The organism is Saccharospirillum sp. MSK14-1 (assembly GCF_003054965.1).
GTDB lineage: Bacteria > Pseudomonadota > Gammaproteobacteria > Pseudomonadales > Natronospirillaceae > Saccharospirillum.
In genome coordinates this window covers 1-56,979 of the sequence record NZ_MIES01000038.1, presented here as the reverse complement: position 1 = coordinate 56,979, position 56,979 = coordinate 1, and the positions used below count along the sequence as shown (strand labels likewise).

54 protein-coding genes are annotated in these 56,979 nt (G+C 57.4%); 26 read left to right on the top strand and 28 right to left on the bottom strand.

Translation table 11 applies throughout. The annotated features are described in order from the left end of the window. The first annotated feature begins 226 nt into the window (after window positions 1–226). Both BGP77_RS17495 and BGP77_RS17490 read left to right on the top strand, forming a co-directional pair. Entirely contained in the window at window positions 227–1,228 is a 1,002-nt protein-coding gene (locus BGP77_RS17495) for a hypothetical protein (RefSeq protein WP_146171283.1), read from the top strand. Window positions 1,229–1,315: 87 nt separating this feature from the next. After that, window positions 1,316–2,260, top strand: coding sequence for a response regulator (locus BGP77_RS17490; protein ID WP_108166075.1), 945 nt, complete (start codon window positions 1,316–1,318; stop codon window positions 2,258–2,260). On the opposite strand, the gene phoR is transcribed toward BGP77_RS17490, so the two are convergent. From phoR to ubiA, 3 genes are all read right to left on the bottom strand, one after another. Beyond that, window positions 2,225–3,544 (bottom strand): phosphate regulon sensor histidine kinase PhoR, encoded by a 1,320-nt coding sequence (phoR, locus tag BGP77_RS17485; protein ID WP_108166074.1) that lies wholly within the window; start codon window positions 3,542–3,544, stop codon window positions 2,225–2,227. The two genes, BGP77_RS17490 and phoR, sit on opposite strands and share 36 nt — an antisense overlap. Continuing rightward, complete coding sequence (phoB, locus tag BGP77_RS17480; protein ID WP_108166073.1) at window positions 3,541–4,248, bottom strand: phosphate regulon transcriptional regulator PhoB; 708 nt, start codon at window positions 4,246–4,248, stop codon at window positions 3,541–3,543. Before phoB ends, phoR begins: the two co-directional genes overlap by 4 nt. Window positions 4,249–4,356: 108 nt before the next feature. After that, window positions 4,357–5,220, bottom strand: a complete 864-nt coding sequence (gene ubiA / locus BGP77_RS17475; protein WP_108166072.1) for a 4-hydroxybenzoate octaprenyltransferase — start codon at window positions 5,218–5,220, stop codon at window positions 4,357–4,359. 191 nt (window positions 5,221–5,411) lie between these two features. On the opposite strand from ubiA, the gene BGP77_RS17470 reads away from it, so the two are divergent. The 3 genes from BGP77_RS17470 to BGP77_RS17460 all read left to right on the top strand — a co-directional run bounded on the left by BGP77_RS17470 (window position 5,412) and on the right by BGP77_RS17460 (window position 7,073). Next, complete coding sequence (locus BGP77_RS17470) at window positions 5,412–5,579, top strand: rubredoxin (protein ID WP_108166071.1); 168 nt, start codon at window positions 5,412–5,414, stop codon at window positions 5,577–5,579. Continuing rightward, window positions 5,576–6,739 carry an FAD-dependent oxidoreductase gene (locus BGP77_RS17465; RefSeq protein ID WP_108166070.1) on the top strand — a complete coding sequence of 388 codons (1,164 nt, stop codon included), beginning with the start codon at window positions 5,576–5,578 and terminating at the stop codon, window positions 6,737–6,739. The genes BGP77_RS17470 and BGP77_RS17465 overlap by 4 nt, the downstream gene beginning before the upstream one ends. A gap of 61 nt (window positions 6,740–6,800) precedes the next feature. After that, on the top strand, window positions 6,801–7,073 hold the full coding sequence (locus BGP77_RS17460; protein WP_108126709.1) for an HU family DNA-binding protein: 273 nt from the start codon (window positions 6,801–6,803) through the stop codon (window positions 7,071–7,073). A gap of 91 nt (window positions 7,074–7,164) precedes the next feature. Here the strand turns inward: BGP77_RS17460 and BGP77_RS17455 are convergent, their stop codons facing one another. Further along, complete coding sequence (locus BGP77_RS17455; RefSeq protein WP_108166069.1) at window positions 7,165–7,650, bottom strand: Lrp/AsnC family transcriptional regulator; 486 nt, start codon at window positions 7,648–7,650, stop codon at window positions 7,165–7,167. Window positions 7,651–7,982: 332 nt separating this feature from the next. On the opposite strand from BGP77_RS17455, the gene leuA reads away from it, so the two are divergent. Both leuA and BGP77_RS17445 read left to right on the top strand, forming a co-directional pair. Continuing rightward, window positions 7,983–9,680 carry a 2-isopropylmalate synthase gene (leuA, locus tag BGP77_RS17450; protein ID WP_108166068.1) on the top strand — a complete coding sequence of 566 codons (1,698 nt, stop codon included), beginning with the start codon at window positions 7,983–7,985 and terminating at the stop codon, window positions 9,678–9,680. A 54-nt stretch (window positions 9,681–9,734) separates the two neighbouring features. Further along, window positions 9,735–10,352, top strand: coding sequence for a YqiA/YcfP family alpha/beta fold hydrolase (locus BGP77_RS17445; protein WP_158269423.1), 618 nt, complete (start codon window positions 9,735–9,737; stop codon window positions 10,350–10,352). A gap of 176 nt (window positions 10,353–10,528) precedes the next feature. Here BGP77_RS17445 and speA read toward each other — a convergent pair whose 3' ends face one another. After that, window positions 10,529–12,445 carry a biosynthetic arginine decarboxylase gene (gene speA / locus BGP77_RS17440; protein ID WP_108166066.1) on the bottom strand — a complete coding sequence of 639 codons (1,917 nt, stop codon included), beginning with the start codon at window positions 12,443–12,445 and terminating at the stop codon, window positions 10,529–10,531. A 176-nt stretch (window positions 12,446–12,621) separates the two neighbouring features. Here speA and BGP77_RS17435 point away from each other — a divergent pair, with 176 nt between their 5' ends. Beyond that, a complete protein-coding gene (locus BGP77_RS17435; RefSeq protein WP_108166065.1) occupies window positions 12,622–13,005 on the top strand; it encodes a RidA family protein in 384 nt (127 codons plus the stop codon). 27 nt (window positions 13,006–13,032) lie between these two features. Here BGP77_RS17435 and BGP77_RS18085 read toward each other — a convergent pair whose 3' ends face one another. Continuing rightward, window positions 13,033–13,179 (bottom strand): hypothetical protein, encoded by a 147-nt coding sequence (locus tag BGP77_RS18085; protein ID WP_158269422.1) that lies wholly within the window; start codon window positions 13,177–13,179, stop codon window positions 13,033–13,035. Between the two features lie 81 nt (window positions 13,180–13,260). Between BGP77_RS18085 and BGP77_RS17430 the strand changes: the two genes are divergently transcribed. Both BGP77_RS17430 and folE read left to right on the top strand, forming a co-directional pair. Beyond that, a complete protein-coding gene (locus BGP77_RS17430; RefSeq protein ID WP_108166064.1) occupies window positions 13,261–14,226 on the top strand; it encodes a lipid A biosynthesis acyltransferase in 966 nt (321 codons plus the stop codon). 65 nt (window positions 14,227–14,291) lie between these two features. Beyond that, window positions 14,292–14,933 carry a GTP cyclohydrolase I FolE gene (folE, locus tag BGP77_RS17425; protein ID WP_108166063.1) on the top strand — a complete coding sequence of 214 codons (642 nt, stop codon included), beginning with the start codon at window positions 14,292–14,294 and terminating at the stop codon, window positions 14,931–14,933. Window positions 14,934–15,053: 120 nt separating this feature from the next. Here the strand turns inward: folE and BGP77_RS17420 are convergent, their stop codons facing one another. The 5 genes from BGP77_RS17420 to cobU all read right to left on the bottom strand — a co-directional run bounded on the left by BGP77_RS17420 (window position 15,054) and on the right by cobU (window position 19,296). Then, a complete protein-coding gene (locus tag BGP77_RS17420; protein WP_108166062.1) occupies window positions 15,054–16,364 on the bottom strand; it encodes an NAD(P)/FAD-dependent oxidoreductase in 1,311 nt (436 codons plus the stop codon). 63 nt (window positions 16,365–16,427) lie between these two features. Continuing rightward, window positions 16,428–16,964: a histidine phosphatase family protein gene (locus BGP77_RS17415; RefSeq protein ID WP_158269421.1), complete on the bottom strand. Its 537-nt coding sequence runs from the start codon at window positions 16,962–16,964 to the stop codon at window positions 16,428–16,430. Then, entirely contained in the window at window positions 16,957–17,730 is a 774-nt protein-coding gene (gene cobS / locus BGP77_RS17410; RefSeq protein ID WP_108166060.1) for an adenosylcobinamide-GDP ribazoletransferase, read from the bottom strand. Before cobS ends, BGP77_RS17415 begins: the two co-directional genes overlap by 8 nt. Continuing rightward, a complete protein-coding gene (gene cobT / locus BGP77_RS17405) occupies window positions 17,727–18,779 on the bottom strand; it encodes a nicotinate-nucleotide--dimethylbenzimidazole phosphoribosyltransferase (protein WP_108166059.1) in 1,053 nt (350 codons plus the stop codon). The genes cobS and cobT overlap by 4 nt, the downstream gene beginning before the upstream one ends. A 1-nt stretch (window position 18,780) precedes the next feature. Then, window positions 18,781–19,296 carry a bifunctional adenosylcobinamide kinase/adenosylcobinamide-phosphate guanylyltransferase gene (cobU, locus tag BGP77_RS17400; protein ID WP_108166058.1) on the bottom strand — a complete coding sequence of 172 codons (516 nt, stop codon included), beginning with the start codon at window positions 19,294–19,296 and terminating at the stop codon, window positions 18,781–18,783. A 208-nt stretch (window positions 19,297–19,504) separates the two neighbouring features. Between cobU and BGP77_RS17395 the strand changes: the two genes are divergently transcribed. Beyond that, window positions 19,505–20,263, top strand: a complete 759-nt coding sequence (locus BGP77_RS17395) for a hypothetical protein (protein ID WP_146171282.1) — start codon at window positions 19,505–19,507, stop codon at window positions 20,261–20,263. 85 nt (window positions 20,264–20,348) lie between these two features. On the opposite strand, the gene parE is transcribed toward BGP77_RS17395, so the two are convergent. From parE to BGP77_RS17375, 4 genes are all read right to left on the bottom strand, one after another. After that, window positions 20,349–22,244: a DNA topoisomerase IV subunit B gene (gene parE, locus BGP77_RS17390; RefSeq protein WP_108166056.1), complete on the bottom strand. Its 1,896-nt coding sequence runs from the start codon at window positions 22,242–22,244 to the stop codon at window positions 20,349–20,351. 121 nt (window positions 22,245–22,365) lie between these two features. Beyond that, complete coding sequence (cpdA, locus tag BGP77_RS17385; RefSeq protein WP_233252409.1) at window positions 22,366–23,163, bottom strand: 3',5'-cyclic-AMP phosphodiesterase; 798 nt, start codon at window positions 23,161–23,163, stop codon at window positions 22,366–22,368. A 122-nt stretch (window positions 23,164–23,285) separates the two neighbouring features. Further along, window positions 23,286–23,729 (bottom strand): DUF1249 domain-containing protein, encoded by a 444-nt coding sequence (locus BGP77_RS17380; RefSeq protein ID WP_108166054.1) that lies wholly within the window; start codon window positions 23,727–23,729, stop codon window positions 23,286–23,288. Between the two features lie 7 nt (window positions 23,730–23,736). Beyond that, window positions 23,737–24,345 carry an NUDIX domain-containing protein gene (locus BGP77_RS17375; protein WP_108166053.1) on the bottom strand — a complete coding sequence of 203 codons (609 nt, stop codon included), beginning with the start codon at window positions 24,343–24,345 and terminating at the stop codon, window positions 23,737–23,739. Window positions 24,346–24,628: 283 nt separating this feature from the next. Between BGP77_RS17375 and BGP77_RS17370 the strand changes: the two genes are divergently transcribed. Together BGP77_RS17370 and BGP77_RS17365 are read left to right on the top strand one after the other, a co-directional pair. Beyond that, window positions 24,629–25,966: a TolC family outer membrane protein gene (locus BGP77_RS17370; protein WP_108166052.1), complete on the top strand. Its 1,338-nt coding sequence runs from the start codon at window positions 24,629–24,631 to the stop codon at window positions 25,964–25,966. After that, entirely contained in the window at window positions 25,953–26,630 is a 678-nt protein-coding gene (locus BGP77_RS17365; protein ID WP_108166051.1) for a glutathione S-transferase, read from the top strand. The genes BGP77_RS17370 and BGP77_RS17365 overlap by 14 nt, the downstream gene beginning before the upstream one ends. Window positions 26,631–26,685: 55 nt before the next feature. Here the strand turns inward: BGP77_RS17365 and amt are convergent, their stop codons facing one another. Then, the gene (gene amt / locus BGP77_RS17360) at window positions 26,686–28,971 is read right to left on the bottom strand and encodes an ammonium transporter (protein WP_108166050.1); all 2,286 of its coding nucleotides are present in this window, start codon (window positions 28,969–28,971) and stop codon (window positions 26,686–26,688) included. Between the two features lie 223 nt (window positions 28,972–29,194). On the opposite strand from amt, the gene BGP77_RS17355 reads away from it, so the two are divergent. From BGP77_RS17355 to xylA, 3 genes are all read left to right on the top strand, one after another. After that, window positions 29,195–29,797, top strand: a complete 603-nt coding sequence (locus tag BGP77_RS17355) for an RNA polymerase sigma factor (RefSeq protein WP_108166049.1) — start codon at window positions 29,195–29,197, stop codon at window positions 29,795–29,797. 29 nt (window positions 29,798–29,826) lie between these two features. Further along, a complete protein-coding gene (locus tag BGP77_RS17350) occupies window positions 29,827–30,213 on the top strand; it encodes a VOC family protein (protein WP_108166048.1) in 387 nt (128 codons plus the stop codon). Between the two features lie 153 nt (window positions 30,214–30,366). After that, a complete protein-coding gene (gene xylA, locus BGP77_RS17345; protein WP_108166047.1) occupies window positions 30,367–31,686 on the top strand; it encodes a xylose isomerase in 1,320 nt (439 codons plus the stop codon). A 53-nt stretch (window positions 31,687–31,739) separates the two neighbouring features. On the opposite strand, the gene BGP77_RS17340 is transcribed toward xylA, so the two are convergent. Beyond that, entirely contained in the window at window positions 31,740–32,924 is a 1,185-nt protein-coding gene (locus BGP77_RS17340) for an ROK family protein (RefSeq protein ID WP_108166046.1), read from the bottom strand. Between the two features lie 209 nt (window positions 32,925–33,133). Here BGP77_RS17340 and BGP77_RS17335 point away from each other — a divergent pair, with 209 nt between their 5' ends. The 7 genes from BGP77_RS17335 (at window position 33,134) to BGP77_RS17305 (ending at window position 41,406) form a co-directional block, all read left to right on the top strand. Continuing rightward, window positions 33,134–34,399: an extracellular solute-binding protein gene (locus tag BGP77_RS17335; RefSeq protein ID WP_108166045.1), complete on the top strand. Its 1,266-nt coding sequence runs from the start codon at window positions 33,134–33,136 to the stop codon at window positions 34,397–34,399. A 136-nt stretch (window positions 34,400–34,535) separates the two neighbouring features. After that, the gene (locus BGP77_RS17330; RefSeq protein WP_108166044.1) at window positions 34,536–35,486 is read left to right on the top strand and encodes a carbohydrate ABC transporter permease; all 951 of its coding nucleotides are present in this window, start codon (window positions 34,536–34,538) and stop codon (window positions 35,484–35,486) included. 9 nt (window positions 35,487–35,495) lie between these two features. Further along, window positions 35,496–36,341: a carbohydrate ABC transporter permease gene (locus BGP77_RS17325; protein WP_108166043.1), complete on the top strand. Its 846-nt coding sequence runs from the start codon at window positions 35,496–35,498 to the stop codon at window positions 36,339–36,341. A 10-nt stretch (window positions 36,342–36,351) separates the two neighbouring features. Beyond that, entirely contained in the window at window positions 36,352–37,962 is a 1,611-nt protein-coding gene (locus BGP77_RS17320) for a glycoside hydrolase family 43 protein (protein WP_108166042.1), read from the top strand. 268 nt (window positions 37,963–38,230) lie between these two features. After that, window positions 38,231–39,259, top strand: coding sequence for a D-xylose ABC transporter substrate-binding protein (gene xylF, locus BGP77_RS17315; protein WP_108166041.1), 1,029 nt, complete (start codon window positions 38,231–38,233; stop codon window positions 39,257–39,259). A gap of 75 nt (window positions 39,260–39,334) precedes the next feature. Then, on the top strand, window positions 39,335–40,615 hold the full coding sequence (locus tag BGP77_RS17310) for a sugar ABC transporter permease (RefSeq protein WP_108166040.1): 1,281 nt from the start codon (window positions 39,335–39,337) through the stop codon (window positions 40,613–40,615). Further along, a complete protein-coding gene (locus BGP77_RS17305; RefSeq protein WP_108166039.1) occupies window positions 40,612–41,406 on the top strand; it encodes an ATP-binding cassette domain-containing protein in 795 nt (264 codons plus the stop codon). The genes BGP77_RS17310 and BGP77_RS17305 overlap by 4 nt, the downstream gene beginning before the upstream one ends. Before the next feature lie 4 nt (window positions 41,407–41,410). Here the strand turns inward: BGP77_RS17305 and BGP77_RS17300 are convergent, their stop codons facing one another. Further along, a complete protein-coding gene (locus BGP77_RS17300; RefSeq protein WP_108166038.1) occupies window positions 41,411–42,346 on the bottom strand; it encodes a hypothetical protein in 936 nt (311 codons plus the stop codon). A gap of 183 nt (window positions 42,347–42,529) precedes the next feature. On the opposite strand from BGP77_RS17300, the gene BGP77_RS17295 reads away from it, so the two are divergent. Both BGP77_RS17295 and araD1 read left to right on the top strand, forming a co-directional pair. Beyond that, entirely contained in the window at window positions 42,530–43,255 is a 726-nt protein-coding gene (locus BGP77_RS17295) for a FadR/GntR family transcriptional regulator (protein ID WP_108166037.1), read from the top strand. A gap of 167 nt (window positions 43,256–43,422) precedes the next feature. After that, on the top strand, window positions 43,423–44,421 hold the full coding sequence (gene araD1 / locus BGP77_RS17290; protein ID WP_108166036.1) for an AraD1 family protein: 999 nt from the start codon (window positions 43,423–43,425) through the stop codon (window positions 44,419–44,421). A 161-nt stretch (window positions 44,422–44,582) separates the two neighbouring features. On the opposite strand, the gene BGP77_RS17285 is transcribed toward araD1, so the two are convergent. The 10 genes from BGP77_RS17285 to modA form a co-directional block, all read right to left on the bottom strand. After that, complete coding sequence (locus BGP77_RS17285) at window positions 44,583–45,503, bottom strand: SMP-30/gluconolactonase/LRE family protein (protein ID WP_108166035.1); 921 nt, start codon at window positions 45,501–45,503, stop codon at window positions 44,583–44,585. A 20-nt stretch (window positions 45,504–45,523) separates the two neighbouring features. Continuing rightward, on the bottom strand, window positions 45,524–47,110 hold the full coding sequence (locus BGP77_RS17280) for an aldehyde dehydrogenase (NADP(+)) (RefSeq protein WP_108166034.1): 1,587 nt from the start codon (window positions 47,108–47,110) through the stop codon (window positions 45,524–45,526). A gap of 216 nt (window positions 47,111–47,326) precedes the next feature. Further along, window positions 47,327–48,097: an SDR family NAD(P)-dependent oxidoreductase gene (locus BGP77_RS17275; protein WP_108166033.1), complete on the bottom strand. Its 771-nt coding sequence runs from the start codon at window positions 48,095–48,097 to the stop codon at window positions 47,327–47,329. Window positions 48,098–48,108: 11 nt separating this feature from the next. Beyond that, entirely contained in the window at window positions 48,109–49,878 is a 1,770-nt protein-coding gene (locus BGP77_RS17270; RefSeq protein ID WP_108166032.1) for an IlvD/Edd family dehydratase, read from the bottom strand. A 100-nt stretch (window positions 49,879–49,978) separates the two neighbouring features. Beyond that, window positions 49,979–51,181, bottom strand: a complete 1,203-nt coding sequence (gene mmsB, locus BGP77_RS17265; protein WP_108166031.1) for a multiple monosaccharide ABC transporter permease — start codon at window positions 51,179–51,181, stop codon at window positions 49,979–49,981. 2 nt (window positions 51,182–51,183) lie between these two features. After that, on the bottom strand, window positions 51,184–52,713 hold the full coding sequence (gene mmsA, locus BGP77_RS17260; RefSeq protein WP_304572251.1) for a multiple monosaccharide ABC transporter ATP-binding protein: 1,530 nt from the start codon (window positions 52,711–52,713) through the stop codon (window positions 51,184–51,186). A 56-nt stretch (window positions 52,714–52,769) separates the two neighbouring features. Continuing rightward, a complete protein-coding gene (gene chvE, locus BGP77_RS17255; protein ID WP_108166030.1) occupies window positions 52,770–53,840 on the bottom strand; it encodes a multiple monosaccharide ABC transporter substrate-binding protein in 1,071 nt (356 codons plus the stop codon). Window positions 53,841–54,119: 279 nt separating this feature from the next. Beyond that, the gene (gene modC / locus BGP77_RS17250; RefSeq protein WP_108166029.1) at window positions 54,120–55,193 is read right to left on the bottom strand and encodes a molybdenum ABC transporter ATP-binding protein; all 1,074 of its coding nucleotides are present in this window, start codon (window positions 55,191–55,193) and stop codon (window positions 54,120–54,122) included. Beyond that, on the bottom strand, window positions 55,190–55,882 hold the full coding sequence (gene modB, locus BGP77_RS17245; RefSeq protein ID WP_108166028.1) for a molybdate ABC transporter permease subunit: 693 nt from the start codon (window positions 55,880–55,882) through the stop codon (window positions 55,190–55,192). Before modB ends, modC begins: the two co-directional genes overlap by 4 nt. Then, the gene (gene modA / locus BGP77_RS17240; RefSeq protein ID WP_108166027.1) at window positions 55,879–56,637 is read right to left on the bottom strand and encodes a molybdate ABC transporter substrate-binding protein; all 759 of its coding nucleotides are present in this window, start codon (window positions 56,635–56,637) and stop codon (window positions 55,879–55,881) included. The genes modB and modA overlap by 4 nt, the downstream gene beginning before the upstream one ends. Window positions 56,638–56,776: 139 nt before the next feature. On the opposite strand from modA, the gene BGP77_RS17235 reads away from it, so the two are divergent. Further along, window positions 56,777–56,979: alpha-hydroxy-acid oxidizing protein (locus tag BGP77_RS17235; RefSeq protein ID WP_199224342.1), on the top strand; the 203-nt coding region annotated here is incomplete at its 3' end.

Here is a 56,979-nt window from a genome sequence, read left to right as displayed (position 1 = left end):
ATGATTGACGCGTGTCATGCCCGGCGAGTTTCAAGGGGAGGCGAACCTCCCCTTGTCGCCGCCCAAGGGCGTCGTTCGATCCTGAACGGGTGCCATCCTGGCACAGGAGCGTCCTGCCCCTTTCCTGAAATACCAATCCGGGTATCGGTCCTGATTCCTGCGTCCGTGTGCCATCCAGTGGCTGGGCATCCTGCCGCGCGCTTCCTGGGTGTTCTTCCACAACACGATGGTTATTATATGGCCTGTCTTGCAGGCGCAAGGTGTTGAACACGCCGTCTGTCTGGCCCTTTTTAAACGCCAAAACCCTTGCCACTGGGCCGGTTGGGGCGAAGAATCAAAAGCGCCGGTTGAAACGGCCGGCTTGCGTACGCGTTTTGTAGGAAAAGTCTTACACCTCATGTCGGAAAACCAGCAATCCAATCGCCCCGGTGGACGCTTACATGCCTTTGGCCCCAGTGGCTGGTTGGGCTGGCTTAAAGCGGGCTATTTACCGATGCAATCGGGTTCGCCGCTGGCCTTCCCTTTTGCGCAGTTTGACCGCTGGCAGCAAGAGCGCCAGCAGCAGCGCCCGGTGTCGGAAGAAGCCATGGACGCGGAATGGCAACGCCAATACGAAGCGCTGCCCGAGGCCGTTCGCGGCTTGCTCAGCTTTGAGCACTTTCGAGCTCAGGGCGGGTCCATTGAAGCCGACATTCGCGCCGCGGCGCGACGTCATCAAAACGGCGATCAGCCGCATTACGATAACGGCTGGCAAGGTCAGGGCCGCTTGCTGCGTTTGTTTGCCTCGCCGGTGTGTTATGCCGGCTGGCGTGATTTGGCCGTCGGCTTCAGCGGCATGGCAGTGGCGCTGAACAGTGCGCACAAAGCGTTGGCGAGCACCAAAGAACGGCCGTCGTTACTGGCGCCGGTGCGCTATGGGCAGGCGCATCGCTTTAAGGTGAGTGCTGATAATCCGTTTCCGGGTTTACTTGAAGATCATGCCTCTCAGGCCGATAACCAGGAATGGCGCTTGTTAATGCCCGCCAAGACCACGCCGCAATATCGTGACAAGCCTGCCTTGCCGATTGCGCGTGACCTGGTACGGGCCATTTACTGGTCGGTGGCGACGCCGGATGAGGTGGTTGACGGCATTCGTGCGCTCAAGCTTGATATGCGGTTTCGTTCGGTGGAACTCGGTTGCATCACGCCCGATGCCCACCGCTGGCAACTGCAAATTGATCCCGACTAGTGGTAGACACTCTGGCCTTGAACTAGCCTGAACTACTATCATCGACATTTATTAGCGGCCTGGCCCGCTCTTTCAGGAAAGGAAGGAATGCTGCAGACACTACATTTTTTGGTGGCCGATGACGCTGGCTTTATTCGCGATCTGGTGAAACGCGCGCTGCGCAGTCAATTCACCCAGTGTCAGATTGATGAGGCCGTCAATGGCAGCAAGGCGCAGGCGCTTCTGATCAAGAAACGCTACGACTTGGTGTTATGCGACTGGGAAATGCCGGAGTTGTCTGGCCTGGAACTGTTGCAATGGTTACGCAACCGCGAGCAGGTTGAAGCCGACGATAAAACACCGTTCATCATGGTGACCAGCCGTGGCGATAAAGACCATGTGGTGAAAGCCGTGGAAGCGGGCGTGAACGATTACATCGGCAAGCCGTTCAGCAACGAACAGCTGCTGCGCAAGATTTTCAAAGCTCTGTCGGTCAATCACAAAGATTTGATTCGCGCCATTCTCAAAGGCCGTTCGGCCATGAGTCAGACCAAGACCGGCGAGAACGATTCAGCCAGTCTGTTGACCGGTGGTGGTGCCCGCCCGGCGGCCCCGGCAGCGCCGTCCGGCCCCGAATCGGCGGCCAGTTTGCTGACTCAGGGGTCGCCCAGCAGCAAGTTGGTGGCCTCGGCCAACAACAATAATGCGCCGGTGCCTCAGAACCGTAAGAAGATGAACTGGCAGGTATCGTTGCGTTCCAATCAGTCGATCTGGGCGGGCGTGGTGCGTGACATCAACCTGAACGAAGTAGCGGTGCAGATCGCTTTTGAAGAGACCTACCCGCCGGTGTTACACGAACAGGTGGTGGTGGATGTTCAGGCGCCGGAACAGGAAGGTGTGGTGGCTCGTGTGAACGGGTTTGTCACCGGATTGGCGTTACAGGAACCCAGTCAGGATTGCCGCCGCGCCCGCGTCAGCGTCAAGTTTGTCGATGAGGACGAAGACAAGATGGCGGTGTTAAGCCGTCTTGTCGGAGCGTTCCGCGGCCGCTAAAACCCGCTCAGCCGGGAAACAACAGGTAAATACCGAACCGCGCCCCGGCACACTGGCAATGTCCAGTCGTGCCTGGTGGTGCTGCAGAATGTGTTTCACGATGGCCAGACCCAGACCGGTGCCGCCTCGGGCGCTGGAACGGCCCGGATCGACGCGGTAAAAGCGTTCGGTCAGGCGCGGAATGTGGCGCGGGTCGATGCCGATGCCCTGGTCGTGAATGGCAATAAAACCACCCGCCGCCGAGGCTTTCCACTTCAGTTCAATGTCGCTGCCATCCGGGCTGTAGTTCACCGCGTTGTAGACCAGATTGCTGATCGCCGAATGCAATTCTGAGGCGTCGCCCTGCAAGGCGGTATCGCTTTCCAGATGGACGCTGATGCGATGGCCGCGATCGTTCGACAGCTCGCGCGCATCGGCGGCAATTTTTTCCAGCAGCTCGCCCACGTCGACGCGTTGGCGCACCGAATGCTGTACTTCGGCATCGAGCCGGGTGAGCACCAGCAGGTCGTTCACCAGGTTATCCATGCGCTGGGTCTGGGCTTCCATATTGGTCAGACCTTTGCTCAGCGCGGGGGGCAAATCACCCCCGAAGGTGAGGATGGATTCCAGATACCCTTTGAGCACCGTCAGCGGGGTTTTCAGTTCGTGGCTGGCGTTGGCCACGAAGTCTTGTCGCATCTGTTCGAGCTGTTTGATGCGTGTGGTGTCACGAATCAGCAGCAGCCGTTCGCCTTTGCCATAGATGGTCATGGAGACATCGATGTAACGGTCCGGGAAGGCCGGGTTTTCCAGCTGGACGGTCTCGCTCATCTCGCCTTTGTTGTAGAAACGTACAAAGGTTGGATCACGCAGCAGGTTGGTCAGCAGTTGGCCTTGATCCAGCGGTTTCAGGCTGAGCAAGGCTTCGGCCGCCGGGTTCCACCATTCCAGCGCGCCCTGGCGGTCGAGCTGAATCACGCCATCGCGCAGCGCCTGAGTGGAAGTCTGAATGCGGCTGATGACGTTTTGGTAGTGACGCACTTGCTGACGATGATCGCGCTGCACGCTGTAGAAATGATCAAACACCATGCCCCACAACCCCCCAGCATCGGGTGGTTCGGAGCGTGCGCCATTACGCAGCCACTGAATTAAACGACCTTGTTGGAACAGTTGCCACAGCAGGCAGGCAAAGGCAGCGACCAACAAGGCTGGCAGCGGATAGCCCAACAAAAAGCCGCCCACGGCGACGGCAGCGAAGAAGAGCAGCAGATTGCGGTAATAAGGCCGACGAATGTCTCGGATCATGAAGCCGATTGTGCCGAAACTTTGGTTGAGAAGCGATAACCGGTACCGCGGACTGTCTGTACCAGGGCTTCGTGCGGCGAGCCCAAGGCTTTGCGCAAGCGGCGGATGTGCACGTCCACGGTGCGCTCATCCACATAGACGTTGCCACCCCAGACCTGATCGAGCAGTTGCGAGCGCGTGTAGGCGCGTTCGGGGTGACTCATAAAGAATTGCAGCAGGCGGAATTCGGTCGGTCCCATGGTCAACTCGCCCGCCGCGTCGTACACGCGATGACTAGCCGGATCGAGCGTCAGGCCCTGAATTTCGATGGGTTCGTCGACGCCTGCCGGTGTGGCACGACGCAATACTGCTTTCAGACGGGCAACCAGTTCACGTGGCGAAAACGGCTTGGTGATGTAGTCATCGGCACCCGCTTCCAGACCGGTGATCTTATGATCTTCCTCGCCTTTGGCAGTGAGCATGATGATGGGGATTTCAGCGGTCAGCGGATCGCGTTTCAGCCGACGGGCCAGTTCAATACCGCTGACTTGCGGCATCATCCAGTCGAGCAGAATCAGGTCTGGTTTCTGGTCGACCACCAGCGCATGCGCTTCGGTGGCATCGGCCGCTTCCAAAGTACGGTAGCCCGCCATTTCCAAAGCGGCTGCAATGACTTCACGAATGGCGGATTCGTCGTCAACAATCAGAATGCTGCGAGCGTTCATGAGTAACCCCGGCTATCACGTTCGTGACTATTAGACGCGGCTTTGATGACAGCAGTGTTACAGCTTTCATCAGATTGTCAAAAATCTGCAATGCGCAGATGGCGGCGGTTAAAGCGGTGTGCCCAGATCAATAACGGCTCCCACAAACAGCGCCATGCCCGCCCAGTGGTTGTTGAGAAAGGCGCGGAAGCTCGGATCGCGTTCGCGGTGGCGAATCAGCCACTGCTGAAACACAAAGCAACCGGCGGCGACCGCCAGACCGATGCCCCAGAACAAGCCCAGTTCGGCGTGAATGCCCAGCAGCAACCAGGCAACCCAGGTCATGATTTGCAGCAGGCCGACCATCAAACGGTCGGCATCGCCGAACAGAATGGCGGTCGATTTGATGCCGATTTTCAGATCATCATCGCGATCGACCATGGCGTAGAGGGTGTCGTAATGCACCGTCCACAAAATGTTGGCGGTGTAGAGCAACCAGGTTGCGGCCGTAAAAGGGGCATCCACCGCGGTGTAGGCCATGGGAATGGCCCAGGAAAAAGCGGCGCCCAAAAACAGCTGCGGCAAATAGGTGTGGCGCTTCATAAAGGGATACAGCGCCGCTAAAAACAGACCGACGAACGACATCAACACGGTGGTGCGGTTGGTCAGCAACACCAGTGCAAAGGCACTCAGCGTGAGCACCGCAAATAAGGTTAACGCCGCCTTTTCGCTGACCAGGCCCTGGGCCAGCGGCCGTGTGGCGGTGCGTTTTACATGGCCGTCGAAATGGCGGTCGGCGTAGTCGTTGATCACACAACCGGCGCTGCGCATGGCGACGGTGCCCAGAATAAAGATCAGCACCAGGTGAATTGGCGGCAGACCACCGGCGGCCAGCCACAAGGCAGTGAGCGTCGGCCACAGCAGCAGATAGATGCCGATGGGGCGATCGAGACGGGTCAGTTTCAGGTAATGCGGCCAAGCTGAGAGGGTCATAAGGGTTCCGTTCAGACCGGTTGCTATCAGCCCGTGTCCTGCCCGGGCCAGTTGACGGCGGCCAGTGTATCCACGGGTTTGGGCATTTGCCAGTGCTAACAACTGCCTTGCTTTTAGCGGCCGCTGTCAGTAGTTTCTGCGTCCAAACCGCCAACCCATCCCCGATTGCGCTCGCTGCAACAGAGGCGAAAATGAAGAAATGGCAATGTATTGTCTGCGGCTTTATCTATGATGAAGCCGAAGGCCTGCCCGATGAGGGCATTGCACCAGGAACACCTTGGGAAGACGTTTCTGAAGATTGGTACTGCCCCGACTGCGGTGCCAGTAAGGCCGATTTCGAGATGATTGAACTGGAATGAAACCAACCTCAACGCCTGCACCTTTGGTGGTGCTCGGTTCCGGTCTGGCGGCTTATACGCTGGTCCGGGAGTGGCGCCGTCATGACCGCGAAACGCCACTGGTCATCGTCACTGCTGACGATGGCGCGGGCTATTACAAACCCAATCTGTCGAACGCGCTGAGCAAACAACAGACCGCTGACGATCTGGTGCAAACCACCGTTGAAGCCGCTGCTGAGCAGTTTCAGGCGCAGATTCTGACGCACACCGACGTGACGGCGATCGATACTGTCACCCGAACCCTCCAACTGAGTCAGGGGCAACCGCTGACCTGGGGTCGACTGGTACTGGCGATGGGGGCTGAACCTCTGCAGCCACCGCTGGAAGGGAATGCTCTGGACCGCATCCAGCGTGTCAACGACCGTCAGGACTTCGCTGCCTTCCAGCAAGCCCTGGGTGGCCATTCACGGGTGACCATTATGGGCGCGGGTTTGATTGGCTGTGAATTTGCCAACGATCTGGCCAGTGCGGGGTATCAGGTGGATGTGGCCGCGCCCAGCGAAAGTCTGTTGACCGGTCTGGTGCCGTCAGCGGTCGGCGATGCGCTGCAAGCCGAACTGGAAAAACTGGGCGTGCGTTTTCATCTGGGGCCTTTGGCCAGTCGTGTTGATCAGGCCGACGATGGTGGCTTAAGCGTCAGTTTGACCAATGGTCAGCAGCTGCGCACGGAAGTGGTTTTGTCGGCCGTTGGTCTTGCACCGCGCATCCGATTGGCGCGTGAGGCGGGGCTTGCCGTGCATAAAGGCATCGTCGTTAACCGAAATTTACAAAGCAGTCAGGCCGATATCTATGCGCTGGGCGACTGCGCCGAAATCGACGGCCTGAACCCCATGTACATCCTGCCGTTGACCATGGCGGCGCGGGCTTTGGCGAAAACACTGGCCGGTGAGCCGACGGCTGTGAACTGGCCGGCAATGCCCGTCACGGTCAAAACACCCGCTTGTCCGGTGGTTGCGTGTCCTCCAAGAGGCGATGGGGCATGGCAAATCGAGGGCAGTGGCGCTAATCTAGCGGCCGTGTGTCGTCGCGGGGATGATGTATTGGGCTTTGCCCTATGCGGCGACCGTATCAAAGAGCGTAACACTTGGTTAAAGGCAGTGCCGCCGCTGTTGGCAACCTAGACACCGTCACGTATGCTGAAAAACGCATCGTGTACCACGATAAAAACAGAAGGAAATACTTATGCGTAAACCTGAACTGGCTGCTGCAATTGCTGAGAAAGCAGACATCTCTAAAGAGAAGGCTAACGACGTTTTGAATGCCATGTTGGACCAGATCACCAACACCGTTGCTAAGAAAGAATCTGTCACTCTGGTCGGTTTCGGCACTTTCGAAGCGCGCGCTCGCGCTGCTCGCACCGGCAAGAACCCTCAAACCGGTCAGACCATTCAGATCCCAGCCAGCAACACCGTTGCATTCAAACCTGGCAAAGCTCTGAAAGACGCTGTTAACTGAGTTTGACGTTTAGCGGTGCTGTGCAGCAGCATCGGTAAGGTAGCGGGGCCATTCGGCCCCGTTTGCGTTTCTAGCCTCTCGTTTTTCCTGCCTAGACATACCCCAGCGGTAAATCCGTTTTATCAACCACCCGCCGCAACACAAAGCTCGAATGCACACCGGTCACGCCCGGAATTCGGGTGATGCGGTTGAGCAACAGTTCCTGAAAGGTGTCCATGTCCGGCACCACCGCTTTGAGCATGTAGTCGGCATCGTGACCGGTAATCAGATAGCACTCCTGAATTTCCGGACAGGCTTCGATTTGACTCTGGAACTCGGCAAAGCGCTCGGGAATATGCCGGTCCATGCTGATCAGGATGATCGCCGTCAGTGATAACCCCAATGCCTTGCGCTCCAGCAGGGTGACTCTTTTTAAAATGATGCCCGCGTCTTCCAAGGCCCGTACCCGACGCAAACAGGGCGAAGGTGATAAGCCGACGCGTTCGGCCAGCTCCTGGTTGGTGAGTCCGCCATCGGCTTGCAGGCATTCGAGAATGCGGCGGTCTATCTTGTCGATCTTGACCAGTTTTTCGCTCATATTGAAATGTACTGTCATTTATTTGTTTATATTTGGCATTTTATGTCGATATAAGACGAATAAACAGCAAATTCGCAAACACCTTGCGAAGGGAGCGCTCTATACTGTGTTTCGTTGCTCAACCGGTCTGCCGTTTACCCACGCTGACCGAGACCCGGTCCAGCTCACAAGGCCAGACCATGCAGAGGGATTCACCCAGTCCGCTGCCGAGCCGGCCGGTTCCGACTGATCGTCGCGAGCCGGTCAACCATGTTGAGCAGCATTGATCCCTTGGCTAACCTTGATGACACCGCCGCACCGGAGATCCCGGTCAGCAACAACAGGATACCGACATGAGCTTCGACCACCGCAAATACCGTCCTTTCGCCCCCATCCGCAAAACGGATCGCCGCTGGCCTGACCAGGTTATTGAGCAGGCGCCGCAGTGGTGTGCGGTTGATCTACGCGACGGTAACCAGGCGCTGGTTAAGCCCATGAACCTGACCCAGAAGCAGCAGTTGTTCGATCTGCTGGTTGATCTGGGCTTCAAGCAGATCGAAATCGGTTTTCCGGCCGCGAGCCAGCCAGATTTCGACTTCTGCCGTAAATTGATTGAAGAAGACCGCATTCCCGATGACGTCAACATTCAGGTGTTGACTCAGGCGCGCCCGGAACTGATCGCCCGCACCTATGAAGCGCTCAAAGGCGCGCCGCGCGCCATCGTGCATGTTTATAACTCCACCTCCACCGTCCAGCGTGAGCAGGTGTTCGAGCAGGACCGCGACGGCATTAAAGCCATCGCCGTTGAAGGCGCCAAAGAAGTCCAGCGCTTAGCAGCACAATTCCCGGATACCGACTGGACGTTCCAGTATTCACCGGAAAGCTTTACCGGTACCGAGCTGGATTACGCCGTGGAAGTGATCGACGCCGTCACCGATGTCTGGCGCCCGCAGGACGGTCAGAAAATGATCATCAACCTGCCAGCGACGGTCGAAATGGCAACGCCCAATGTCTTTGCCGACCAGATCGAATGGGTGTGCGACAACATGCAGCAACGCGAGCACATCATTGTCAGCCTGCACACGCACAATGACCGTGGCTGCGGTGTGGCCGCGGCCGAACTGGGCCTGATGGCAGGCGCCGACCGCATCGAAGGCACCTTGCTGGGTAACGGCGAGCGCACCGGCAATATGGATTTGGTGACCATGGCGATGAACCTCTACTCCCAGGGTATCGACCCGAACGTGGATTTGTCGGACATGGCGCGCATCATTCGCACCGTCGAATACTGCACCGAAATCGAAACCCATCCGCGTCACCCGTACGCCGGTGAGTTGGTGTTCACCGCCTTCTCTGGCAGCCACCAGGATGCGATCCGTAAGTGCCTGAACAAGCGCAGTGACGGTGACGTCTGGAACGTGGCTTATCTGCCCATTGATCCGTCCGATCTGGGGCGTCGTTACGAAGAAGTGGTGCGCATTAACAGTCAGTCCGGCAAAGGCGGCGTAGCGTATGTACTGGAGCGCGACTACGGCATTTCTCTGCCGCGCTGGTTGCAGATCGATTTCGCCAAAGTCGTACAGCGTGATGCCGAAGTGACCGGCGATGAAGTCGATTCACAGCGCGTACACAGCCTGTTCGATTCGCAGTATCTGGCCATTCCCGAGGGCTGGCGGTTGCACACCTACGACCTGCATCGCACCGATGCCGGCGTTGAAGCTCAGGTGAATTTTGGCGATGCCAACGCACCGACGCTGTTGCAAGGCTACGGCCAGGGCGCTCTGGAAGCACTGGCGGCGGCGCTGGAGAAGCAGTTCGATGTGTCGTTGAAAGTCGATGCCTACGATGAATTCGCCCTCAGCGAAGGCACCAACGCCAAAGCGCTGTGCTGCCTGAAAGTGTTGGTCAACAACACGCCGGTGACGGCTGCGGCGCTGGCCGAAGACACCTCGACCACCGCGTTGCAATCGTTGCTGACTGCCGTGGGTCGCTACCAGCGCGCCAGCCAGGCCGACGTGGCTGCGGCCGGTGCCGAAGCGCCCGCCTTGTAAACGACGTTGGCTTCGACAAGGATGTCGGGCACAGCGGAAACACAGGTCGAGCCGGTGAGCACAACCCTCATCTACACCAACGGTTTTAACTCCGCCGTCGACATTGACGGCGAACTCCCCAGCGACAAAGCGCGCTACTTTCGCGATCAAGCCGTAGCCAGTGGCTGGCAGTTCCAGGCACACAACGCTTTTTATTACCGCGTTCCCGAGATGCACGAAGCCTTGGCCGGTCTGGTGCGTAAACTCAATGAGGCATCCGGTCGGCCGTTGCTGATGGGGTCGTCTATGGGGGGCTTGCTGGCGTTACTGGCGTTGGCCGAAGGCGATCGCTTCGATGCTCAGGCGGTGCTGATCAACCCGCTACTGGTGCACGAAAGCGGTCTGCTGGAAGACAGCCTTGGTCAATCGTTAACCAACTATGTCACCGGGACTCGCCATTGGGTTGATCCGGCCGTTGGTACCGAGCTGGTCACCTGGCTAGAGCGCGTACCGTCGTTGTTGGCGGGGTTTGGTGATCGGGTAACGGTGTTGCTGGATCAGGGCGATGAAGTGCTGACCAGTGCCGCCACCGCCGAGCTGTGTGAACCCTGGTGTGAGTTGCACGAATACCCCGGTGGTAGTCATCGGTTTGAGCACTGGCCCGAAGCCTGGGCAGCCATTGCTGACCATTAATGGTTGAGTGATACGGCTTCAGCGCACCCGCGTTTGGCGATGAAAACCGAACCAGCCTTTACGAACTCCAATGAAAAACGCCCGTTGGCAGCGCTCACATGTCACCGTGTGAGCGCCGACCGTACGCGCCGGATAGTCACCGGTAAAAGGCGCGCTGCAGAACGGGCAACGCAGACTCAATTGTCTATCGGCGCCGTGGCCTGACGCGCTTCCAGGTAGGTGATGCGGGTCAGTCCTTGTTCGAAATCGCGCATCAACTGCGTCTGTTGGGACGGATCCAGTTGCGCGGCTTCGAGCTGGCGTTGGAAGGCCGAGCGCAGCAGTTCCGGGTTGAAATCGACCGAGCGCAGTACCGCTTCAATGGAATCGCCTTTGCGCTGGTTTTCCAGGCGCACGGTCTCGTTGCCATCGAGGTAGACGTCGACGCTGTCGGTATCGCCGAATAAATTGTGCAAGTCGCCGAGAATTTCCTGATACGCGCCCACCATAAAAAACCCCAGCCAGGGTTTTTCATCGGCCTGCCAGGCAGGCAGCGGCAGGGTGGTTTCGATGCCTTCGCCGTCGACGTAACCGTCAATGCGGCCGTCCGAATCGCAGGTGATGTCCTGAATCACGCCGCGCTCAGTGGGTTCACGGTCGAGGCCGGTCAGCGGCAGCACCGGAAAAATCTGATCGATGCCCCAAATATCCGGCACCGATTGGAACACCGAGAAATTCACGAACAACTTGGTGGCCAATTTTTCGTTCAGGTCATCCAGGATGGCGCGATGACTGCTCTTGGCGGCGTTCAGTCGGCCGCGTAATTTCAGGTTCAGACTGCGCGCCAGCTCTTCAGCCTGAGCGCGTCCGGCCAGGTTCAACTGACCCAGGTTGTACGCCTGATGGCATTCGCTGAGGAAATAACCGGCGTCGTGATACAACTCGGGCAGCGAGCGTTTGCGGCTGTCGAGGTCTTGATGACAGGACCAAAGTTCGTGCAGCGCCGGTAACGCATCAGCCTCCGGAGTACTCAATTCATGGCTCTCGGCGCGCTCTTCTTCAATCACATCGGTGATCAACACGGCGTGGTGAGCGGTCACGGCGCGTCCGGATTCGCTGAACACATCCGGGTGCGGCTGGCCGGCCATTTCCGCTGCCTGGCGAAAGGCGTAAATGACATTGTTGGCGTACTCCAAGGTGCTGTAATTCATCGAGCAACTGGAGCGCGAGCGCGTGCCCTCGTAATCGACACCCAGGCCGCCGCCCACATCGACTGCGCTGACCGGCGCACCGAGCTCGCGCAGTTCCACGTAGAAGCGCGCGCACTCGCGCAGGCCGACCTGAATGTCGCGGATGTTGGCAATCTGAGAACCGAGGTGGAAATGCAGCAGTTGAAAAGCGTCGAGCAGATCAGCGGCTTTTAAGGTTTCGACGACGTTCAGCACTTCCGACGCCGTTAAACCGAATTTGGATTTTTCGCCGCCGGTGTTCTGCCAGTTGCCTTTACCAATGGACGACAGCCGGGCGCGAACGCCGATACGCGGCTGCACCCCCAGCTCGCGAGCGATCTGCACAATCCAATCGACTTCACTGGCTTTTTCCACCACCAGAAACACCCGGTGACCGAGTTTTTCCGCCTGCAAAGCCAGACGAATAAATTCTTTGTCTTTGTAGCCGTTGCACACCAGGGTGGTTTCGCCTTTGTAGGCTTCCGCCATCACTGCCAGCAGTTCGGGTTTTGACCCGGCTTCCAGGCCAATGCGACCGCCGCTGACACGCTGCTGACCGGCGATGATTTCTTCCACCACGCGGCGCTGCTGATTCACCTTGATCGGATACAGCGGCTGATAGCGACCGCGATAGTTTTCCGAGACGATGGCCTGTTCGAACGCCTCAACAATACGCGCCACCCGGTCGTGCAGAATGTGCGGAAAGCGCACCAGTAATGGCAATTGCAGACCCTGGCTGCGCGCCGCCTCAACGATGCGCGTCAGGCGGATGTCGCCGCCGTCGTGGCGTACGGTGACGCGGCCATCGTCGGCGATGCCGAAATAACCTTCAGACCAGCGATCAACGTTGTAGCGTTCCAAAGCGTCATTAACGGACCAATTCATTAGCAGGTGAACTCTCGTGTAGGGCGGAATGGGTAAGGGTTTTGCCGATTGTAGTGCTTTGTTGTTGCGCCGCAATTAGTGATAATGCGTGGCTCGCTTTTTCAGCGGTCTCAGTCTGCGACTCAGCCGGGCTGACGCCGACATTCATAATAAGACGACGTAAAGAGAGCCACGCCATGAACAAGAGCGTTATCAGCACCGATCAGGCCCCGGCGGCCATTGGTCCCTATTCGCAAGCCATCAAGATGGGCGACACCGTCTATTTGTCCGGCCAGATTCCGCTGGTGCCGGAGACCATGACGCTGATCGACGGCGACATCTCCGCTCAGGTGCATCAGGTGTTCCGCAACTTGCGTGCGGTCTGTGAAGCGGCCGGTGGCAGCTTGCAGGACATCGTTAAACTGAATATCTACCTGACTGACCTCGGCCACTTCGCCACGGTGAATGACATCATGACCGAATATTTTGTGCAGCCGTATCCCGCCCGCGCAGCGATCGGCGTGGCCGAACTGCCTAAGGGCGCGAATGTGGAAATGGATGGTGTATTGGGACTGGCCTGAGCCAGCCCCGGCAGGAAAGGGAAACGCTTAGCTGCGGCTGGCTTTCTTGCGCGCCTTCAGGGCCGCACGGGCATCTTTGTAGCCTTGCCAGTGAACTTGCAAGGCTGCCAGAGCACTGAGCAGCTTATGGGCGCCGCGGCGGCGAGTGAGAATTTTAGGCAGAGGCTTAGCCATTGTCTGAATGTCCTGATTTGCAATCGCCCGGCTGGGCCGGTTTTGATAAACTAGAGCGTCATTTAACGATCCCGGCCCAGCATGCGTCAAGCCAAAGCACCTCGCCCCAGAAAAACCCGCCAACGCGATTCCCGCGTCACCGAGCGGTTCCGTTATCGCGATTTTCTTGCCCCGCGCTATTGGGGCGCCTGGTTGTTTGTCGGTTTTATTCACAGCATCGGTCGGCTCAGCGAACGGGGCCGGGTCCGGGTGGCGCGCTGGTTAACGCCGCTGTTGATGGCGGCGGCGCGCAGTCGTCGTCATGTCGCTGACCGCAATCTCACGCTGTGTTTCCCCGATTTAAGCGAAACCGAACACCGGGAACTGCTCAAACGCAGCTTCTTCTCGTACATTCTCGGCATGCTGGAAACGGCGCGATCCTGGGTGAAACCCATGGAACCGATGCGCGACAAAGTCCGCTGGGAAGGGCTGGAACATCTCGATGCCGCACAGCAGCAGGGCAAGGGTGTGCTGTTGGTGGGTGGTCACTTCACCATTCTTGATATGGCCGGTGCCCTGTTTGGTTTGATCCGAGAATACGATCTGATTTACCGCAAGCACGACAACGAGCTGCTGAATTATTTTATGACCCGCTCACGCGAACGCTGGTGTTCGCGCAGCATTGCCCGGCGCGATATGCGGGGTTTGATTCGGTCGCTGCGTGAAGGGCGCATTGTGTGGTACGCGCCGGATCAGGATTACGGCCGTAAGGCGTCCACCTTTGTGCCGTTTTTCGACATTCCCACCGCGACCGTGACCATGACCACCAAGCTCGCCAAGTCGAGCGGTGCGGTGGTGGTGCCGGTATTTTTCTATCGCGATGAAGACCCTTGTCGTTATGTGGCGCGCTTTGAACCAGCGCTGCCGATTCCCAGTGACGACGAAGATGCTGACGCTCGGGCGTTTAACGAGTGGTTGGAAGCGAAAGTGCGTGAGCAGCCCGAGCAGTATTTGTGGTTGCACAAACGTTTTAAGACCCGCCCGGAAGGCGAACCGTCGGTCTATTGATCGACGGTCATCCGACACGCCGGTCACGGCGTATTGCATAAACCTGCCCAGATCGGAAATTGCCCATGCTCAGTAACGAAGCCCTGGCCGTCCAGGAAGCCTTGATCGCCCGCGGATTGGAAACCCCTATGGTGCCCAACGACTTGAATCGCGATCAGAAAGTGGACCGCATTGAGCGTTTAATGGCCGAAGTCGCGGGGACGCTGGGATTGGACCTGGCCGATGACAGCCTTGCAGAAACACCGCTGCGCATCGCCAAGATGTACGTTGATGAAGTGTTTTCCGGTCTGGATTATCAGCACTTTCCTAAGATCACCCAGATCGACAATAAAATGAACGTCAGTGAGATGGTGCGAGTCCGCGATATCGAAGTGTTGTCGACCTGCGAGCATCACTTTATCACCATCGACGGTTTGGCGACGGTGGCCTACTTACCGAAACAAACCGTGATCGGCCTGTCGAAGATCAATCGCATTGTGCGTTTCTTCGCGCAACGACCGCAGATTCAGGAACGTCTGACCCAGCAAGTGCTGGTCGCTTTGCAGACATTACTCGGCACAGACGATGTGGCGGTGCAGATCGACGCCACCCATTACTGCGTCAAAGCGCGTGGCGTTCGCGACGCTCAGTCGCGCACCGAAACGCAAGCCTTGGGGGGCGTGTTTTTGCAAGACGCGGCGCGGCGGAGGGAGTTTTTAGGCGCCTGAGTGGCGCTTTGGGAGACGCTTGACGGGAAACGCTGAACGCCGAGCTAGGTTTTTTACCTATCGAGCGTCTCCCGTCTCCCGTTAAGCATCAAGCAGGCGCCGCGAGGCGCCAACGGCGCCTCAATGCAACTTCAAGCGCGGCCGAATCGCATGATTCAACCGGTCAATTAACGCCAGCATCAAGGTTCGCGTCACGCCGTGCAGCGCCATCTGGTGTTGGCGATAGAGGCTGATGTACACCAGCCTAGCCAGGCGACCTTCAATCATCATCGAACCGCGCGTTAAGTTCCCCATCAACGAACCCACGGTGCTGAATCGGCTTAGGCTGATCAGTGAACCGTGATCTTTGTAGTGATAGTCCACCAGTGGCTTGCCGGCTTTCTGGCGCTTGAGGTTTTTGAAAATGTGGCTGGACATTTGGTGCGCCGATTGTGCGCGTGGCGGCACCCAACTGCCATCGCTTTGCGGGCAGGCGCAGCAATCGCCGAGCGCCCAAATGCGTTCATCGCGGGTGGTTTGCAACGTCTGATTCACCATCAGTTGGTTGTTGCGGGCACTTTCTAAACCAGCCAGGTCTTTCAGAAAATTCGGTGCGCGAACACCGGCGGCCCAGACCATGATGTCGCCGTCGATCATTTCACCTTCGTCGGTTTCCAGTGCGCCCTCGTGGCCGCGAACCACCTTGGTGTTATGGCGTACTTTCACGCCGAGCTTGCTCAGTTCTTTAACCACGGATCCGGCAATGCGATCGGGCAGCGCTGGCAAAATGCGCGGACCAGCCTCAAGCAGGCTGACCTGCAAATGTTCCGGGCCGATGTGGTCGAGGTCGTAGTCCTGCATCACTTTGGCAGCGTTATACAACTCGGCCGACAGCTCCACACCGGTCGCGCCACCGCCCACGATCACCAGTTTCAGCTGCTCGTCGCCACCGGCGGCACGGGCGCGATCTTGCTGCAAAAAGGCGTTGAGCAAACGACGGTGGAAACGTTCAGCCTGGCCCGGCGCATCGAGCATCATGCAATGATCGGCGATGCCGGGAATGCCGAAATCGTTGGTGACACTGCCGAGCGCAAAGATCAGTTGGTCGTAATGCACGCGGCGTTCGTCGAGCACCGTCTGGCCTTCTTCATCGACCAGGGGGGCCAGTATCACCTCACGCCGGTCACGGTCGAGACTGTTAACGCTGCCGAGAGTGAAGTGGAAACCATGCCGCCGGGCATGACCACGGTAATTCACTTCATCGACACCCGCGTCCAATGAACCGGCAGCGACTTCGTGCAGCAGAGGTTTCCAAAGATGGGTGTTGTTGCGATCGATCAGGGTGACGCGTGCCTTGCCTTTGCGTCCCCACAGGCGTCCAAGCCGCGTGGCCAGTTCCAGTCCTCCGGCGCCGCCGCCGATGATGACAATCTGTTCGATGTCGTTGCTCATGGATAGATCCCAAAGTTGTGTAAGAAATCGTTGGCTGGCTGCTCGATCGTTTCAGACGATCTCTTAAGATACGAAGCCAGCGGTGTTCGGATTCAGTCTGACCGGTGTGGCGTAGGCTAACGGCCATTGCCAGCAATCATCAAAAGAACACTTTAACAAGATTGCCGCCAGGGCACGCAAACTGCCCGCGTGGGCAATGATCAAATCGTGCTCGCCAAGTTGAACCGTCTGCGCCCACTCGGCGACGCGGCGGAAAAGCTCGCGTCCGCTTTCACCGCCGGGGATGGGATAATCCAATGGGGCTTGTGCCCAGCTATCGAGGCTGGTGCGATCCACCGCATCCCAGGGCAGCCCTTCCCAATCGCCAAAATTCAATTCGCGCAACGCCGAAACTCGTTCTGCGTTGCTGTCTAAGGTGAATGCCAGTTCAGCGCAGCGTGGTGATGGGCTGGTGAACAGGCGTTGCCAAGGCGCCAGTTTTGAATGGACCCGCTGGGCGGTTTGCGATGGCTCTTCCACCAAGATGGGGTCGCTGTGACCATAACAGAAGCCGGACTCACGCGGTGAGCCGTGGCGTAACAGCTGTGGACTGTTAAACACCGAGTGCCACCCAGACCAATAACAGCAGCAGCTCCTGCAATTGTTGCGCAGCGCCAAGGCAATCGCCGGTATAGCCGTCGAGCCGACGACGGAACCAGCCGACTAAAACGGCGCGCAAAAAGACCGCCAGCAGTAATGCCCAGAGCGCACCTTGCCAAGGTAGAACTGCTATCAACACTAGGGGCAGGGCTGCGATGATCGTTGCACTGAGGCCAAAACGCGTGGCCAATGGTTTGCTTTTGCTGCTGGCATCGGCGCGGGCGTAGTCGAGTGTCCATAGCGTCGATATCGCCCAGAAACGACTCCAGCAGTGTAACAGCGGCAGCAGCCAGAAGGCGGCCATTGGTTCGGCTGTCAATACTTCGAACAGAGCTAAGCCGCGTAAGCCGAGGGTGACGATCAGCGCCGCTGCGCCATAAGTGCCCAGGCGGCTGTCTTTCATAATGGTCAGAGCCGCTTCTTTGCTGAAACCGCCACCGAGGCCATCGAACACATCGGCCAGGCCGTCTTCGTGAAAAGCACCGGTCAGCAGCAAGCTGGCGCCGAGCATTAACCCGACGGCAAGTGCGACGGGTAAAACCAACTGCAAGCCATAAAAGATGACCGCAAGTAGGACGCCGATGATCAGTCCGATCCAGCTGAAATAACGGCTGCCTTGGTTCAGGTGGTCGTCGTTAAACACCACCTTAGGCGGCGCGGGCAAGCGCGTGAAAAACACCCAGGCGTTAAAGAAAGCGTGATACTGACGAGCCAGGGCGGCGATCATTGCGCATCGCTCCGACTGACACCGGCACTGTCGAAACTTGCCATGTTATTAAGCATGGCGAGCGCCGACTGAATCAATGGCCAGGCCAACACCGCGCCTGTGCCTTCACCGAGGCGCAGGTCCAGTTGCAACAAAGGTTTTGCATTCAAGGCGTCGAGTAATGCGCGGTGTCCGCTCTCGTCCGAACAGTGACTGAACAGCGCGTAATCGAGAATCGCCGGCTGATCTTTCCAGAGTGTTGCCAGACTGGCCGTTGCCAGAAAACCATCGACGATAAAGGCGTGACCGGCTTCGGCCGTCGCCGCCATGGCGCTGGCCATCATCGCCAGTTCCAGACCACCGAGATGCTGCATGATGGCGGCGCCATCGGTGAGTTGAGACGGGTGTTTGGCCAGTGCTGAGGTGATGACCTGGATTTTGTGGTGCTGCATCTGTGTCGATGCGCCCGTGCCAGCGCCCACACAATCGGCAGGATGACGGTGCAGGCTGGCGGCCATCAAGGCGGCCGCAGCGGTGGTATTGCCGATGCCCATTTCGCCAAAACTCAGCACATCAGCGCCGCTGGCTAACGACTGGCGCGCGCAATCCGCGCCGGTGGTAATGGCCTGTTCAAACTGAGTCGGCGTCATGGCCGGTTGTGTTGTGAAATCGGCGCTGCCGTTGGCGACGCGTGCCTGAACCAGATTGGGATGATCGGCCAGCGGCTCGCCCGCCAGACCGGCGTCCACGATTTTTAACGGCACCTGATGCTGGTTACAGAATTGATTAATGGCCGCGCCGCCGGCGAGAAAATTCTGCACCATCTGCCGCGTTACTGAACGGGGGTAAGGGCTGACGCCCTGAGCACAGACACCATGATCGGCCGCAAACACCCAATGCTGCAATGTGCTCAGGCGCGGATGGAGGGTGTGCTGAATACGGGCAATCTGGGCGGCGAGGGTTTCCAGCTGCCCCAAGGAACCGGGTGGTTTGGTCAGGTTATCCAGCCGCTGTTGGATGGACATATCGAGATCGGTCGGCAGGGCTTTAATGGCAAATGAATAGGGCATATCAGCGCGCTTTTAAGGTTTGCGGCAGGCCAGCGACGACCCAGGTGACTTCATCGGCCAGTTCGGCAACGGCCTGATGCAACCAACCGGCTTCATCGACAAAACGCCGGCTCAATTCGCCCAGTGGCACGATGCCCTGACTGACTTCATTGCTGACCAGTAACCAGTTGCCCTGGCTGCGTTGCAGCGCATCGAGAAACGCCTGCCGTTGTTGTGGCCAGTCCTCGGTATTCTCCGTCAGCCAGTTACTGAGCCAAAGCGTTAAACAATCGACCAGGACGGTGACGCCGTTTTGGTCAAATTCATGGATGGCAGCGGCCAGTTCGAGTGGAATTTCGTAAGTGTGAAAGCGGCCATTGCGTCCGCTTTGATGATGCGCAATACGCGCCTGCATTTCGGTATCGCCTGCGCGGGCGGTGGCGAGATAAATCAGCGGGTCGGCTTGGGTTAAAGCGCTGCGTTCGGCAAAACGGGATTTACCGGAACGGGCACCACCAAGAATGAAATGTACGGTCATGCAGTTGGCTTCCGAAATGTCCGCACAGCCTAACACAAGGCGTTGGGGGCACGCTGTAGATACGCCGACACACCTTAAGAACGCTCATCGGCGGACCGATGCGACACATTCTCGGACACAGACGACACCTCGGCAGTCAGGTTTTAAGGCCCGTTGCCGACAGACTGATGTCGACCCGTGTTAACAACCAAGGGTAGGGCGTTTTGCGATGCTGCGCCTAATGTCGTTCTGCACTGAGAGGAGAAAGACGATGGACCTGGGTTTTCCGGTTTATACGATCGATGCCAAACAGTTTGAGAGAGTAAAGCCACTTGAACCAACCCCCCTATCGCCCGGCAGCGATGAGGTCAGCCAACGGCCCTCCCAACACTCGACAGTGACCATCACCCGAAGTGGTTACAGTGCCGGACCGGACGAAAAGACCGCGCAGTTTGCCAGCCAATTCGAATCAATGCAGACCTGGATGCAGGATGTTACCCAAACGGCGACGCCATTTATTAAGGCGATGGAGGCGTTGGAGACCAAGGCTGCTTTTGAATTGCCGTGGATGCTGACGCAAGACTGGGAGCTTTCGGTAGACGCCAACAACGAAGTGGTCGTCCTCGGTGAGAATCTGTCGGCCTTTGACATCGATACCATCAAAGAATTCGCCGGAACATTCGATATTGCCGCTAAAGGAGCGGCCATGCGCGACAGCACTCTGAAAGCCATGGAACAGGACCGGGGTCCCTTGATGATGACCCATGGTCTCGGTCGATTTGATCTCACCAAAGATAACTTTCAAGACATTGTTCAGTTGCGTGAGTTAGCGGCGAATACGCCTGCCATTGGCAAGTCGCCCTATAACCCGAACCCGGAAAAAGTCGATTATTTCGGTAGTTTTGTGGCTAAGACGTTAACCAGCCAATTGGAGTTGCGTGCAGAGGTGCGCTACGACGTTCCACCTCCCATCAGCCTGTATATTTAGGCTCGCTGATGAGTCGCACGGCCACAGACTGACGTGCGACTCATCCATCCGGTCAGCGATATTAGTCGCTGAGTTCGACCTAACGTCAGCTCACCACGTCGGCCAGATTACCCTTGGATTCCAGCCAGGTTTTGCGATCGCCCGAGCGTTTTTTGGCGAGCATCATGTCCATGATTTCGCGGGTGGTTTCGGCGTCGTCGATGCGCAGTTGCACCAGGCGGCGGGTGTTCGGGTCCATGGTGGTTTCGCGCAGCTGGATGGGGTTCATTTCACCCAGACCTTTAAAGCGGGTGACCTGCGGTTTGCCTTTTTTCTTCTCCGCCTGGATGCGATCGAGAATGCCGTCGCGTTCGGAATCGTCCAGTGCGTAGTAGGTTTCCTTACCGATATCGACGCGGTACAGCGGCGGCATGGCAACGTGCACGTGGCCATTTTCGACCAGGGTGCGGAAGTGTTTGACAAACAGCGCGCACAGCAAGGTGGCGATGTGCAGGCCGTCGGAGTCGGCGTCGGCGAGGATGCAGACTTTGCCGTAGCGCAGACCTTCGAGGTTGTCGGTGTCCGGGTCGACGCCCAATGCCACTGCAATGTCGTGCACTTCCTGGCTCGCCAGCAGTTCGTTGCTGTCGACTTCCCAGGTGTTCAGAATTTTACCGCGCAGCGGCATGATCGCCTGGAAAGTCCGGTCACGCGCCTGCTTGGCGGAACCGCCGGCCGAGTCACCTTCCACCAGAAACAACTCGGAACGAGCGCTTTCCACGCCGGAGCAGTCGGCCAGTTTGCCGGGCAATGCCGGACCTTGTGTGACCTTTTTACGGGCGACTTTTTTGGCTTGTTTCAGACGTGACTGGGCGTTGTTGATGGCCAGTTCGGCAATCTGATCCGCGAGGTCCGTATGCTGGTTCAGCCACAGTGCGAAGGCGTCTTTCACGATACCCGCGATAAAGGCCGACGCCTGACGCGACGACAGTCGTTCTTTGGTCTGGCCGGAAAACTGCGGATCGCGCAGTTTGTACGACAGCACGTAATGGCATTTGTCCCAGACGTCTTCCGGGCTCAGTTTGACGCCGCGCGGCAGCAAGCCGCGGTAGTCGCAGAATTCACGCAGTGCATCGAGCAAGCCCTGGCGTAACCCATTGACGTGAGTACCGCCCAGCGCAGTGGGAATCAGGTTGACGTAACTTTCCTGAACGCCTTCGCCACCATCGGGCAGCCATTGTACGGCCCAGTCGACGGCTTCTTCTTCGCTGCTGTAAGCGCCGACGAAGGGTTCGGCCGGCAGCGGGTCGTATACCGCAGTGGCGGAATGCAGGTAGTCACGCAGTCCGTCTTCATAGAACCAGTGGTCGGTTTCGTCTTTTTCTTCGTTGTAGAAAGTGATGCTTAAGCCCGGGCAGAGCACGGCCTTGGCGCGCAACACATGACGCAGGCGGCTGACCAGAAATTTGCCGCTGTCGAAATATTTAGGGTCGGGCAGGAAACGCACCGTGGTGCCGGACTCGCGTTTGGGACAGGTACCGATTTCTTCCAGCTCAGAGGCTTTTTCGCCATCGGCAAAGCCCATGCGGTAGATTTTGCCGTTGCGCTTAACGGCCACTTCCAGCAGTTGTGACAGGGCGTTAACCACCGACACACCCACACCGTGCAAACCACCGGAGAACTGGTAGTTCTTGCCAGAGAACTTACCACCTGCGTGCAGACGGGTGAGGATCAACTCGATGCCCGGTACGCCGTGTTCGGGGTGAATGTCGACCGGCATGCCGCGGCCGTTGTCGGCTACCGACAGAGAGTTGTCTTTATAGAGCACCACCTCGATGCTGTTGGCATAACCACCGATGGCTTCGTCGACCGAGTTGTCGATGACTTCCTGGGCCAGGTGGTTGGGGCGGCTGGTATCGGTGTACATGCCCGGGCGCTTGCGCACCGGGTCGAGACCACTGAGTACCTCGATGGCATCGGCCGAATAACTGCTCTGACTCATGTTGCGGTTTGCCTCGTGCAAAAACGGGTTCGGCGCTGGGCCGGGTTGAATAGGCTCAAGGATACTGCCCCGACGCCGCCGGCGTCGAGTTTCGGCTGAAATTTCAGGCAGTTAGATAGGCTTAATAGCCTTTGATGCTGAAGTCGATCTCGAAATCGACGTCTTCGACGCGGGTCAGGCCGGTGTCGATCTGACCATCGGGCTGCAGCTGCAACCAGCGGTAGCCGGGGCCAGCGGTGTCGACATCGAAATCATCCGACTTCGGTGTGAACTGCACGCAGGTTGACGGCGTCGACAGATGGCGAATGTTATTGATCATGCGATCGCTGGCCTGATGCACATGACCCCAGAGCAGACAGCGAACGTTGTTGTGTCGTCCCAGCACCGCCTGCAAATCATCCGGGTTGTCGATGCCGATTTTGTCCATCCACACGCTGCCCATCGGGCAAGGATGATGATGGAAGGTGACCAGAGCGTGTTTGTCGGTGTGCTGGGTGAGCAGTTGATCGAGCAGTGCCAGTTGGTCGTCGGCAAGGCGGCCGTAGACTTTGCCCGGAACCGTGGAGTCGAGCAGAATAACCACCCAGTTTTCGAATTCGTAGTACGGTCGACCAACGGATTCGTGACCTTCAAGCGCCGTTTTCATGTTGTCGACTTTGTCGTGGTTGCCCGCTGTCCAGCGCAGGGGCGCGTTCAGCGGCTGCATCAATTGAATAAAGCGGCGGTAGGCTTCGACCGAGCCATCTTGAGCGATGTCGCCAGTGGCCAGCACTAAGTCGATGTGATTCTGTTCGGCCTGGATGCGTTCAAGAATATGATCCAGACCTTTTTGAGTATTCATGCCCAGCAGAGTGCCGTCCTGGCTGGCGTGCAAATGGGGGTCGGTGATCTGCACAATATTCAGAGTTTGGTGAGTCAAAATCAAAGCCTGAAGTCCGTTCGTTGAGCGTTATTTGTACACCAAAGTAGTGCTAAAAGCGACCTTCTCGCCGCGTTTAAACGACTATTAACTCGATCATGATTTTTTTAGAGCCAGCGTTATTAAGGCGCCGTCCAAGCCGGTTCCGCAATGCCGTGACGTAATAAATGCGCCAGCCATTCACCCAGATAAAAGTTGGCCTGGGCTTTTTCGTCAATCTGATACATCCGCTCGTTGGGGTAAGGGTACACCCCCGACAACTGGCGACCGTTATCCCAACTGACGACTTCGGCCATACGCGCGTCATGATACATGCGGATGGTTAATTGCATGTCCTGAATCGGTTCCGGTAGGGCCGGGTTTGATTTGGTCAGAATCAGCGTGGACGTGAATTTAAAACGCTCGATAACAGCGACTTCCATTTGCACCGGAGCCTCAGCGCTGCCGTACCAGTGAAACCGATACTGGGGCTGATCCAGGTCGCCCAGCAGTTTTTCCAGGCGCAGAAAATTCGCCTCGCTGAGGGCATTCTGTTCTGGCAGGTCCGGTACGTAGCGTTTTGGCATAAAACCCTTATTGGCTCCAGTGTTGGCGTAACCAAGCTTCGTTCAGTTGCAGCCATTGCAACGCAATGAGCGCTGCGGCGTTGTTGATGGTGCCGTCCTGGCAGGCGGCGTAGGCTTGCGCAAAGGGCACCCGCAGCACGCGGATGTCTTCACCTTCTTCATCCAGACCATGCACGCCGGTGGCTGCGCTGGCATCGGCTTCGGCTATATAAAGATAGACGCTTTCGTTGCTGCCGCCGGGCGACGGCAGATAATGCGAGATGGGGTGCAGGCGCCCAAGTTCAACGCCGGCTTCTTCGACGGCTTCACGGCGAGCCACCTCTTCGGGGGATTCGTCTTTGTCGATCAGACCCGCCACCACTTCGAGCAACCAGGGGTTGGGTGTTTTTATGGCGCCGACACGGAATTGTTCGATCAATACCACTTCATTCAGTGCCAGATCGACCAGCAATACGCAGACGGCATCCAGACGATCCATCATTTCCCGGGTGATGGTCTGCTCGCCGCCGTTGAAGCGCTGATGGCTGATGGTCAGCCGATCCATCTGGTAAAAGCCTCGATAGAGTGCATCGCGCTGGTCGATGCGGAACTGGAAATCGTCGGTATCGCGTTTCATGCGGTCCTCAAAGCGGGCGGTGGTTGGAGTGAACGCCTGGGTTTTATACGGCGATGCGGTCAGGGTTGGGCAGTATGACACAGCACCCGTTAGCGGATAAGGCAGGATGTTCGCTTTCCTACAATACTGGGCAGGGCGTGACTTTTGGGGCTGTTTTGCCTTGCCAGGCGCCCCCACAATGTCGACCTATTGGCGTAAAGTCGGGCGCTTAAGCTGCATAAAGCAAGCGGTTGTCCGCATAATGATGCCACCCCATTCATCCTAGCTTTGAAGAGACAGCGTGATGCGTTTACGAACCCTGGCTGGTGCTCTGGCACTGGTTGTTACTTCCGGTGCCTGGGCTCAGGTTTCCCTGATGGATGTCTACCGTCAGGCGTTGGATAAAGACCCCGAAATTGCTGTACAGCGACTCAATCAAGAAAACGCCTCTGTGCAGGTGCAAAGTGGCCTGAGCCGATTGCTGCCGTCTGTGAATGCGCAGGCCGGTTGGAATACCAGCAGCACATGCAGTACCGCCCAGACCGCAGGTGCGGATTACCAGCTGAGCCCGGATTTCGAAAACTGTCAGACGACCTCAGCCAGCATCAGTGTGTCGCAGAATCTGTTTGCGCTGGCAGCGGTTGACGCCTACAGCGCTTTGAAACTGAATGCGTCGCGCGTCGAAATTCAAACCGAGGCCGCGCTGCAAGACTTGATGGTGCGTGTCGCCGAAGCTTACCTGAACGTGCTGCGCGCTCAGGATGCTCGTGACTCCATCGCCGCTCAGTTAGCGGCGGTTGAGCGTCAGTTCGAACAGACCGAACAGCGCTATGAAGTGGGTCTGGTCACCGTGACCGACGTTATGGATGCTCAGGCAACCTTGGATGAAACCCGCGTCGCCTTGATTCAGGCACGCAACAGTGCCAGCACGGCGTTGCAGAATCTGTCCGTGCTGATCGGTGAAACCCCCGACGCTGTCCTGACACTGGGTGATGATCTGCCGGTTGAAATGCCGGATGAAGGCGAGCTGCAAGATTGGATCGATTTTGCGTTGGCCAATCACCCCGACGTGCTGGCCGCCGAGCAAGGCCTGGCCTCAGGTGAGAAAGAGCTGCGCGCGCGTCGCAACAATCGCCTGCCGGTGCTCAGTGCCAATGCCTCGGTGAGCTATCAGGATGATCCGACGGACGGTTTTGATTTTGACGAAAAACTGGGCTCGTCGGTTGGCTTGTCGTTGACCATTCCGTTGTATACCGGCGGCGCGACGTCCTCCGAGATCGTCACCACTGGCCTGAACAACAACATCGCCGAACAGAACCTGGAACTGCTCAAACGTGGCATTACCGTTCAGGTGACCAACCTCTACCATCAGGTGCAAACCGACGTGCAAAACATCCAGGCACAGGCGCAAGTCGTAGCCTCGCGTGAAAGTGCATTGGAAGCGACTCAGGTGGGTTATGAAGTCGGCACCCGTAACATTGTTGAAGTGCTCAATGCCCAACAGGCGCTGTTCCAGGCGCGTCAGGCCTATGCCGATGCGCGTTACAACTATGTGTTTGACCGTCTGCAACTGAAAGAGGCGGCGGGTCAGCTGAGCGAAGCCGATCTGGCTGGTCTGGAGGCTTACCTTGTCCAACCCTGAAACGCTGGTCGTTCATCATCTGGAGTACTCCCGTTCGCACCGGGTGTTGTGGCTGCTCGAAGAGATGGGCCGGTCTTATGAGGTGAAGCGGTACCCCCGCAATGCCTCCTGGCTGGCTCCGAAGGAGCTGCGTGAGGTGCACCCGCTGGGTAAATCGCCGGTGCTGACACTGAATGATCAAACGCTGGCGGAAAGCGGCGCCATTTTGGAGAGCCTGGTTGAGGAAAACCCGGATTGTGGTCTCGGCATTGCGCCGGGCGAATCGGGGCGCAGCGATTACCTCTACTGGCTGCATTACGCCGAAGGCTCGTTGATGCCGCTGATGGTGATGACGGTGGTGTTCCGTAAAATCCCGCAGGGCAAAATGCCATTTTTTATTCGGCCCATCGCGCGGATGATCAGCCAAAAGGCGGTCGAAACCTTTCTGCGCCCTCAGGTAACCACCCATTTGAAGGTGCTGAACGATTGGCTTGGTGGCCGCGATTGGCTCGCGGGTGACAAACTCACCGCGGCCGATATCCAGATGAGCTTTCCACTGGAAGCAGCCGCCAGCCGTTTTGGTCTGAACGACTATCCGGCCATTCAACGCTATCTTGAGCGGCTGCGCGCCCGCCCGGCGTATCAACGTGCGCTGGAAAAAGGCGGTCCGATGACGCCGGCCTGATCGGTTGTCGATGCATAAAAAAATCCCGCCTAAGCGGGATTTTTTTGCCGGTCAATCAGTGCACCAGGCGATATTGCGCCACGGCCTGTGAAATTTCCCGACTGGCGTGTTCCAGCTGATTGCTGTCGTTGATCAGGTCTGTCATATCACGACCGGTTTGCTGAGCGGTATCGTGAATGCGTTCCACGCTGGCGCGAATCGTTTCGGTGGCGTGCTCCTGAATGCGGACAGTGTCGGCTACCGAGCGACTGATCTGATTCATGCCGTTGATGGCTTCGTGAATCAGTTGCAGTGCCCGGCCGGTGTTGTCGATGGTTTCGGTACTGCTGTTGGCTTGTTCAACGCCCTCACGGATAGCGGTCTTAACCCGTTCGGCGTCAGCGCGCAGCTGCTCGATTAAGCCACTGATGCGTAATGTAGATGCCTGAGTTTGCTTGGCCAGACCACGAACTTCACCGGCGACGACGGCAAACCCCCGGCCACTGTCACCCGCGCGAGCCGCTTCGATGGCCGCGTTTAACGCCAGCAAATTGGTTTGTTCAGCGATGGTGTTGATCATGGTGGTAACGTCGCCGACATCGACAATCCTTTGATCCAAATGGCTCAGCAGTTCAGCGGCGTTGTTGATGCTGGTTTTCATCGTCTCAACCGCGGTTCCAGCGGTGGCAATGGTGCTGGCGGTTCCCTGCATTTCTGCACTGGCGCGATCGGATACGGTATTCACCTCATCGCTCTGGCGGGTGATTGCCTTTAACTGATCGTGCAACGCCCGGACCGATTCGGCGATCGCCTGACTGTTGCTTTCCTGTTCGGCCAATCGGGCGCGGGTTTGCTGGTTGAATTCCAGCAAGGCATGAACGCTTTTATCGACTTCCGTCGAGGTCAGTGCCATGCGCCGCATATTGCCTTCGAACTGATCCATCATGGCGTTGAAACAGGCCGCCACTTCACCGGCTTCGCTGCCGATTTCCACGTCGACACGCGTCGACAGATCCTTACTTTCAATAACACCCTGCATGGCGCGCAAGGTGTCTAACCAACTGTTGGATGCGCCGTGTTCAGAGACATTCAGTCCCTGGATTTCGAACGCCTCGGATACGCGCAGCATCTTGGTCGCTTTCAGCGCCAGGAAGAGGATAAAGCCGGTTCCCAACGACCACAGCAAAACCGCGCCGACACCCAGTGCTTGCACGCCCAGCTGTGTCATCACGCTGTGATTAAGATTCTCCACGGGTGCCAGGAAAGCCAATGCCAGCGTGCCCCAGGCACCGGCAAAACCGTGGACAGCCACCGCGCTGACCGGATCGTCCAGCTTACAGACGCGCAGCAGGCACTCGCTGGCAAAGTGAGCGATCAACCCTCCGGTGGCGCCAATGATGACGGCACCCAGGGGATGCAGTACGGCACAACCGGCGGTAACCGCGACCAGACCACCCAGCACGCCGTTCAGAATTAACTCAATGCGAATCACCGGGCTGATCAATCGTCCCAGCACCAGACAGACAGCGCCACCAGCTGCAGCGGCCAGAGTGGTGTTGAACAGAATGCCCGGTACGGCGCTGTCGAACGCCAACTCGCTGCCGCCGTTAAAACCGAACCAGCCAAACCAGAGAATAAACACGCCGAGCGTGGTGAGAAGCAAGTCATGGCCCATCAGCGGGCTGACTTTGCCTTCGGCGGTAAAGCGACCAAAGCGCGGGCCTAATACAATGATGCCCGCCAACGCCAGCCAGGCGCCGGTGGAATGCACGACGGTGGAACCCGCGAAATCGATGAAACCGCGTTGCGCCAGCCAGCCATCGCTGTTCCAGATCCAGTGGCCGACCAATGGGTAAATCAGCGCCGCGATGACCACCGAAATGATCAGGTAGCCGCTGAAATGCATGCGTTCAGCCACGGCGCCGGAGACGATGGTGGCCGCGGTACCGGCGAACATCATCTGGAACAGGAAAAACATAATGTCGAAAGGAGCGTGGTTGTCGCTGAAAAAGAAGTCGCTGCTGCCAAACCAGCCACCAACAGAGCTGCCAAACATCAACGCATAACCGACCATCCAAAAACCGATGACCGATAACAGCAGGTCGGACATGTTTTTGACAGCGACATTAAAACTGTTCTTTTTACGGATCGACCCGGTTTCCAGCAGGCAAAAGCCCGCCTGCATGAAGAACACCAGCACGGCGCTGATGCCAATCCACAACAGGTCCAGTTTGGTATCAATATCCAGCTCAGGCAGGTCCGCGGCCTGAGTTGAAGTGCCGACACCCAGGAGGAATAACAAAGCAGCGAGGTAACGCCAAGGGCGCCTCGGCGAAGAAGGTAGCAGGGAAGCAATAAACATCACTCGTCCTCAAACAACAGGGCGGGTATTCGCGGGTTTGATTAGCGAGCTGCGTATCGTTCGAAAACCCTGTCGTTCTAGTGGACAGTGGTCGGAGAAGATTACTCGACCGGGTTTTCTTTGGACAGTATTTTGGCGATCAATCACTCAACAATTGACCAGCACCCTGCTATCGCCGGAATATTGGCGGGATGTCGCGATAAGATGAGCCGAGAACTCAACGATGCGTCCCAGCCAATACTCTCAACTGTGCGCTCTGGCGCGTCGTCATTTGCCCAATAGCAGCGATGTCGAAGATGTGGTTCAGGAGGCGTATCTGGCCGCATTCGAAGCGGGTCGTGTTGATTTCGAGGCCGTCGAGACACGCCAATGGCTGGTGGGCACCGTGCGCAATAAAGCGCGTATGGCGACTCGTTCCACGGTGCGTCGACAGCAACGAGAAACACTCTGGTCGAACGATGCTTGCGACGTCGCACCGACCGATCAAAACGCGGTGGCAGTCTGGCTCAAGCGATTAAGCCCGGCGCTAAAATCGGTCGCGTTACTGGCACTGTCGGGTCACAGTCGCCGCGAGATTCAGTATCTGCTGGGGCTGACCGATACCAGCTTGCGCCAACGCATCGTCTCACTGAAGCAGCAAGCCCGGCAGGAGGCGATGAGCACACCTGCGGATTTGCCGGGGTTACTGCCCGGCCTGGCGTACGGTCGGATTCGGCAGGCGTTGCTGTCCAAGCTGTTCTATCGCGGCGGTGCGTTGGCCAGTCACGACCCAGATGGCTATCTTTTTGTGATTCGCGGCTCACAAAATCCGGTGTGGCGGCAATAAGGCCATGAACCCACTGCAAGGAAACGACCATGACCTTTAAACCCAAAAGCGCCAGCATCGTCTATTACGTCAGCGATATTGTGCGCACCGAAACGTTCTACAACCAAACCCTGGCACTGGATCTGCAACGCATGGAAGGCGCCGAACCCTTCTGGTTGCAGGGTCAGTTGAGTAACGGCCTGGACCTGATCTTCTTCGAAATGGAGGGCGAACGCGGCAGTAGCCCGGCGGTCGTGTTTGAAGTGGATGACGGTGGCATTGATGACATTGTCGCCGAACTGGCCAACGCCGGGGTCACCATCGTGACACCCGTTTCTGAAGCGCCCGGTGGTTGGAGTGCCGACTTTCTGGACCCGGATGGCTTTGGTCTGGGCCTCTGGCAATCGGGCGAATTACCGCGATCGCTGAAGTCTTAACGAACGACCGGATTGAGCCAGCCCGGGTAGTGATTACCCGAGCTGGCTTTTTTGTTTGACTCGTTCGGTAATCTTCCTCATTATAAATTCGAGAGGTAAATTAAAAATAACAACCTGGTCCTGATCAGGGCCGTCGATACGAGAGGATTCACCATGTCGACCTATTTCAGCGAGATCGAGCCGGTTCGCTACGAAGGCCCAAATTCCGACAACCCTCTGGCCTTCCATCACTACGACGCCGACCGTGTGGTGCTGGGTAAAACCCTGGCCGAACAGCTGCGTTTTGCGGTCTGTTACTGGCACAGCTTCTGTTGGGATGGCGCCGATGTTTTCGGCGAAGGCACCTTCAACCGGCCCTGGCACACTGGCGCCGAACCGATGGCGCTGGCGCATCAGAAAATGGACGTGGCGTTTGAATTTTTCACCAAAGTCGGCGCGCCCTATTGGACGTTCCACGACTACGACATTGCTCCGGAAGGCGACAGCATTCGCGACAGTCGGCGCAATTTCGACGAGATGATTGAGCGCGCCGAAGCCAAGCAAGCTGAGACCGGCATGAAACTGCTTTGGGGCACGGCCAAAAATTTCGGGGCCAAACGGTATATGGCCGGCGCTGCAACGAACCCCAACCCGGAAGTCTTCGCCTATGCGGCGTCACAGGTACAGCATGCGATGGCCGCCACACACCGCCTGGGCGGCGCTAACTATGTGCTGTGGGGCGGCCGTGAAGGGTACGAGACATTGCTCAATACCGATCTTAAACGCGAGCAGGAACAGCTCGGTCGCTTTATGCAGATGGTGGTCGAGTACAAACACAAGATCGGTTTTAGCGGCACCTTGCTGATCGAGCCGAAACCGCAAGAACCGACCAAACATCAGTACGATTACGATTCGGCCACCGTTTTTGGCTTCCTGCAAAAATACGGTTTGGAAAAAGAAATTAAGGTGAACATCGAGGTGAATCACGCCACTCTGGCCGGTCACACCTTTGAGCATGAAGTGGCCACAGCCGCGTCACTCGGTATTCTGGGGTCGGTGGATGCCAACCGCGGCGATCACCAGAACGGCTGGGATACCGATCAGTTCCCGAACTCGGTCGAGGAAATGACGCTCGCTTGCTACCACATCATTCAGGCTGGCGGTTTTACCACCGGCGGTTTTAATTTCGATACCAAACTGCGCCGCACGTCCATCGCACCGAGCGATTTATTTCACGCGCATGTTGGCGCCATGGACGTGTTGGCATTGGCGTTCACCAAGGCCGCCGAACTGGTCGAGCAGAAGACGCTCAGCGATTTTGTCGAGCAACGTTATGCCGGCTGGCAGGGCGATCTGGGTCGTAACATTCTTGACGGCAAATGGGATCTGGAAGCGGTGGCTGATTACGCCGTTGAGCAGAACCTGAAACCGGAGCCGGTATCGAGCCAGCAGGAAATGCTGGAGAACCGGGTGAACCGGGTGATTTATAAGTAAGTCTTTGCTGCACCGGGTTGGATCGTCGGCGCCTGTTGCCGGCGAACCAACCGTTAACGGAAATGTTTTAACGCCAGCGCAATGATGCCTTTGCCGGTCATGTCCAGTGACCAGGGGTAGGGATCGATGTCGGCGCGGCCGATCAGTTCCGGAATCAATGAATCATCAATGCCTTCCACAATACCCGCCTGCATCTGTTCAAACGCGCGTACGCCCGGGCCGGTCACAACCACCTTTTGCGGACTCAGTAACGCCAGGATGTTCGCAATGCCAAACCCCAGTGCTTTGCCGGCCTGATGAAATAAGCGACTGGCAGCGGCATCACCGTCGACGGCCAGCTGGGTGAGTCGGCCCATCTGTTTTTCCGATGGGTGACGGCGGTCGGTGGCGGGCAGATCCATCACTGCACTGGCGTCTCGATAGAGCGCGTAATCGGCGACATACGCTTCGATGCAACCGCGTTTGCCACAGGCGCATTGCGGGCCTTCGTGACTGAATTTGGTGTGACCGAATTCGGCAGCGGCACCAAAGTGACCGCTGTAGAGTTCGCCACCGACGATCAAACCACCGCCCACACCGTAGCCGATCATGATGACCGCGAAGTCGCGGCAATCGGCGTAGTCGGGTTGTTTGTGAATGGCGTAGGCGATGCAATTGGCGTCGTTGGCCAGCTCCACCGGGCAGTTAAACGCTTCTTCCAGCGCCCGGGTCAGGTTGACGTGACGCATGTTCAACGCCGGGCTCCACACCACATCGCCCGCATGGACGTCGACAAAGCCCTGAATGGCAATGCCCAGGCTGACCAGGCGTTGTGCCTGCTCGGGATAGTCGGCCATAAAGCGTTGCGCCTGGCTGACCAGCATCTCATTTAACGACGCCTGATCATGGGCCTGAGTTTTCGCAGTCACCACGCTTTCGGCCAGGATGTTGCCTTTTAGGTCGCCGAGCATCAGCCGGATTTCATTGATCGACAGCTTGATACCCAGCACACAGGCGTGATTCGGGTTCAGGTCGATCAACACGCGTGGACGGCCACGCCCGGTGCTGGGTGTTGGGGCATTCACTTCTTCAATGACGCCTTCGCCAGCCAATTCAGAGGTGATCGCGGTCACCGTCGCCGGACTCAGCTTGGTAATACGGCCAATATCGACGCGGGCCACAGGGCCGAAAACGCGCAGGGCGTTGATGATGTCGACGCGGTTAGCGGCGCGGATTTGTTCGGTGTCGGTCTTCTTCATGCAGCCGGCTCTGACTCTGTTCGGACAAGTCCGCCAGTTTAGGGTTTCGATACTTTTTAGTCGACTCTCGAAAATATTTTGACATCGCGAAGGCGGTTGTGGTCTATTTAGTTTGAGACGTAAATTTAGTGGCAAAGACCGCTAAGTCCCGGAGCGTCGCCAGACGCTGCCTTGGTAAAACAAAGACAAAAAACCAAGAGGACCCAACCATGACTCGCCTCAAGACCCTGCTGCCAGCCTCGTTGGCGGCGCTCAGCCTGACTGCCGCCGCTGTTGGTGTGCAAGCAGACGACGTTGTTAATGTGTTGCACAACCAACAAGACGAAAAAATCCGCGCCGCCTGGGAAGAGATCCGTCAGGATTTTGAAGCCCAGCACCCGGACATTCAGGTTAATCTGGAATTCCAGGACGATTCGGCGATGAAGCAACGCCTGCCGACGCTGCTGCAATCGTCAGCTAAACCGCATCTGTACTGGAGTTTTGGCGGTGCCAACTACCGCACCCGTGCCACCTCCGGTCTGCTGGCGGACATTACCGACCAGGCCGATGGCCTGCGGGAGAACATTTCGCCCGGAGCCTTATCGGCCTTTGAAATTGACGGCCGTCTCTATGGCGCGCCGTATCGACTGGCTCAGGTCGGTTTCTGGTACAACAAACGGCTGTTTGAAGAAGCCGGTGTCTCGGCGGACGACATCGAAACCTGGGATGATTTCCTGGCCGTCGTTCAGGACATTAAAGACGCTGGCATCACCCCGATCGCCGCCGGTGGTGGTGAACGCTGGCCGCTGCACTTTTACTGGACCTATCTGGCCATGCGCATTGGCGGACAGGACTTGTTCAACGACATTCTCGCCGACGAAGCCAGCTTCGATAACCCCGCCTATGTTCGCGCCGGTGAAGAGTTGCAACGCCTGGCCGATCTGGATCCGTTCCAGCCCGGTTATCTGGGCGCCAAGTACAACGAAGCGGCCAACGTCTTTGGCAATCACCAGGCGGCTATTCATCTGATGGGTGAGTGGGATATTGGCGTGCAGCGTTCGGAAAGCGAAAGCGGCGAGGGCGTCAATGACGATGATCTGGGTTACTTCAGCTTCCCGGCGGTTTCCGGTGGTGATGGCGACCCCAGTGCTACCCTGGGGGGGGTGGATGGCTGGGCCTTTACCGAAGGCAACGGCACCGATGCCGCGGTTGAATGGCTGACCTTCTTCTTGTCGCCGGAAAATCAGGCCAAACTGGCCGAGCAGGACATCATCATTCCGGTCGCGCGTGGCGCTGAAAGCGCGGTGCAAAACCCGCACATGAAGGTCATTGCCGAAAACATCGCGCGTTCATCCTGGCATCAGGTGTTCTGGGACCAGGCTCTGGGCGCCGATGTCGGTGGTGTGATCAACGACATTTCTGCCGAACTGACCTCCGGTGATGAAGACCCAGAAGGTGCGGTTGAACGCATTCAGGAAGCCTGGGATTTCCGCTGAACAGTCGATAATCCAATCGGCTTTGATACCGCCGTTATGCCTGTGAATGCATAATGGCTAAACAATAAAAATAACCGGCGTTGTCTGGGGGTTAGCTCAGCAGGCAACGACCGGTCGCGTTACTTAGGTCATCGTAATGAGCACCCAGACTTTGCCGTCTCAAGCATCCAGCTGGCGTCAACGACTGAACAGTTGGTTTTATCGCAATAACTCCGGCGGTCGACTGACAACGCTGTTGTTGTTTTTGCCGCCGGCGCTGACGGTATTTACGCTCTTTGTTATTTTGCCCATCAGCGAATCCGGCGTTTATTCGTTCTTCCGGTGGAACGGTTTTACCGAACTGTCCGAAGGCGGACGCTGGGTTGGCTTGCGCAATTTTGCGCAGATGCTGCAACACGATGTGTTTCATGTTGCGGTGTGGAATACGCTGAAAATTGTACTGATTTCTCTGGCCATTCAACTGCCGCTGGCCATGGCTGTAGCGCTTGCGGTGGCATCAAAAAGCCGGGTCAATAATCTGTTCCGGCTGATCTTTTTTCTGCCTTTTATTCTTGCTGACGTCGTCGCCGGTTTGATCTGGCGGTTTATCTACGACGGCGGAACCGGTTTAGTCGCTGCCGTTACCAGCGCCTTCAATATGGAAGCCTTCTATCCGCTGGCGGATTCCGATTGGGCGTTCAATGCCATTTTAGTGGTGGTGATCTGGAAGTACTTTGGTTACCACATGATGATCTACATCGCCGGGTTGCAAGGCATTTCCGACGACATGATTGAAGCCGCCAAGCTCGATGGCGCCAGCCCCTGGAAGATCATCATCAAGGTCAAACTGCCGCTGATCTGGCCGGCGATTCGCTTATCCATTTTCTTCAGCGTCATTGGTGCTTTGCAGTTTTTCGAGATGGCGATGCCCCTGGTGCAATCCGGTGGCCCGGGTGGCTCGGCGCACACCATCGTTACCTATTTATATGAGTTCGGCATCGTGCGTACGCGCGTCGGTTTTGGCAGTGCCGTTGCGGTGGTGCTGTTTCTGGCCTGCGCGGTATTTGCTTTCAGTTATCAGCGCTTTGTGATGCGCCAGCGCGACTAGGAGATTGTGATGACCGAAAATACTCAACTCGAAATCGGTTATTCAGCGCGCATCGCACGTTGGGGGTTGATGGCGATTACCGCCGCCTTTGTGCTGTTGCCGTTCTGGATTACCGTGCTTGGTGGTTTTAAAACTCAGGGCGAACTGCGCGCCAATCCGCTCGGTTTACCCGAGGTCTGGCAGACCAGTGCTTACTGGGATATTCTGATCAGTCCGAATACTTGGCGCATGCTGGGCAACTCCGTTCTGATCACCGGCTTTACCGTGGCGTTGGTGTTAATACTGGCATCGATGCTGGCGTTCACCTTTTCGCACATCAAATTCGCCGGCCGTCACTATCTGTATTCCTACGTCATTCTGGGCATGATGTTTCCCGGCGCCACCGCCATTCTGCCACTATTTATTAAGATCCGGGATCTGGGTCTGCTTGATACGTATGCCGGTGTCATTCTGCCGCAGGTGGCGTTTGGGCTGGCGATGAGTGTGCTGTTATTTCGCACTTTTTTTGAACAATTACCCAAAGATTTATTTGAAGCCGCGTTGGTCGATGGCTGTGGTTATGGCCGCTTTTTCTGGCGCATTGTGATTCCGCTGTCGCAACCGATTCTGGCGACGGTCGGCGTGTTTGTGTTGGTGCAAAGTTGGAATAATTACATCTTCCCGCTGATCATGCTGAACGATTCGTCGGTCTATCCCTGGCCGTTGGGTCTGATGGAATTTCGTGGTCAATACGGCGCGGAATGGAACCGCATTCTGGCCTACATCACCATCACCATTTTGCCAGCGGTGGTGTTCTTTTTATTCGCGCAAAAATACATCGTTGCCGGTTTAACCGGTGGCGCTGTTAAGGGTTAGTGGGGCTTCGATGAGTACTGATATTCATATCCAAAATCCGATTCTGCCAGGCTTTAATCCGGATCCGTCCATTTGCCGGGTGGGGTCGGATTATTACATCGCCACGTCCACCTTTGAATGGTATCCCGGGGTGCAGATTCACCATTCAACTGACCTGGTGAATTGGACCTTGGTAGCGCGCCCACTGAACAGGCCGGAGCTGCTCGATATGCGCGGCAATCCGGATTCCTGTGGCGTTTGGGCACCGTGCCTGACGTACAGCGAGGGTGTGTTTTATCTGGTTTATACCGACGTAAAACGCCACAGCGGCGACGCCAAAGATGCGCACAATTACATTACGACGTGTGCCACCATCGATGGTGATTGGAGTGCCCCGGTTTATGTGAATTCCAGCGGCTTTGATCCGTCGCTGTTTCACGACGATGACGGCCGCAAATGGTTCGTCAATATGCTGTGGGATTACCGGCCGGACAAGCCGTCGTTCGGTGGCATCGTGTTGCAGCAATTAGACACTGAGACGCTGCGGCCCTTTGGTCCGGTGCGCACAATTTTTCATGGCAGCAAGCTGGGCATGGAAGAGGGGCCGCATCTGTATAAACGCGATGGGTATTATTATTTGCTCACCGCCGAAGGGGGCACCGAATACGATCATGCCTGCACGCTGGCGCGGTCGCGCAATATCGATGGCCCTTATGAGCTGCATCCGCTGACGCACATCACCACCGCGCGCACGAACTCAGAGGCGCACTTGCAACGCGCCGGTCATGGCGACTGGGTAGAAACACCGGCAGGCGAGACCTTTTTAGTACATCTGTGCAGCCGGCCGTTACGCAATCGTGGTCGCAGTCCTTTAGGGCGGGAGACCGCTATTCAGCGTCTGGAATGGCGTGACGATGGCTGGCCCTGGCCGCTGGACGATGACCCGACACCCAGAGTGGCGGTTGTTCCACCCAAGGGTGTGAACGTGAAACAGGCTCCGCAACCGCGAGATGAATACAACGATTTTTCCAGTGCAGAATTGCCCATGGCCTTTCAATGGTTGCGTACGCCATACCCCGACCAGTTGTTCAGCCTGACGCAGCGCCCGGGTTATCTGCGTCTTTTTGGTCGCGAGTCGCTGGGCAGTTTGTTTCGCTCGGCGCTGGTGGCGCGCAGACAACAGGCCCATCGCTTCACCGCAACCACCACGCTCGAATTTGAGCCGGAGCATTTTCAGCAAATGGCGGGTTTGGTGTGCTACTACAACTCGCGCAAATATCACTATTTATATGTAAGTTTCGACGAGCAGCTGGGTCGTTGTTTGGCGGTGATGAGCTGTCAGGGTGACAGCAATGGCCATGCACTGTATCCGCTTTGTGATTCGCCCATTGCTTTGCCGTCGGGGCCAGTTGCGCTTCGCGCCGAGGTGCATGACGAGCACCTGTATTTCTCCTATGCCGTGGCCGGCGATGAATGGCAGCTGCTGCCTTTTAAACTTGAGCATTCCTGGCTCAGCGATGAAGCAGGTACCGGGGCCGGCAATAACTTTACCGGCGCCTTCGTCGGAATGGCCGCTCAGGATTTGGCCGGCACGGCGCGTGTCGCCGACTTTGCGGATTTTCATTATCAGGAGCACAGCTAACGCCGACTGAGGATTTTCGTTCGTCCTGCGGTGCCCCCTGGCCCGGTTTGTCTTGGAAGACGACCGGGTCTTTTTTATTCGCCTCCGGAATAAAAAATCACTAAAACAGTGCGAAAAACAACCTAATACCAAAGTATTCGGCCTTTCTATTGACTGTCGTGGTCTTTTTCGAGAAGAATAAATTCGCGTAATAAAAATAATATCGAAGTTCTCCTTCGATGGCTGTAGCGCAATAACAACAACAACGCAGACAAGCTAGGAGCAATTCATGAAACGTACGCTGATCGCACTCGGCCTGAGTGTTTGTGCCCTTCCTGCCCTTGCCCACGACATCACCGTTGGCGTGTCCTGGTCCAACTTTCAGGAAGAACGCTGGAAAACCGACGAAGCTGCCATTAAAGGTGCGCTCGATCGCCTCGGTGCTGACTACATTTCTGCCGATGCGCAATCGTCGGCCGCCAAGCAGTTAACCGACGTGGAAAGCCTGATCGCCAACGGCGCCGATGCGCTGATCATTCTGGCGCAGGATTCCAGCGCCATTGGACCGGCCGTTCAAGCCGCTGCCGATGAAGGCATTCCGGTGGTTGGTTACGACCGTCTTATTGAAAACCCGGATGCGTTTTACCTGACTTTCGACAACCGCGAAGTTGGCCGACTGCAGGCGCGCGCGGTGTTTGAGCAGCAACCAACGGGTAACTATGTATTTATCAAAGGCTCGCCTGCCGATCCCAATGCGGATTTCCTGCACGCCGGTCAATTGGATGTGCTGCAAGGTGCGATCGACAGTGGCGCCATACGTACTGTCGGTGAGGCTTATACCGACGGTTGGATTCCCGCCAATGCGCAACGCAACATGGAACAGTTTCTGACCGCTAACGATAACGCGGTGGATGCGGTGGTTGCGTCCAATGATGGCACTGCCGGTGGCGTGGTATCCGCGTTATCGGCACAGGGGCTGGATGGCGTTGTGCCTGTTTCCGGTCAGGATGGTGACCACGCGGCACTGAACCGCATTGCGCTGGGCACTCAAACCGTCTCGGTGTGGAAAGACGCTCGTGAGCTGGGCAAAGCCGCCGCCAACATCGCCTTTCTGATGGCCAGCGGTACGCCGCTGGACGACATTCCCGGCGCGACCACCTGGAGTGATGGCCCCAATGGTGTGGCCATGAACGCCATCTTCCTGGCGCCGCTGCCGATCACCCGCGATAACCTCAATGAAGTGATCGACGCGGGTTGGGTTGATCGTGCCACCGTCTGTCAGGGCGTTCCGTCCGGTCAGGTCGCTGTCTGTAACTGAGATTTGAATGAGCCGGGCGTTCGCCCGGCTTGCCATTCCAGTTGATCTTAATCCTTGCATAAAGGAGCTCAGTCCATGGCGACTCTTCTCGCCAATCCCGTGAAACGCTTTTTTGCCGCGACCGAAGCCGACTTGCGCATTCTCGGTATGGTCGCGGTACTGGCGGTGATCTGGCTCGGCTTTGGCCTGGCCAGCGATGGCGCTTTTCTCAGCGCGCGTAATTTGTGGAATCTCAGCGTCCAAACGGCCTCGGTGGCGGTGATGGCGACTGGCATGGTGCTGGTCATTGTCACGCGCAATATTGATTTGTCGGTCGGTTCGGTGCTGGGTGTCACCGGTATGATCATCGGCGTCACTCAAGCCGAACTGCTGCCCGCGCTGATCGGTTATGACCACCCCTTGACCTGGTTAATCGCTTTGTCAGTTGGCATTTGCGCTGGCGCTTTGATTGGCGCGTTACAAGGGTTCGTGATCGCCTATCTGGCGGTGCCTGCCTTTATTGTCACCCTAGGTGGCTTGCTCGCCTGGCGCGGTGCGGCCTGGTTGGTGACTTCTGGACGCACGGTCGCCCCCATGGACAGTCACTTTCAAATGATGGGCGGCGGTCCGGAAGGATCGGTCGGGGGACCGGTGACCTGGCTGATCGCCATCGCATTCTGCGCGCTGATCATCGCTGGCTTGTTACTGGGCCGTCGCCGTCGTCGGCTGCATCACTTTCCCTTACGTCCGGTCTGGGCCGAGGTGGTGATGGGTGTGGTTTATTGCTCGGCTGTTTTAGGCGCTGCGGCCGTTGCCAATGCCTACCACTGGCCGACGCGTGTTGCCGCTCGGTACGCTGAAGCCCAGGGCATGGCCGTGCCGGAAGGCGGACTGGTCATTTCTCATGGCTTTGCCGTGCCGGTGTTGATGGCGGTGGCGGTGGGCATTGTCATGACCTTTATCGCCACCCGCACCCGTTTTGGTCGCTATGTGTTTGCCATTGGCGGTAACCCGGAAGCGGCGGAACTGGCCGGTGTGAACACCCGCTGGGTGATCATGAAAGTCTTTATTTTAATGGGCATTCTGGCGGCCATTGCCGCGGCTATTTCCACGGCGCGTCTCAATGCAGCAACCAATGCGCAAGGCACGCTCGACGAACTCTATGTGATTGCCGCTGCGGTGATCGGTGGCACATCGCTGGCGGGCGGCGTTGGCAAAGTGGCCGGTGCCATGCTCGGTGCGTTGGTCATGCAGTCACTGCAATCGGGCATGGTGTTGGTGGGTGTCGATACACCGCTGCAAAACATGGTGGTCGGTTTGGTGCTGGTGCTGGCTGTCTGGGTCGATTCGCTGTACCGCAAGAGGGCGACGTTATGACCAACTCAAATCAAGTGCCTTTGGTGGCGATGGATAACATTTCCATCGCTTTTGGCGGCATCAAGGCGGTGGATGACGTGTCCATCGATTTGTATCCCGGCGAGGTGGTCGGTTTACTCGGCCATAACGGCGCCGGTAAATCGACCTTGATCAAAATTCTCTCGGGCGCTTACCAAAAACAAGGCGGCGAGATTCGCATCAATGGGCAACCGGTCACCATTAATAATCCGCGTGATGCGAAAGCACTGGGCATTGAGACCATCTATCAGACACTGGCCTTGGCCGATAACGTCGATGCGGCTGCCAATCTGTTTCTCGGGCGTGAGTTACGCACTGCCTGGGGAACCTTGGACGACGCGGCCATGGAAGCGGCCTGTCGCGAAGTGATGGGCCGGCTGAACCCGAACTTTAAACGCTTTAAAGACCCGGTTCGGGCTTTGTCGGGAGGTCAGCGTCAGTCGGTCGCTATTGCCCGGGCGCTGTATTTTAACGCGCGCATTCTGATTATGGATGAACCGACGGCAGCGCTCGGGCCGGAAGAAACCGCTCAGGTTTCCCAGTTAATTCAAAACCTGAAACAACAGGGCATCGGTATCTTTTTAATCAGTCACGACATTCACGATGTGTTTGATTTGTCCGATCGCGTCAGCGTCATGAAAAACGGTCAATTGGTTGGCACCGCACCGGTGAATGCCGTGACCAAGGACGATGTGCTGGGGATGATTATTCTGGGTAAATGCCCGGTGGCGGCAACCGCCGGGCCTGGCGCGCTGGTGGAGGAATCCGCCTGAGTAATTAACCGCCGACAACGAGGGCCGGTTCGATCATTTCATCGATCAGGCCCTCACGAATGGCCTGATGAGAAATGCGCATTGAATCGAGATCGAAAGCATGAAAGACGCGATGCAAAATGATGTAGCCGGCGGCAAATACCGCAATGCGACGCGGGTTTAATTCCAACAGTTGCGATAACTGTTGCTGGCTTTCGGCTTGCGTTAACACCGGATGCAATCGATCGAGCTGACGGCGTTCAATCAGTCCGTCGGAAATTAAGCCCAGATTGCTCAACGCCCAACTGACGGCTTTAATGCTGCCGGATGAACCAATGACGTCATCCCACTGAACGTCTTTAAAGCGATCACTGACGGTGGCGATCTGAGCGTCCACCTGAGCCTCGCACGCGGCCAATTGTTCGTTGGTCAGGCGGTCTTCATTGAGGAACTGGCTGGTTAGGGTTACACACCCTAAATCGAGGCTGGCAACCACTTCAGCCTGGCGGCCACTGCCGACAATGAGTTCGGTACTGCCGCCACCAATGTCCAACACAAATCGACGAGCATGCTCGTCGCGACCCTGAGACACCCCCCGATAAATATAGCGTGCTTCATCTTCACCACTGAGAATGCGGATGGGTTGTCCCAGCGCCGTTTCTGCCTGACTTAAAAACTGGGCATCGCCCATCAGACTGCGAAACGCACTGGTGCCAACGGCCGTTATATGGGCATCGGGAATTTGTTTGAGTGCATCGTGAAAATGAGTGAGACAGCGTAATGCCCGATTACGGGCTTCTTTGGTGAGGCGTCCGGTGGTGTTATCTACGCCTGCGGCGAGACGCACTAATTCACGCTTGCACTCAATGGATTGCAAGTGAGCGCCATCCGAGCGCATAACAACCAGATGGAAGCTGTTGGAGCCGAGGTCTATCGCGGCGTAAAGCGAAGGTGCGTTCATGGGCCAGTGAACATTTTATTATGTTTTGGAATATAGCCCCTCTGATAAAAAAATGACACCATTTCGGTGCATCAAGCCCGCAGGCTGGCCGTAATGGAGCCTCATCGTTCGCCTGTGTTATTATAAGATAATTATTCATGCCGACTCGGCATATCGATACCATCTCCCGGCTGAGAGAACCTAATGGCGGTACTGGAACGAAATCTGAGCTTGTCACAGCGCATGACCCAGGAATTGGGGCGCGCCATTGTGTGTGGCGAATACAATGTTCATGAAAGTCTGCCCAGTGAAGCCGTGCTCTGTGAAGACTTTGGCGTCAGCCGCACCGCGGTTCGTGAGGCGGTAAAAATGCTGTCGGCCAAAGGCATGATTTCCAGCCGTCAGCGCCAGGGCATTCGTGTCTTGCCGGAAGAAGAGTGGAACATTCTCGACCCGGATCTGCTGCGCTGGTCGCTGGAAAGTAACCCATCGATGCGGGTGTTGCAGGAATTTTTGCAGATGCGCATCGCCATCGAGCCCGAAGCTGCCTGGCTGGCAGCACGCCACGCAAACCCAGAACGGATACAAGCGATTCACGGCGCTTTGGATCGTATGGAAGCCGCGCGTGGCAAAGACCCGGAAGCCGCGCTTGAGGCCGATATCGATTTCCACATCAGCATTCTCTACGCCAGCGAAAACCGCTTCTTTATTCGCATGCGCGATTTCACCCGGACCGCTCTGAATGTGAGCATCCGTCACACCAACGTGATTAAAAGCAATCCGGCCGGTGTGGTGGCTGACCATGGCAAGGTGCTCGATGCCATCGAACGCCAGCAACCGGACGAAGCGCGCGATGCCATGTATGCGCTGATTGATGAAGCGCTGCGGTTTATCGAAAGTGAACTCGACCAGCCAGGCAAAACTGCCTGAAGCGCCACTGTCTCGATTTCCCAAGTCGTTTCTGACTTTCTCGTCTTTGTTGAACTGTTGACGGGCTCAGGTGGGAGCGTTAGTCTGTTTTTTCTATGTGATATTATAGTACAAATTGGTGTTTCATCCGATATCAGCGCGATGACCAACAATAAAAAGGAAAAACGATGCGACTGATTCAGTACCTAACCGAAAGCGGGCAACCGGCGATTGGCCGGGTTATTTCCGACACTGAGATTCAGGCGATCAGCCCGGAGAGTTCACTGTATTATTTGGCAAAGCGCGCCATCAGTGAGGGCATCAGCTTGGAAGAAGCGGTAGAGCGCGGAGCGACTGATGAGCGTCTGGATTATCAGACACTCGTCGATGAGCAGCGTCTGCTGCCTCCCTTTGCTCACCCGGATCCGGCGCATTTGTTTGTGACGGGCACCGGCTTAACGCATCTGGGCAGTGCCGATACCCGCGACAGCATGCACGCTAAAACCGACGGCAAAAGCGACGCCGAACTGACCGACAGCATGAAGATGTTTCGTCAGGGCGTGGAAGGCGGTAAGCCGGCAAGTGGGCAAGTTGGCGCTCAGCCGGAGTGGTTTTATAAAGGCGATGGCAGCATTGTTGCTGCGCCGGGCGCGGCCTTACGTTCACCGGCTTTTGCACTTGACGGAGGTGAAGAACCGGAGATCGTCGGTTGTTATGTCGTTGATGATCATGGCCAGCCATGGCGATTGGGTTTTGCGCTGGGTAATGAGTTTTCCGATCACCAGACTGAACGGCAGAATTATCTGTTGCTGGCGCACTCAAAATTGCGCCCTTGTGCGGTGGGTCCGGAATTATTGGTGGGCGATTTGCCGCAGGAAATTAATGGCATGTCGCGACTGCGCCGTGGCGATAACGTGGTTTGGGAGAAGCCCTTTGTATCCGGCGAAGCCAATATGAGTCACAGCCTGGCGAACCTGGAGCATCATCATTTTAAGTATGAATTATTCCGTCGCCCGGGTGATGCGCATCTGCATTTTTTCGGCACGGCGACCCTGAGTTTTGCTGATGGTATTGAGGCTCAGGAAGGCGATGTTTTTGAAATCGAAGCCGAGGCTTTTGGGCGGGCGTTGCGTAATCCGCTGAAGACGGTTGGTGATGAGAAGTTAGTAACAGTTAAGGGACTGTGAGTGCCCTTGGGCCGTATTCGCCAGCGGGCGCTTTGCTGGCGGTCCGCTGCGAGTACATCCCTGTAAGCTCGACGGCACACATCCCTGTGTGCCGACGCCCGCCAGCAAAGCGCCCGCTGACGAACACTCCATTGTGCTCGGCCGTCTGTCTTGAAAGTTAATTATTCACTCAGCGGCTGCGGCAACAAAGCCGCATCCGGCGTGCATTCCGGCAGGCCTTTGTAAGGCGTTGCGTAAGCAAGCAGGCTGCCGGCTTTGGGCTCGGCTTTGAGTTGTTCGTCGCTCATGGCTTCGGTGGCTGACGTTACAAAAAGAACGTTCAGATCGGGGCCGCCGAGGGAGACGCAGGTAGGTTGCGACGCTGGTAATTCATGCAGTGCCACCAGCTCGCCCGCCGGATTAAACCGCGCCACCGCGCTGCCGCCGAAGAGCGCACACATCAGGTAACCGTCAGCATCGATCAAGCCACCATCGGGGTAACCGCGGGGTGCTTTGGCGAAGAGCACTTCGTTGTTGATGTCGCCGGTTTTGGTGTCGAAATCGTAGCGACGGATTTGGCCAGTCGGTGTATCGGCGTGAAACATCTGCTGGCTGTCTGGTGACCAGCACAGCGTATTGGGAATGGTCAGGTCATTGATCACCGGCGTGGCGCCGGTTGAATCGAGTCGGTAGAGCGTACCAACCGGTTGACGGTCGCCCGTGTCGGAAGGAGCGTCCTGCATGGTGCCCGCCCAGAAACGGCCCTGGCGATCCACCCGGCCGTCGTTGAAACGATTGCTCGGCAAATGCCGTTCCGGTTGCGCCAGCCATTGGCAGTCGCCGCTGTCGGGTTCATAGAGCGCAAAGCCGCTGGCAAAGGCGACAAGCAGGCGGATTGGTTGGGTGTCGAGAACGCCGAAGGAGGTCAGCCGGTCGGGCGTGTGCCAGTCGGCCAGTTGCTGACTGGCCCAGTCGTAGCGATACAGCCGGCTTTGGTGGATATCGGTCCACCACAGCGTTTGGCTGGCGTGATGCCATTGCACGCCTTCGCCCAATTCATTGCCCAAATCCAGGCTGAACAGCAGTTCCAGTTGATCCGTCATTCATGCTCCCAAAGGCTCGCTTAATGCGAGCCGGTTTGCCATTGGCCATCTACCCGGCGACGCAGTTGCCAGGGGTTGGCGTCTTGCAGCGCAGGTGGCAGCACACCGGCCGGACTGTTCTGATAGCAGACCGGGCGCAGCCACCGATCAATCGCCGCGGTGCCGACTGAGGTAAAACGCGTATCGCTCGACGCCGGATGCGGACCACCGTGCATCATCGCTTCACAGACTTCTACGCCGGTCGGGAAACCGTTAAAGACCAGTCGGCCGACGCGTTGTTCCAAGGCGCGTATCAGCGATGCGTGCTGACCCAGTTCAGCGTCGGTGCCGTGCAGTGTACCGGTTAGCTGACCGGAAAGCGCGTTGGTCACCTCGGTTAACTGTGCCGCGTTATCGCACACTACGACCAGCGATGTTGGCCCAAACACTTCTTCCTGCAACGCCAGGTTGGCCAGGAAATCCTGAGCCGAAACGCGATACAACCGGGCCTGGCCGCAATAACCTTGGGCGCCCGGTTCGGCACCGGCGGCGACCTGTTTTACGCCGCTTTGCTGAGCCAGGGTGTCAGCGCCTTTTTGATAAGCACCCGCCACGCCCTGGTTCAACATAACGCCGGCGGGTTGATCGTTCAGCGCCTGGGCAGTGGCATTGATAAAGGTTTCCAGTTCGTCGCCAGCGATGCCAAACACCAGACCGGGGTTCACACAGAATTGGCCGGTGCCTAAAGTCAGCGACCCCACAAAACCGCTGGCGATATTCTCCGCGTCAGCTCGCAAGGCTTCGGGTAAAACCACCAATGGATTAATGGACCCCATCTCGCCAAAAAACGGAATCGGGTCGGGTCGATTGCTGGCTAATTGTTGCAGCGCTGAACCGCCACGATAGGAGCCGGTAAAGCCCACCGCTTTCACCTTCGCATCGGTGACTAACTGGGCACCGATGGCGTTACCCTCACCGGCCAAAAAGTTGATGACCCCAGCGGGCATGGCGCATTTTTCAGCCGCTTTGGCGAGCGCCTGAGCGACCAATTCACCGCTGCCTGGGTGAGAGTTGTGGCTTTTGACAATGACCGGGCAACCGGCTGCCAGAGCCGAGGCGGTATCGCCGCCGCCGGCAGAAAAGGCCAGCGGAAAATTGGACGAACCGAACACAGCGATCGGGCCGAGCGCCTGTTTAACAAAGCGTAAATCCGGACGCGGTGGCGTGCGCTCGGGCAGCGCCGAATCGATGCGCACATCGAGAAAATCACCGGCGCGAACAACGCCCGCGAACATCTTTAACTGATTGCAGGTACGGCCGCGTTCGTTCTCGGCACGGGCAAGCGGATAACCGGTTTCCAGACTGACGCGTTCAAGCAACGCGTCGCCCAGCGCCATAATTTCCTCGGCGCAGGCGTCTAAAAATGCCGCGCGATCTTCCAGACTGGTCGTGGCAAAAACCGGCGCCGCTTCAGCCGCTGCCGCCGTTGCCGCACGAACCTGCTCTTCACTGGCAAAGCTCAGCTCTGGACCGATCGATTCACCCGTGGCCGGGTTGACGGCCTGATAACTGCCGGCATCTCCGGCCTGCCAGTTGCCGCCGATCAATTGCTTACCGGTAATACTCATAAGGCTGTCTCCGTGTTTGTCTATTCGATTTCTCTCAGTCGTTCTTTGATTTTTCAGCGGGCCAAAGGTGTTTTTCGGTGCCCAAGGAGCAAAGTCAAAGTGTCTGTCACAAGGCGAGGAAGCGCAGGAATAGCAGCGCTATTTCAAGTTTTCTCAACGCAGTGACAGGCTCTTTGACGACGCGAACGGGCATCGAAAAACGCCTTTGTCCCGCAATTAGATCCATCCGCCATCGACGATGTAGTCTTGTGCCGTACACATCCGGCTATCGTCCGATGCCAAAAACAACGCCATTGAACAGATGTGTTCCGGAAAAAGTTCTTCCTTCAAACACTGGCTGCTGTGAATCTCCGCCTTGGTGTCTTCGTTGACCCAATTAGCCAGTTGCCGTTCAGTCATTACCCAGCCCGGCGTCAGCGTGTTTACACGGATGCGGTCCGGGCCCATGTCGCGGGCGAGGCCTCGGGTCATGCCGAGCACGGCCGCTTTGGACGTGGTGTAGCCGGTCATGTTGCCCTGGCATTCGTGCCAGCTCATCGAACCGAAATTAATGATGGAACCGCCACCGGCATTTTTCATTTGTTCGTACACGGCCTGGGCGGCAAAGAACTGCGGACGCAGATTGATGTTGATGCGCTCGTTCCAATACTCGGGTGTGACCTCGCGAAAATCGTGGCGGGTATCCTGAGCGGCGTTGTTGATCAGCGCTTTGATCGGGCCGAAACGTTCGCCGGTGTTGTGGATAATTTGTTGCAGTTGTTCGACGTTGATCAGATCGCAGTGGTGGAAATAAACCCGCTCGCTGCCGAGTCGATCATTCAGTGTTTTTGCCAGCGCAACGGATTCGTCTTTTAAAATATCGACGAACACCACGGTGGCGTTCTGGTCGGCAAAGGCCTCGACCAGCGCCGCACCAATTCCGGAGCCGCCGCCGGTAATAAAGACGACAGCGCCATCCAGGCTGGGGTAACGATTACTCAGTTGCATCTTGCCTCCGGTCAGTGCGAATGGGCCGGCACGGCGGCGCCGCGGCAGCCGACCAGAAAGTCGAAGTCGCAGCCTTCGTCGGCCTGCAGCACCCGATCGCGATAGAGTTCCAGGTAGCCGCCGTCGCGGGCGATGATATGGTCGGCACGCAGTTCTTGTAGGCGCTGTTCGAGTTCGTCATCGCTGATGTCGAGGTTTAACACACCGCCATCGGCATCCAGATGGATGATGTCGCCATTGCGCACCGCGGCCAGCGGGCCGAGTTCCATCGCCTCGGGCGCAACGTGCAGTACCACCGTGCCAAACGCTGTGCCGCTCATGCGCGCATCGGAAATGCGCACCATGTCGGTCACGCCTGCTTTGAGCAGCTTCGGCGGCAGCCCCATGTTGCCCACTTCGGCCATGCCCGGGTAGCCCTTGGGACCGCAGTTTTTCAGCACCATGACGCAGCTGGCGTCGATGTCGAGATCCGGGTCGTTAATGCGGGCTTTGTAGTCGTCGAAGTTTTCGAACACCACGGCGCGGCCGCGGTGGTTCATCAGCTCCGGACTCGCCGCCGAGGGTTTCAGCACTGCGCCGCGTGGTGCCAGATTGCCGCGCAAAATGCAGATGCCGCCGCTGGCGATTAACGGATTGTCGAGTGGGCGAATCACCTCGTCGTTGTAGCACGGCGCGTCTTTAACGTTGTCAGCCAGAGACTGGCCATTGACGGTCAGGCAATCGCCTTTGATCAGTTTGGCTTCATTCAAACGACGCAACACCGCCGGCAAACCACCGGCGTAATAAAACTCTTCCATCAGGTATTGGCCGGATGGCTGCAGGTTCACCAAGGTGGGTACTTCGCGGCCCTGATTCCAGTCGTCCAGTTCCAGCTCGACCCCGACGCGGCCGGCAATGGCCTTGAGGTGGATCACCGCATTGGTGGACCCACCGATGGCGGCGTTGGTGCGGATAGCGTTCAAGAACGCATCGCGGGTCAGCACTTTCGAGAGTTTCAGATCTTCGTGCACCATTTCCACCGCGCGCATGCCGGACAGATGCGCCAGCACATAACGGCGTGAGTCGACCGCCGGAATGGCCGCGTTGTGCGGCAGGCTGACACCGAGTGACTCGGCCATGCAGGCCATGGTCGAGGCCGTGCCCATGGTGTTGCAGGTGCCGGCTGAGCGCGACATGCCGCCTTCGGCAGCGAGAAAATCCTGCAGGCCGATCTTGCCGGCTTTGTAGTCTTCGTGCAGCCGCCACACCAAGGTGCCGGAACCGACCGGCTCGCCATGGTGCTGGCCGTTCAGCATCGGCCCGCCGGTGACGACAATGGAGGGCACATCGCAACTGGCGGCGCCCATCAGCAGGGCAGGCGTGGTTTTGTCGCAACCGGTGAGCAGCACCACGCCGTCGATGGGGTTGCCGCGAATGGCTTCTTCGACATCCATGGACGCCAGGTTGCGTGTCAGCATGGCGGTGGGGCGCAGGTTGGATTCGCCGTTGGAAAACACCGGGAATTCCACCGGCACACCGCCGGCTTCGCGAATGCCGTTTTTTACCCGTTCGGCGATTTGCCGAAAGTGAGCGTTGCACGGTGTTAATTCCGACCAGGTGTTGCAGATGCCAATGATCGGCCGGCCGTCGAAATGATGATCGGGAATGCCCTGATTTTTCATCCAGGAGCGATACATAAAACCGTTTTTGTCGCGCGTACCGAACCATTGTTGCGAGCGCAACTGCGTGCTCGAATTCGGTTTGCTGCCATTGCCGTTACCCTTGCCGTTACTAGACGTCATGGCGTTACCCTATAAATAATAAAATAATACAAATAGTCGAAACGATCAGAGCAACTGTCAAGCCGGTCGCCCGGCTTGCTGTGCTGAAAAGGAAGGCCGCTCAGCCGCTCTTGTTCTTGTTGTAAACGTCGAAGATCACCGCGGCGAGCAGCACCAGGCCTTTAATCACCTGTTGCCAGTCAATGCCGACGCCGAGAATGGACATGCCGTTGTTCATCACGCCCATGATTAACGCACCGATCACCGCACCGATGATTTTGCCGGAGCCGCCGCGCATGGAGGCGCCGCCAATAAAGACGGCGGCGATGACATCCAGCTCGAACGCGAGCCCCGCTTTGGGAGTCGCCATGTTCAGACGAGCCGCGAACACCATGCCAGCCAGCGCCGCCAACATGCCCATGTTGGCGAAGGTTAAGAAGGTCAAACGTTTGGTGTTGATGCCCGACAGCATGGCGGCTTTTTCGTTACCACCGATGGCGTAGATGCGGCGGCCGAAGGTGGTGCGCTGAGTGACGAAGGTGTAGATGGAAATCAGCAATGCCATCAGGATCAGCACATTGGGCGGGCCTTTATAGGTCGACAGCAGATAGGTGATGTAGATCACCGCCGCGGCAATTAACCCATTACGCAGCCAGAAAAATTGCAATGGCTCACGCGCGGCGCCGTACTGTGCCTGCTTGGCGCGGGCTCGAATGTTGAAGTAGAGCAGCAGCGCGGCGACCGCGATGCCAAGCAACATGGAGGTCAGATGGAAGCCTTCGCCCGGCAAAAGATTGGGCAGGAAACCGGTGCTCAGTTTCTGGAACGTTTCCGGAAACGGACCCACCGATTGACCACCGAGTAACCACAGCGTCAGGCCTTTAAACACCAGCATGCCAGCGAGTGTGACGATGAAGGCCGGGATGCGGTAATAGGCAATCCAGTAACCCTGGGCCATGCCGATCAGCGTGCCGACGACGAGACAGGCGACAAAGGTCACCGGCGCCGGCCAGCCCCACTGCACCATCATCACCGCCGCCAATGCGCCGATAAAACCGAGCACCGACCCGACCGACAGATCGATATGCCCGCAGACGATCACCATCAACATACCCAGCGCCATGATGATGATGTAGGAGTTCTGCAAAAACAGATTGGTCAGGTTTAACGGCTTCAACAATATGCCGTCGGTTAAAAACTGGAACAGCGCCATGATCACCACCAGGGCGATCAGAATGCCGTACTCGCGCAGATGCGATTTAAAGAAACCACCGAGCGACGGTTGCGTCGCTTTGGGTTGGTCCACGGATGCTTGTGTCGACATCTTCAGTGTCTCCCGGATTGAATGATCATCGTCATAATGGTTTCTTGCGATGCCTGCTCGCGTGGCAGCTCGCCGATCAGCTCGCCTTCGTTCATCACGTAGATGCGATCGCTGATGCCGAGCAGTTCGGGCATTTCTGAAGAGATGACGATGATGGCTTTGTGCTGTGCCGCCAGTTCGTTGATCAGGCTGTAAATTTCGTACTTGGCGCCCACGTCGATGCCTCGCGTCGGTTCATCAAGGATGAGCACTTCAGGGTCGGTAAACAGCCATTTCGACAGCACCACTTTCTGCTGATTACCGCCGGATAAATTCACGGCCTTTTGTTGGACGTGCGGCGTCTTGATGTTGATCTTGTGGCGGTAACCTTCGGCGACGCTGTCTTCATAGTGGTCGTCCATAATGGCCGCCCGGCTGACTGCGCCGAGGTTGGCCATCGACACATTGCGGCTGATGGTGTCGTCCAATACCAGGCCGTAGGTTTTGCGGTCTTCGGTGGCGTAAGCCAGGCCGGAACCGACGGCTCGCTGCACGCTGGACACGTCCATGGGTTGGTCGTGCAGGGTGACCTCGCCGCTGATTTTCTGGCCGTAGGAACGACCAAAAATACTCATCGCCAGTTCAGTGCGACCGGAGCCCATTAAGCCGGCAATGCCGACGATTTCACCGGCGCGCACATCGAGGCTGACGTTGCGAATAATCTGACGATCGGATTGCTGTGGGTGGAACACATTCCAGTCGCGCACTTTAAAAACAATGTCGCCGATGTTGGGTGTGCGCGGTGGAAAACGATCTGACAATGAACGCCCAACCATGTCGGCGACGATGCGGTCTTCGCTGATGGTTTCAGTGGAACAATCGAGTCGGCTGACGGTGGCGCCATCGCGCAACACGGTGACGGTGTCGGCTACCTGTTTCACTTCGTTCAGTTTGTGCGAAATCAGAATCGAGGTAATGCCCTGGGCGCGGAACTCTTTCAGCAGTTCCAGTAAGGCTGCGCTTTCGGCTTCGTTGAGACTGGCGGTGGGTTCGTCCAGGATCAGCAGGCGCACGTTTTTCGACAACGCCTTGGCGATTTCCACCAACTGTTGTTTGCCGACACCCAGTTCGCCGACCGGCGTGCCCGGTGCTTCACTGAGCCCCACCTTGGCAAGCAGTTTTTCGGTCTGGGCGTAACTGCGGGGCCAGTCGATCACGCCTTTCTGCGCCTGTTCGTTGCCCAGATAAATGTTCTCGGCAATCGACAATAATGGCACCAGCGCCAGTTCCTGATGAATGATGATGATGCCCAGGCGTTCGCTGTCGGCGATGGATTTGAACGATCGTATTTCACCGTCGAACAGAATATCGCCGTCGTAGCTGCCGTGCGGATGCACGCCGCTGAGGACTTTCATTAACGTTGATTTGCCAGCGCCGTTCTCGCCCACCAGAGCGTGAATTTCGCCGTCGCGGATCGCCAGGTTGACGTTGTCGAGCGCTTTGACACCCGGGAACGTTTTGGTGATGCCGCGCATTTCTAAAATGGTGTTCACTGCGCACCCTCGCTCAATAAAAAAGGCCGACCGGCAGAACCAGTCGGCGAAGGGCCTTAGCGAATCTCGTCTTCGCTGTAGTAACCGCTGTCGACCAGTACGTCTTCCCAGTTGTCTTCATCGACACTGATGGGTACCAGCAAATAGGACGGCACGACTTTGACGCCGTTGTCGTAGGTAGAGGTGTCGTTGATTTCCGGTTCGGTACCACGGAACAGCGCATCGACCATACCGACGGTGACGCGTGCCAGTTCGCGGGTGTCTTTAAAGACCGTCATGGTTTGCTCGCCGGCGAGGATGGATTTCACCGACGGCACTTCGGCGTCCTGACCGGTGATCACCGGCATCGGCAGATCGCCGCTGCCATAACCGACGCCCTTCAGTGAGGAAATAATGCCGATGGACAAACCATCGTAAGGCGACAGCACCGCATCGACGCGCGCATCGGAATAGTAAGCCGACAGCAGGTTATCCATACGCGCCTGAGCGACCGAACCGTCCCAGCGCAGGGTGGACACAGTATCCATGCCGGTCTGGCCGGAGCGGACCACTAACTGACCGTTGTCGATGTAAGGTTGCAGCACCGACATGGCGCCGTTGTAAAAGAAGTAAGCGTTGTTGTCATCGGGCGAACCGCCGAACAGTTCGATGTTGTACGGGCCATCTCCGTCAGCCAGTTCCAGCGCATCGACGATGTATTGTGCTTGCAGTACACCGACCTGGAAGTTGTCGAAGGTGGCGTAGTAGTCGACATTTTCCGAGCCGCGAATCAGGCGATCGTAAGCGATTACTTCGATACCCAGGTCGGACGCTTGTTGCAGGGCGGACGACAACGTTGTGCCATCGATGGACGCGATGACCAAAACATCAACGCCTTTAACGATCATGTTTTCAATTTGCGACAGTTGCGTCGGAATATCGTCTTCGGCGTATTGCAGGTCGGTGTCGTAACCGGCTTCTTCGAACTGGCGCACCATGCTTTCGCCGTCGGAAATCCAACGCGCGGACGACTTGGTGGGCATGGCGATGCCGACGGTTTCAGCGGCGGCCTGAGTGGCCAGGGTTGCGGTCAGGGTAGTGGCGAGCGACAGAGCGCACAGCCGGGCTGCGGTCTTAAAGACAGTCATGAGTTGTTCTCCCTAGGCGTTACAGCGCTGTGAACCACTGCCGCCAGCAATATTGTTGTTGGTTGGCCTCGTCGGCGGACCGAGCGATGGCGCTTTTTTCGGGATTGTGTGCTTTGCAGCGCGGTTTGATCGGTACCACAGATCAAATCCGGGAACGGCGCATCCCCTGCTGTATTTGTTGTTGGGATGGGCGCTGCACCGGGCCGTCAGGCTCGATTGAAATTAAATGTATTATAATAAGATTTTATGCGCAACCGATGTCTGCAAAGAAACACGCGGTCAGCGCAGCAGGGCGGTCGACTTAATTTGTGCCCAGACCGTCTGGCCGGGTTGCAGGCTGAGTTCGGCAACGGAACGGCGGGTCAGGCGGGCCAGTAAGGTCTGATGGCCGATGTCCAGTTGCACGGTCACGCTGGCGTTGCCGCTGTCGGCGAGTTGAATGATGCGCGCCGGCAGGCGGTTAAGAATGCTCGAGTCGGTGGCTTCGCTGAGGCTGAGGCTGACATCGCGCGCCAGTATGCGGACTCGAATCCGATCATCCAGCGCTTTGCCGTTGTCGCCGACCCAGAGACTGAGCGCGCCGTTTTCCAGACGCATCAAACCCCAGTCGTCGGAACGTTCAGCGAGGCGGGTTTCCACCACCACGCCGCTTTGATCACCGAGGCGAAGTGGATCGTCGGCGCGGCTGAGCAACTCGGTCAGCGGGCCACTGCTATGAACCCGGCCAGCGTCCATGACCACCAGATGATCAGCCAAACGGGCGACTTCGTCAGCGGCGTGGCTGACGTAGAGAATCGGGCAAGCCAACTCGTCGTGCAGGGTTTCCAGATAGGGCAGAATCTCCGCGCGTCGCGGGTTGTCGAGCGAGGCCAAAGGTTCGTCCATGAGCAACAGGCTGGGATTGACCAGCAAGGCGCGCGCGATAGCAACCCGCTGGCGTTCACCGCCAGACAGCTCAAAGGTCCGGCGGCGCAGCAAGGTATCCAAACCCAGTAATTCGATGATCGCGGAACGCGATAATGCAGCCTTGCCAGCGTCGGCGCGCTTGGCGGCGTAGTCGAGGTTGCCGGCGACGTTCAGATGCTCGAACAAACTCGATTCCTGAAACACATAGCCGAGTGGACGGCGATGGGTGGGCAGGAACTGGTTGTCGTCCTGCCAGCGCTGATCGGCGACGGTTAATTGGCCAAGCTGGGCGCGCTCCAAACCCGCGATGCACTGCAACAACGTGGTCTTACCACAGCCGGACGGGCCAAAAATGGCGGTGATACCTTTGCCGGGCAGGCTCAGGTCTACGTCCAGTTCAAAACCTGGATAACGATGCTGAAAACGCAGTTGCAAGGCGTCGCTCATGAGCGCCCCCAGTTCAGGTGCGTGTTGCGGCGCTGCAGCGTATAGAGAGTCGCCAGCGCAGCGAAGGAAAACACCACCAGCACCGCCGCCAACGCATGCGCCTGATCGTATGCCAGGGCTTCAACGTGGTCGTAAATCTGTACTGAGGCGACACGGGTTTCATCCGGAATGTTACCGCCGATCATCAACACCACGCCGAACTCGCCAACGGTGTGCGCAAAACCGAGCACGGTGGCGCTGATAAAACCGGGTTTGGCCAGGGGTACCGCGACTGTCCAGAAGCGATCCCAGGGGCCGGCGCGCAAGGTGGCGGCAGCGTCCAGTGGCCGATCGCCGACGGCCTGAAAAGCGTTCTGAATCGGTTGCACCACAAAGGGCAGCGAATAGAGCACCGAGCCAACCACCAGACCGGCAAAAGTGAAGGGCAGTAACCCGATGCCCAAACCTTGTGTCAGCTGACCAATGGGGCCGTTCGGGCCGAGCGAAATCAACAAATAAAAGCCCAGCACCGACGGTGGCAATACCAGCGGCAAGGCGACCAGCGCTGCGACCGGGCCTTTCAACCAATGGCGCGTGCGCGCCAGCCACCAGGCCAGCGGTGTGCCTAAAACCAGCAGCACCAGGGTTGAGACGCTGGCCAGACGTAGCGTCAGCCAGAGGGCGTTCCAGTCGGCCGGGCTGAGCGTCACTGTGGCACCTCAATGTGATAGCCGTAGGTTTCAATCAGCGCCTGGCTGGTGTCGCTGCGCAGAAATGCCAGCAACGCCAAGGCGGCGGTATTGTCTTGGGCTCGACTGAGCAAGACGGCATCCTGGCGGATAGGGTGGTAATAGTCAGATGGAATGATCCAGGCGGAACCGCTCGCGATTTGACCAGCCTCGATGATCTGCGACAGCGCCACCAAACCCAGATCGGCATTGCCGGTGGCGACAAACTGATGCGTCTGAGCGATGTTCTGGCCCTGAACGATGTGATCGGCTAACGGCTCGTTCAAACCCAATCGACCCAAGACATCCATCGCCGCAGCGCCATATGGGGCCAGTCGCGGATTGGCGATGGCCAGACGATTAAAATCGCCACGGCGCAACAGCGCTTCGCCGTCTTGGATACGATTTGGCGTTGCCGACCATAACGCCAGTGCACCAACGGCATAGGTGAACCGTGAATCGGCGAGCGCATCGCCCGCGTCGATCAACGCCTCGGGTTTGGCCTGATCGGCGGAGAGAAACACATCGAAGGGCGCGCCGTTTTGAATCTGCGCAAACAGCTGGCCGGATGAGCCGAAGGAAAGCCGCAACTGATGACCGGTTTCGGCTTCAAACCGATCGGCCAATGCCTGCATCGGTCGGGTGAAGTTGGCGGCGACAGCGGCGGTCACCGTCGCGGCCCAAAGCGGTTGGGCGAACAACAACGGCAGTAAAACAATAAAGCGATACAGTGACATGGCAACATCGAATTCGCAGTAATAGGGCCGCCATCATTGACGATCATCAATAGACAGGCAAGGTAGGCACAAAGGCCTATGGACAGGCAGCTAGCCACACCACTAGAGTTCGTCGACTGTTTTTACGACGAGACATCCGATGGCCAAGCCCTGCGATATTCACGACTACCAACAACTCGCCCGCCGCCGCGTGCCGCGCATGTTTTACGACTACGCCGATTCCGGTTCCTGGACCGAATCGACCTACCGCGCCAATGAGACCGACTTTAACCAACTGAAGTTCCGTCAGCGCGTCGCTGCCGACATGACCAACCGCTCCACCGAAACCACGATGATCAGCCA

Excerpts from the sequence above, each read along its gene's own strand:
- BGP77_RS17320 (WP_108166042.1), top strand. The coding sequence starts at position 36,352 with ATGAGTACTGATATTCATATCCAAAATCCGATTCTGCCAGGCTTTAAT.
- BGP77_RS17380 (WP_108166054.1), bottom strand. The coding sequence starts at position 23,729 with ATGCCAAAACGCTACGTACCGGACCTGCCAGAACAGAATGCCCTCAGC.
- BGP77_RS17470 (WP_108166071.1), top strand. The coding sequence starts at position 5,412 with ATGAAGAAATGGCAATGTATTGTCTGCGGCTTTATCTATGATGAAGCC.
- BGP77_RS17395 (WP_146171282.1), top strand. The coding sequence starts at position 19,505 with ATGCTGCGCCTAATGTCGTTCTGCACTGAGAGGAGAAAGACGATGGAC.
- BGP77_RS17465 (WP_108166070.1), top strand. The coding sequence starts at position 5,576 with ATGAAACCAACCTCAACGCCTGCACCTTTGGTGGTGCTCGGTTCCGGT.
- BGP77_RS18085 (WP_158269422.1), bottom strand. The coding sequence starts at position 13,179 with ATGGCTAAGCCTCTGCCTAAAATTCTCACTCGCCGCCGCGGCGCCCAT.
- BGP77_RS17330 (WP_108166044.1), top strand. The coding sequence starts at position 34,536 with ATGAGCACCCAGACTTTGCCGTCTCAAGCATCCAGCTGGCGTCAACGA.
- BGP77_RS17430 (WP_108166064.1), top strand. The coding sequence starts at position 13,261 with ATGCGTCAAGCCAAAGCACCTCGCCCCAGAAAAACCCGCCAACGCGAT.
- BGP77_RS17355 (WP_108166049.1), top strand. The coding sequence starts at position 29,195 with ATGCGTCCCAGCCAATACTCTCAACTGTGCGCTCTGGCGCGTCGTCAT.
- phoR (WP_108166074.1), bottom strand. The coding sequence starts at position 3,544 with ATGATCCGAGACATTCGTCGGCCTTATTACCGCAATCTGCTGCTCTTC.
- modA (WP_108166027.1), bottom strand. The coding sequence starts at position 56,637 with ATGTCACTGTATCGCTTTATTGTTTTACTGCCGTTGTTGTTCGCCCAA.
- BGP77_RS17285 (WP_108166035.1), bottom strand. The coding sequence starts at position 45,503 with ATGACGGATCAACTGGAACTGCTGTTCAGCCTGGATTTGGGCAATGAA.
- cobU (WP_108166058.1), bottom strand. The coding sequence starts at position 19,296 with ATGACCGTACATTTCATTCTTGGTGGTGCCCGTTCCGGTAAATCCCGT.
- phoB (WP_108166073.1), bottom strand. The coding sequence starts at position 4,248 with ATGAACGCTCGCAGCATTCTGATTGTTGACGACGAATCCGCCATTCGT.
- speA (WP_108166066.1), bottom strand. The coding sequence starts at position 12,445 with ATGAATTGGTCCGTTAATGACGCTTTGGAACGCTACAACGTTGATCGC.
- BGP77_RS17455 (WP_108166069.1), bottom strand. The coding sequence starts at position 7,650 with ATGAGCGAAAAACTGGTCAAGATCGACAAGATAGACCGCCGCATTCTC.
- BGP77_RS17435 (WP_108166065.1), top strand. The coding sequence starts at position 12,622 with ATGAACAAGAGCGTTATCAGCACCGATCAGGCCCCGGCGGCCATTGGT.
- BGP77_RS17275 (WP_108166033.1), bottom strand. The coding sequence starts at position 48,097 with ATGCAACTGAGTAATCGTTACCCCAGCCTGGATGGCGCTGTCGTCTTT.
- chvE (WP_108166030.1), bottom strand. The coding sequence starts at position 53,840 with ATGACTGTCTTTAAGACCGCAGCCCGGCTGTGCGCTCTGTCGCTCGCC.
- parE (WP_108166056.1), bottom strand. The coding sequence starts at position 22,244 with ATGAGTCAGAGCAGTTATTCGGCCGATGCCATCGAGGTACTCAGTGGT.
- ubiA (WP_108166072.1), bottom strand. The coding sequence starts at position 5,220 with ATGACCCTCTCAGCTTGGCCGCATTACCTGAAACTGACCCGTCTCGAT.
- BGP77_RS17370 (WP_108166052.1), top strand. The coding sequence starts at position 24,629 with ATGCGTTTACGAACCCTGGCTGGTGCTCTGGCACTGGTTGTTACTTCC.
- BGP77_RS17325 (WP_108166043.1), top strand. The coding sequence starts at position 35,496 with ATGACCGAAAATACTCAACTCGAAATCGGTTATTCAGCGCGCATCGCA.
- BGP77_RS17280 (WP_108166034.1), bottom strand. The coding sequence starts at position 47,110 with ATGAGTATTACCGGTAAGCAATTGATCGGCGGCAACTGGCAGGCCGGA.
- cobT (WP_108166059.1), bottom strand. The coding sequence starts at position 18,779 with ATGCCCTATTCATTTGCCATTAAAGCCCTGCCGACCGATCTCGATATG.
- BGP77_RS17340 (WP_108166046.1), bottom strand. The coding sequence starts at position 32,924 with ATGAAGAAGACCGACACCGAACAAATCCGCGCCGCTAACCGCGTCGAC.
- BGP77_RS17295 (WP_108166037.1), top strand. The coding sequence starts at position 42,530 with ATGGCGGTACTGGAACGAAATCTGAGCTTGTCACAGCGCATGACCCAG.
- leuA (WP_108166068.1), top strand. The coding sequence starts at position 7,983 with ATGAGCTTCGACCACCGCAAATACCGTCCTTTCGCCCCCATCCGCAAA.
- xylA (WP_108166047.1), top strand. The coding sequence starts at position 30,367 with ATGTCGACCTATTTCAGCGAGATCGAGCCGGTTCGCTACGAAGGCCCA.
- BGP77_RS17490 (WP_108166075.1), top strand. The coding sequence starts at position 1,316 with ATGCTGCAGACACTACATTTTTTGGTGGCCGATGACGCTGGCTTTATT.
- folE (WP_108166063.1), top strand. The coding sequence starts at position 14,292 with ATGCTCAGTAACGAAGCCCTGGCCGTCCAGGAAGCCTTGATCGCCCGC.
- araD1 (WP_108166036.1), top strand. The coding sequence starts at position 43,423 with ATGCGACTGATTCAGTACCTAACCGAAAGCGGGCAACCGGCGATTGGC.
- xylF (WP_108166041.1), top strand. The coding sequence starts at position 38,231 with ATGAAACGTACGCTGATCGCACTCGGCCTGAGTGTTTGTGCCCTTCCT.
- amt (WP_108166050.1), bottom strand. The coding sequence starts at position 28,971 with ATGTTTATTGCTTCCCTGCTACCTTCTTCGCCGAGGCGCCCTTGGCGT.
- cobS (WP_108166060.1), bottom strand. The coding sequence starts at position 17,730 with ATGATCGCCGCCCTGGCTCGTCAGTATCACGCTTTCTTTAACGCCTGG.
- BGP77_RS17305 (WP_108166039.1), top strand. The coding sequence starts at position 40,612 with ATGACCAACTCAAATCAAGTGCCTTTGGTGGCGATGGATAACATTTCC.
- BGP77_RS17350 (WP_108166048.1), top strand. The coding sequence starts at position 29,827 with ATGACCTTTAAACCCAAAAGCGCCAGCATCGTCTATTACGTCAGCGAT.
- mmsB (WP_108166031.1), bottom strand. The coding sequence starts at position 51,181 with ATGTCGACACAAGCATCCGTGGACCAACCCAAAGCGACGCAACCGTCG.
- BGP77_RS17270 (WP_108166032.1), bottom strand. The coding sequence starts at position 49,878 with ATGACGTCTAGTAACGGCAAGGGTAACGGCAATGGCAGCAAACCGAAT.
- BGP77_RS17300 (WP_108166038.1), bottom strand. The coding sequence starts at position 42,346 with ATGAACGCACCTTCGCTTTACGCCGCGATAGACCTCGGCTCCAACAGC.
- BGP77_RS17335 (WP_108166045.1), top strand. The coding sequence starts at position 33,134 with ATGACTCGCCTCAAGACCCTGCTGCCAGCCTCGTTGGCGGCGCTCAGC.
- BGP77_RS17495 (WP_146171283.1), top strand. The coding sequence starts at position 227 with ATGGTTATTATATGGCCTGTCTTGCAGGCGCAAGGTGTTGAACACGCC.
- BGP77_RS17375 (WP_108166053.1), bottom strand. The coding sequence starts at position 24,345 with ATGAAACGCGATACCGACGATTTCCAGTTCCGCATCGACCAGCGCGAT.
- BGP77_RS17460 (WP_108126709.1), top strand. The coding sequence starts at position 6,801 with ATGCGTAAACCTGAACTGGCTGCTGCAATTGCTGAGAAAGCAGACATC.
- modC (WP_108166029.1), bottom strand. The coding sequence starts at position 55,193 with ATGAGCGACGCCTTGCAACTGCGTTTTCAGCATCGTTATCCAGGTTTT.
- BGP77_RS17310 (WP_108166040.1), top strand. The coding sequence starts at position 39,335 with ATGGCGACTCTTCTCGCCAATCCCGTGAAACGCTTTTTTGCCGCGACC.
- BGP77_RS17420 (WP_108166062.1), bottom strand. The coding sequence starts at position 16,364 with ATGAGCAACGACATCGAACAGATTGTCATCATCGGCGGCGGCGCCGGA.